Here is a 53228-nt window from a genome sequence, read left to right on the forward strand (position 1 = left end):
CCGCTCCGCGTGGTGGCGGCCGCGCTCGACGGCGGCGCCGGCATTGCCCCGCGCGCGCCGCTCGCCGACAGTGTCGATGCGCTGGGGCCGGCCGAGCGGCTGGCGCTGCGCCGGGCGGGCGTTACCATCGGCGCGCTCGACCTGTTCGTGCCCGCCCTGATGAAGCCGGCGGCGGCGCGCTGGCGGGCCGCGCTGATCGCTGCTGCTCGTGACGCGCCAATTGCGCCTGCGCCCCCGGTCAGCGCGGGCATTGCCCCGCGTGGCCAGCCGGTCGGCTCCCCCTGGCGCGATATCGGCCGCCAGTCGGTGCGCGTCGATCTGGTCGAGAAAGTCGCGCGCGCCGCACACGATGCCCGGCGCGGCGCGGCCCCGTGCGCACCCGACCCCGCGCTTGCCATCTCGATCGGGATGACGCCGGCCACGCTTGCCCGGCTGATGGCGCAGCTGAGCTTCGTGCCGGTGAAGGGCGAGGGCGCACCGCGCTGGCGCTGGCGGGGGCGCCCGGCGCGGGTGAAGCCGGCCGCCGCCCCCGCGCCGCGCGGCGCGCTCGCCATGGGCCTTGCCGAGCTGGTCACCCGCCGTGGATGAGGCGATGCGCCTCGACCGCTTCCTGTGGTTCGCGCGGCTTGCCCGCACCCGGGCGCTGGCCCAGGGCATGGCGCAGTCGGGCCAGCTGCGGCTCGACGGGCGGCGGGTGGAGCGCGCGCATCTGCCGGTGCGGATCGGCTCGGTCATCGCGATGGCGCGTGGCGGCCGGGTGGAAGTGGTGCAGGTGGCCGCGCTTCCGGTGCGGCGCGGCCCGCCGGCCGAGGCGCGCGCCTGCTACACCATGCTGACCGGGATTGACGGGCAGGCAGGGCCGCAATAGCTACACCCGATATGCTTACTTGGGGGAGCCGTTCATGACCTACGTCGTTACCGATGCCTGCATCCGCTGCAAGTATATGGATTGCGTCGAAGTCTGCCCGGTCGACTGTTTCTATGAGGGCGAGAACATGCTCGTCATCAACCCCAGCGAATGCATCGATTGCGGCGTGTGCGAGCCCGAATGCCCGGCCGAGGCGATTCTGCCCGATACCGAGGGCGGTCTCGAAAAATGGCTGGAACTGAACGCCACCCATTCGGCGCAGTGGCCCAATGTGACGCGCAAGCGCGAAGCCCCCGCCGATGCCGATGAGCATAAGGGTGAGGAAGGCAAGTTCGACAAGTATTTCTCGGCCAACCCGGGCCAGGGCGACTGATTGCATGACGTGGCGCGCTGCCCCGTTTTGGGGCGGCGCAACGGGGCCACACCCTGCGTATAAATACGCAATGCGATGCGGCGTGTTGCCGACATAAGGGTGGAAATTTTATTACGAGCGTGTTAAACGGACTCGTCGGAAGCGCGAACCCACACCGCCTTCCGCGTGGAGACTCACAGGTACAACCCCCGAATCGCCCGACCATCCTGTAAACCGGATCGTTGGCGCGCATGTTCATCGGGGAGCCCAGATCACGGAAAGGCTTAACGGAATGGCTGCCAAGGCGCTGTCCTTCGACGTCGGTGACTATGTTGTATATCCCAAGCACGGTGTCGGCCGTGTCGTAGAGCTTCAGCGCCAGGAAATCGCGGGCATGCAGTTGGAACTGTATGTGCTGCGCTTCGAAAAAGAGCGGATGACGCTGCGCGTGCCCACCAACAAGGCCGAAAGCGTCGGCATGCGCAAGCTGTCGTCGGACAAGACGCTGAAGGAAGCGCTCGAAACGCTGACCGGCAAGCCCAAGATCAAGCGCACCATGTGGTCGCGCCGCGCCCAGGAATATGAAGCGAAGATCAACTCGGGCGACCTGGTGTCGATCGCCGAAGTCGTGCGCGACCTGTTCCGTGCTGACGACCAGCCCGAGCAGAGCTATTCGGAGCGACAGATTTTCGAAGCGGCGGCGAGCCGGCTGGCCCGCGAACTGGCCGCGATGGAACAGACCGACGAGCCCAGCGCGCAGCAGAAGATCCTCGCGATCCTGCGCAAGGCGGCGGCCATCCATAACAAGGACAAGGAAGCCGTTCCCGCCTGACGCGCGGGCCGGCCCGGCATCCATGAAAAGGGGCGGCACCGACCGCCCCTTTTTTTCGGCTGTCCGATGGTGTAGTATCACCATAAATCACCATGGGAGAGCCGATGATGCGCCTGATCTTGCTTGCCGGGGCCGCCGCCCTGGTTGCCTTTTCCGCCAGCCCTTTTGCCGCAGTCGCCGGCCAGGCTGCCGCCAGCCGCAGCTATCCCGTAAGTGGCTTCACCGCTGTCGAGCTTGCCTCTTCGGACGATGTCGAGGTGCGGGTGGGGCCGGCCTTTTCGGTGCAGGCCGATGGGCCGGCCGAAATCCTTGACCGGCTGGTGATCGAGCGGCGCGGCGATGCGCTGTACATCGCGCGCAAGCCCGGCAAGAGCTGGAGCTGGTCGGGCAAGGGCGCGCGCGTCCACGTCACGATGCCGCGCATCGCGGCCGCGAAGCTCAGCGGATCGGGCGACATGAAGGTCGATCGCGTCGCGGGACCGCGTTTTGCCGCCGCGCTCTCGGGCTCGGGCGACCTGACCATCGCCGGGATGGCGGTGGACAAGGCCGACTTCGCGCTGGTCGGCTCGGGCGATGTGCGCGCCAGCGGCACCGCCGGGGAGATGAGTGCCGCGCTGAAAGGGTCGGGCGATCTCCGCCTCGGCGATCTGGTCGCGCGCAGGGCGCAGGTCGCGCTCAGCGGCTCGGGCGACATTGTCGCGCGGGTGGACGGGCCGGCACAGGTGGCTCTCGCCGGATCGGGCGACGTCGATCTGGGGCCGGGCGCGCAGTGCCAGACCATCAAGGCCGGCTCCGGCTCGGTTCGCTGCGGCAAATAGCTTGCGTTCGCCGCGCCGCCGGGCGACGGTTGCGCCATGCGGTGGCTGCTCCTGATCCTTGCCTGTGCGCCCTGGCCCGCGCTCGCCGCCGAACGGCGCTATTCGGTCAGCAGTTTCGAGCGCATCCGGGTGGAGGGGCCCTTCGAGGTGAAGGTGACGGCGGGCCAGGCCCCGTCCGGCCGGGCGGTCGCCGATCAGCAGACGCTCGACCTGATCCAGCTTGACGTTCAGGGCGGCACGCTGGTCGTGCGCCTGTCGGGCGCGGGCTGGGGGGAAACGCCCAAGATGCGCCGGATCGCGCCGGTCATCACGCTGACGACGCATGATCTGCGCTCGGCCGTGGTGCGCGCGGGCGGCAAGCTGACGGTCAGCGGCGCGGCCGGCCAGCGGGTCGATCTGGCGGTGAACGGGGCCGGCATGTTGACGGCGGACCGGATCAGCGCCGACCAGCTGCTCGCCACCGTCATCGGCGCCGGCTCGATGACGCTGGCCGGCAAGGCGCAGCGCGCGCAATTGCTGAGCAACGGCACCGGCCTGATCGATGCCGCCGCGCTCGCCGTCAACGATCTGGTCGTCCGGCAGGAGGGGAGCGGCGAAACCCGCGCCCAGGCCCGCTATGCCGCGCAGGTGACCACCAACGGCCTCGGCTCGGTCGATGTCGCCGGCAACCCGGCCTGCACGGTAAAGGCGATGGCCGGCGGCCCGGTGCGCTGCGGCGGCCCGGCGGCGCTAGATCAGCCCAAGCGCTGACAGATCGCCGGCAAGCGCGGCCGGCAGCGCCGCACCATCGGCGGCAAGGGCGGTGTCCAGATCGGGCGGCGCATCGGCCGCCTCCAGATAGCGCCAGCCCTGATGCGCGCGCCGTGGCTGCGGCACCACGCGCACCGTCGGGCTGCCGAGCAGGATCGACACCCGGCCCCCGTCCGCCTCGCCAAAGCCGGTGATCGGGGAGCGCGCGATCAGCTGATGCTTCAAAATCCAGAACAGCGAGCCCAGCCCTGAAATTTCCTCATGTCTTTTAGGAAGATAGCGGGTGGTGAGCGCCAGCTGGCCGGTCGCGGAACGGCGTTCCAACGCATCCACGAGACTGTCTAGTGACTCCGCGCCGAACGCGACCTTGGTCAGGTGCAGCATGGCGGCGCCCTCAGCCGACCAGCCCGCTTGCCGCCGCCAGCCCCAGAAAGATGAAAAAGCCCATCGAATCGGTCGTCATCGTCACGAAAATCGACGAGGCGACCGCCGGGTCTGCGCCGGTGCGCTCCAGCACGATCGGCACCGCGACGCCCGCCAGCCCGGCAACCACGATATTGGCCAGCATCGCCGCCGCGATCACCCCGCCCAGATGCGGGTTCTGGAACACCAGCCCCACTCCCAGCCCGATGATCAGCGCAATCGTGGCGCCGTTCAGCACCGCCACGCGCAACTCGCGCAGGATGCTGCGCACCGTGTTCGACCGGGTCAGCTGGTTGGTGGCCAGCGCGCGCACCGTCACCGCCATCGTCTGCGTGCCGGCATTGCCGCCCACCCCGGCGACGATCGGCATCAATGTCGCCAGCGCCACGAACTTGGCGATCGTCCCCTCGAACAGCGCGATGATCGACGAGGCCAGCATCGCGGTGAACAGGTTCGAGATCAGCCAGCGCACGCGGGCGCGGTAACTGTCCAGCACCGGCTCGTTGATGTCGCCATCGCCCGCGCCCGACAGGCGCAGAATGTCCTCGCCGGCTTCCTGGCTGATGATGTGGACGATGTCGTCGACCGTGATCATCCCCACCAGCCGCCCGCCCGCATCGACCACGGCAGCCGAGATCAGCGCATATTTCTGGAAGCGGAGAGCCACTTCCTCCTGGTCCATGTCGACCGGGATCAGCGTCTGCTCGCGGCGCATCACGTCGCCGACCGAGACGATGCGCGGCGTGCGCATGATCCAGCTCAGGTGGCACGCGCCGATCGGCTTGTGCTGCGGATCGACGACGAACACTTCCCAGAAATCGGTGGTCAGCGTGTCGTTGCCGCGCAGATAATCGAGCACGTCGCCCACCGTCCAATGCTCGGGCACCGCGATCAGCTCGCGCTGCATCAGGCGGCCGGCCGATTCCTCCGGATAAGACAGCGCCTCCTCGATGGCGGCGCGGTCATCGGGGTCGAGCGCGCGCAGCACCTCGCGCTGCTCGTCGGCGTCCAGGTCCTCGATGATGGCGACGGCGTCGTCGGTGTCGAGCTCGGCGGCGATGTCGGCCACCTGGGCAGGGTCGAGATCGTCGATCAGCCCTTCGCGGACATAATCGTTCATCTCGGCGAACACGTCGCCGTCAAGCTGGTCGCCCAGCGCCGTTGCCAGCGCGGCGCGGCTGTCCGCCGGGGTCAGCTCGAACAGGTCGGCGAGGTCGGCGGGGTGGAGCGGCTCGGTCAGCGCGCGCGCGGCACCCGCATCGCCGCGATCGACGGCGGCGAGCACGGCGCTCACAAATTCGGGCGTCAGCCGGTCGTCCTCGTCCAGCTGGCGCGGGGGTTCGGGCGTGTTCACGTCGCTCCCGCTCATTGCCAACCTCCCGTCCACCGGCCGCCTCTGCCCTTACCCGTGCCGCGCTCCCTTGCCAATCATTTGCGCTTGCGCCGGTGCATCGCTAGGGCGGCGCGCAGCACATCACTTCCAAGGACCTGCGCCGATGACCGATTTCACCACGCTCACCTTCACGCTGGAAACCGGCGACGTCACCATCCGCCTGCGCCCCGATCTGGCGCCGGGCCATGTCGAGCGGATTGCGACGCTGGCCAATGACGGTTTCTATGACGGCGTCGTGTTCCACCGCGTGATCGACGGCTTCATGGCGCAGGGCGGCGACCCGACCGGGCGCGGCACCGGCGGCTCGAAGCTGCCGGACCTGAAGGCCGAGTTCAGCCGCGAGCCGCATGTGCGCGGCGTCTGCTCGATGGCGCGCACCAGCGATCCGAACAGCGCCAACAGCCAGTTCTTCATCTGCTTCGACGATGCCCGCTTCCTCGACGGGCAATATACCGTGTGGGGCGAAGTGACCGAGGGCATGGAGCATGTCGACGCGCTGCCCAAGGGCGAGCCGCCGCGCAGCCCAGGCAAGATCGTGAAGGCGCGCGCCGAATAAGCGCGCGGTCAGCGTTCGGGCGCGCGGTCCAGCCAGCGCCCGAACGCGACGAAGCCGGTGATCAGCACCGGCACCAGCACCACCGACAGCACCACCTTGGTCAGCATCTGGCCGCCCATCAGCGCCAGGATCGGCCGGTCGCCGTAAAAGGCGATGGTGATGAACAGGACCGTGTCGATCACCTGCGAGGCGATGCTGGCGATCATCCCGCGCAGCCACAGCGCGCGCGCTGCGCCCGATGCGCCGCGCAGCCGGTCGAACACCAGCACGTTCAGCGTCTGCGACAGGCCATAGGAAATAAAGCCCGCGATCATCAGCCGCGCGGTGCTGCCGACAACGATCGGGAAGGCGGCGATCGCCGGCGGATACATGGCCGGGTCGTGCGGCAGGCGGATGACCAACTGAATGAGCAGGGTGGAGGCGAGCAGCGGCACGAAGCCCAGCCGCACCAGCAGCGTGCCCATCGCCTGGCCGTGCAGCTCCGCCACCGCGCTCGACATCACCACCAGCAGCAGAAAGGCGAACACGCCCGCTTCCACCGCCAGCGGGCCGAGCGCGACCTGCTTCACCCCCAGCACCCCGGCAATGCACACCATGCCGCCATAGAAAATGGCATAGAAGAACAGCGACCGGGCAAGGAGGGGCGGGGCGGCGGCTGCCGTCGGCTGGGAATGGTCCATCGCGATACTGCTAGCGCGAAACCGCGCCGGCGCAAATGGCCGCCCCACTGGCACGATGGCGCGCGGCGTGTATGGTGCCCGCCGGTTGGCTGAACAGGGGCAGGGCATGGACCGTTATGTGACCGGTTTTCTGGGGATCGCCCTGATTCTGGGCATCGCGGTGCTGCTGTCGGCAGACCGGCGCGCGATCCGGCTGCGCGTGGTGGGCGCGGCATTCGCGCTGCAGGCGGCGATTGCCGTGCTGGTGCTCTATGTGCCCGCCGGCAAGGCCGCGATCGAGGGGCTGGCGAACGGCGTCTCGGCACTGCTCGGCTATGCGGGCGAAGGCACCAAGGTGATTTTCGGGCCGCTCGCGACCGACCCCAAGTTCGGCGTGGCCTTTGCCATTTCGGCGCTGCCGGTGATCATCTTCTTCGCCGCGCTCGTCTCGGTGCTCTATCATGTCGGCATCATGCAGCTCATCGTGCGCTGGCTGGGCGGCGCGATCGAGCGCGTGGTGGGCGTGTCGAAGGTGGAAAGCCTGTGCGCGGCCGCCAACATCTTCGTCGGGCAGAGCGAGGCGCCGCTCGTCATCCGCCCCTATCTCGCCGATCTCAGCCCGTCGCAGATGTTCGCGGTGATGTCGGTCGGCATGGCGGGCGTCGCGGGCACCATCTTGGCGGCCTATGCCGCGCTGCTCGGGCCGACGGCGCTGCCCTATCTGCTCGCCGCGTCGTTCATGTCGGCGCCGGGCGGGCTGCTGATGGCCAAGATCATCATGCCGGACGCGCGCGCGGTGCTGGCCGGCGAGGATGAGGCGATCCGCGCCGTCGACATGGCGCAGGAGGAGCGCGCCGACAACATCATCATGGCCGCTGCCATGGGCGCGCAGACCGGCGTGAAGATCGCGGTGGCTGTGGCGGCGATGGTGCTGGCGTTCGTGTCGCTGGTGGCGCTGGCCAATGGCCTGCTGGGCGCGGCCGGCACCGCGCTCGGCGTGCCAGGGCTCAGCTTTCAGGGCGTGCTGGGCACGGTCCTGGCGCCCGTTGCCTATCTGATCGGCATTCCCTGGGGCGAGGCGGCGACGGCGGGCGGGCTGCTGGGCACCAAGGTGGTGCTGAACGAATTCGTTGCCTTTGCCGATCTGGGCCGGGCGAGCGGCCTGTCGCCGCGCTCGACCGCGATCGTCACCTTTGCGCTGTGCGGCTTTGCCAATTTCAGCTCGATCGCAATCCAGATGGCCTCTGCCGGCAGCCTGGCGCCCAACCAGCGCGCGGTGATCGCGCGGCTGGGCATTCGTGCGCTGATCTCGGGCAGCCTGGCCAATCTGATGTCGGCGGCGCTGGCCGGGCTGCTGCTGCCATGAGCGGCGGCGCCGGGCCGGAGCACCGGCTGGAACGGCTGATCTTCTTTTCCGATGCGGTATTCGCCATCGCGATCACGCTGTTGGTGATCGAACTGCATGTGCCGCACGTCGAGCCGGGGGCGGGCGATGCCGCCTTCATCAACGCGCTGTTGCGGATGATCCCCAATTTTCTGGGCTTCATCGTCAGCTTCTTCGTCATCGGGGCGTTCTGGGCGGGGCATCACCGCGCCTTTTCCTGCGCGGCGCACTGGTCGGACGGGTTGCTCGGCCCCAATATCGTGATGCTGTTCACGATCGCGGCAATGCCCTTCTTCACGGCCTATGCCAGCGCCTATAATGATGTGCGCGTGCCGACGGTGGCCTATTGCGGCTGGCTGTTGCTGACCGCGCTGTGCAATCTGCGGCTGCAGCGGCTGGCGACCGCGCCGCCGGTGGTGGATGCGACCATGCCCGCCGCGCGCCTCACGGCAGTGCGGCAGCGCGGCCTGTCGACAGTGCTGGGCGCGGCGACCGGGCTGATCGTGGCGCTGTTCGCCAACCATCCGCTGCTCGGCCAGGTTGCGCTGCTCACCATCCCGATGTGGCGGCTGGTTCTGGGCCGGATCGGCTCTTAGAAAAAAAGCGCTTGAAGCTGACCCAGCGTCAACCGCTACACCGGCTTCATGAAGACAATCGACATTGCCGAGGTGGCGCGGACCACCGGCCTTTCCGCCCGGGCACTGCGCTTTTACGAGGCGCGCGGGCTGGTCTGCCCGTTGCGCACTGCGTCCGGCCGGCGGGTTTATGGCGCGGGCGAGCTGGAGCGGCTGCACCAGCTGATCGCGCTGAAGCGGGCGGGCCTCAGCCTTGCCCAGATCAAGGCGCTGTTCGACCGGCGGCCGATCGATCTTGCTGCGCTGCTGCAGCTGCAGCTCGACGCGGTCGAGGCTGAAGCGACGGCAATTGCCGAACGCCGCGCAATCCTGGTTTCTACCCTGTCCCGCATCGATCGCGGCGAGCCGATCGACGCTGCGACCCTGTGCTCGCTGATCCGATCGGGAGACCGAATCATGACCGAAGAAGCAGCAAAGTGGAAAGACATTACCGACCGTTACATGAGCGAGGAGGCCAAGGCCGATTTCGCCCGCAAGCTCCCCGAAATGGGCGATTCGTTCAGCCAGGCCGATTATGGCGCGCGGTGGAAGGATCTGGGCACGCGGATCAAGGCGGCGATGCCGATGGACCCGGCCAGCGACGCCGCGCTTGGTTTCGTGCGCGAATGGGCGGCACTGCTCGAACCCTTTGCCCGGGTGGCGACCCCGGCGATGTGGCAGGGGTCGCAGCGCATGTACGCCAACATGGCCGACTGGGAGGGCGAGGCCGACCCCGGCTTTGACGCCAGCGTGATGGCGTTCATCCAGCAGGCGGCCACCGCGGCCAAGGCGGCGGGGCATGATCTGGGGCCGCTGGGCGCCGCGCCGAAAGGCTGACGGCGCCCGCCCGTGCCGGCGGCTCAGCGCGTCGGCACGGGCTCCGCGCCCGAATAGTCATAGAAGCCGCGCTTGGTCTTGCGGCCCAGCCAGCCCGCCTCGACATATTTGACGAGCAGCGGCGCCGGGCGGAATTTGGGGTCGCCCGTCCCCTCGAACAGCACGCGGATGATTTCGAGGCAGGTGTCGAGGCCGATGAAATCGGCGAGCGTCAGCGGCCCCATCGGGTGGTTGAGGCCAAGGCGGCAGGCGGTATCGATATCGCGCATATTGGCCACCCCTTCGCCGAGTGCAAAGCAGGCCTCGTTCAGCATCGGCATCAGCACGCGGTTGACGATGAAGCCCGGCGCGTCATTGGCGTGGACGATTTCCTTGCCCAGCGACCGGCCGAAAGCTTCCACCGCCGCAACCGTTTCGTCGGCCGTGGCGAGGCCCCGGATCACTTCGATCAGCCCCATCACCGGCACCGGATTGAAGAAATGCACGCCGATGAAGCGCGCCGGGTCGGGGGCCGCCTGCGCGAGCCGGGTGATCGGAATCGACGAGGTGTTGGTGGCCAGCAGCGCGCCCGGCGACAGCACCGCGCCGACCTCTGCAAAGATCGCGCGCTTGATCGCTTCGCGCTCGGTCGCCGCCTCGATCACCAGGTCGCATGGCGCCATCGCGGCGAGCGTCGCGACCGGCTCGATCAGCGCCAGTGCCGCCTCGCTTGCGGCCGCTGCCAGCTTGCCCTTTTCCACCAGCCGCGCCAGCCCGCGCGCGATGCCGGCCTTGCCCGCCTCCGCCCGCGCCAGATCAACGTCCGACATCAGCACGCGATAGCCGGCCTGCGCCGCCACCTGCGCGATGCCGGCGCCCATCTGCCCCGCGCCGATTACGCCAATCGTCTTCATGCTCTTTCTCCCCTGATTGGGTCGTGATGGAGTAATTCCAGCAAATCCCGTATATTAAGCGCATGCCGAGTCTCGCCCTGCTTGCTGCTGTCGCGCTATCGGCGCCTCAGCCCGGAGATATCAAGAGTTTTGGCGACTGGAGCGTGGGGTGCGACAATGGCTGGGCGTGCCAGCTGGTGTCGCTGGTGCCCGAGGATGAGGCCGATACCGTGCTGTTCGCGCGGGCGGTTGTCTCGGTATCGCCGGGGCCGGAACCCGATGTCGCGATCGACCTGACGCTGGAGCCGCTGCCCGATGGCGCGTTGACGCTGGTGGTCGACGGCAAGGCACTGGCCGAGGTGGCACGGCGCCAGGGCACGCTCAGCGTCGCCGGCACGGCCGCCCGCGCAGTGCTGGCGGCCGCCGTCAATGGCCGGATGCTTGAGCTGTGGCGGAGCGGCAAGCCGGTGGCGGCGGTGTCGCTGCGCGGCTCGGCGGCGGCGCTGCGCTATGTCGATGAGCAGCAGCGCCGCGCGGGCACGGCCGGCGCCTTTGTCGCGCGCGGGGCGGCACCGGCCAGCGCGATTCCCACCGCCCCTGCGCTGCCCGACGTGCCGCGTGCCGCGCTGGCCGAGCGCGCGATCGAGGACCCGAGCGGCGCGATTGCCAATGGCCTGCGCCGCTTTGCCGGCTGCGATGACATCGACAGCGGCGCCGACAACGCGCTCCACGCCGTTGCGCTCGACGGGCGCGCGCTGCTGGTGCTCGTGCCGTGCGGCAGCGGCGCCTACAATGCCAGCTTCGTGCCGCTGATCACCGCCGGCGGCACCACGGCGCTGGCCACCTTCGACCTGAAGCCCGATGACGACGGGCAGGGCCGGCCGCTGCTGATGAACGCCGATTGGGACGCGAAGACCGGCACGCTGAGCAGCTATTACAAGGGCCGGGGGCTGGGCGATTGCGGGGCCGCGCGCAATTATGTGTGGGACGGCACGCGCTTCCGCCTGGTCGAGGCGCGCGGCATGAATGAATGTCGCGGCGCGGCCGACTGGATCACCATCTGGCGCGCGACGCCCAAGCCGCGTTAGCTGTGGTTTGAAGCCTTGGCGGCGCCGGCCCGCTCCCCCACCCGGCCTCCCACGAGTGTATCCTGATGGGAGGCCGTCGGGGTCCCCACAAAGTAGTACTTTGTGGGGTGCCCCGGGTGGGGGAGCGGGCCGGCGCGGCTTCAGTGAAACAAAAACCGCTCAGGGAGCACTGCGCGCCGGTTGCGCCTCTGCCAGCAGCACCGCGAACCGGTCGTCCGGGTCGGTCCATTCGTCGAGCGGGGTCCATCCCCCCGCCGTCAGCAGCAGCCGGGCCGAGCGCGCATCATATTTGTGGCTGTTCTCGGTGTGAATCGTCTCGCCCGCCGCCATGGCGAAGGGCTGGCCCGCGACCGTGAAGGCGATGTCGCGCATCGCCTCCAGATGCATTTCGATCCGTGCGAGCGGCTCGTTCCAGCGCGCGACATGGCGCAGCGCGTCGAGCGGCACGGTGCCGCCCAGCTCGCGGTTGATGCGAGCGATCAGGTTCAGGTTGAACGCCGCCGTGGTGCCGTCGGCATCGTCATAGGCGGCAAGCAGCTGGTCGACGGGCTTCACCCGGTCCATCCCGATCACCAGCATCGCGCCCGTGCCCAGCGACGCGCGCATCATCCGCAGCAGATCGATCGCATAGCCTGGCGTCATGTTGCCGATCGTCGAGCCCGGAAAAAAGCCCAGCTTGGGCAGGCCGGCAATCGATGCGGGAAGCGCGACCCCGGTCATGAAATCAGCCGCCACCGGCAGCACCGGAAGGCCCGGAAAATCAGCGGCGAGGGCGGCGGCCGACACGCTCAGAAACTCCGCCGAAATGTCGATCGGCACATAGGCGGCCGGCGCCACCGCGCGCAGCAACAGCGGCGTCTTCACCGCCGCCCCTGCACCAAACTCCACCACCGCGCGTCCCTCGCCGACGCGCGCGGCGATGCGTGTGCCGGCGTCGCGCAGAATGCCGGTTTCGGTGCGCGTCAGATAATATTCGGGCAGGCGGGTGATCGCCTCGAACAGCTCCGATCCCCGCCGGTCATAAAACCAGCGCGCGGGGATGGCGCGCGGGCGCGCGGCAAGCCCCGCCAGCACGTCGGCGCGGAACGCCCGGTCGGTGACGGCGGCAGGACAGTCCTGCTCCTCGGGCTTCAGCATGGCGTCCCCCTTGTCAGCGGCCGTCGCGGGCCAGGCGTAGTCCGGTGAACTGCCAGCGCTGCCACGGATAGAAGAAATTGCGGTAGCTGGCGCGCAGATGGCCGCGCGGCGTGGCGCAGGAACCGCCGCGCAGCACGAACTGCCCGTTCATGAACTTGCCATTATACTCGCCAACCGCGCCTTCGGTTACGCGAAAGCCGGGATAGGGCCGAAAGGCAGAGCCGGTCCATTCCCAGACATCGCCGAAAAAGCCGTCCCCGGCCTGCGGGCTGACCGGGCCGGCGCGGTCGAGCTGGGTGCCGCTGAGCGGATCGGCGCCGGCGGCGGCCACTTCCCATTCCGCCTCGGTCGGCAGCCGCGCCCCCGCCCAGCTGGCATAGGCGTCCGCCTCATAGAAGCTGACATGGGTAACTGGCGCTGCCGGATGGAGCACGCGCCGGCCGGCGAGCGTGAAGCCGGTCCACGCGCCTTCATCGCGCCGCCAGTAGAGCGGCGCCTCGATCGCTTCGGCCTGCACCCAGGCCCAGCCGTCGGACAGCCAGTGCTGCGCGTCGCGATAGCCGCCATCGGCGATGAAATCGGCCCAGTCGCCATTGCTCACCGGCCGGCTGGCGATGGCGAAGGGATCGAGCCAGTGCCGGTGGCGCGGCCCTTCGGCGTCAAAGGCAAAGCCGTCGCCCTCATGCCCCGTCTCAACCAGCCCGCCCTCATGCGCGATCCAGCCGAGCGCTGCGGGCGGGGCGTGGTGCGCGGGGGCGGCGGGCCACAGCGCGGGCTCCAGCGGGTTCTGCGCGAACAGGTGCAGGATATCGGTCAGCAGCAGTTCCTGATGCTGTTCCTCATGGTGGCAGCCAAGCTCCACCAGCGGCAGCACCGATGCCGGCAGCCGGGGCAGCGCGTCGGCGACTGCCGCCGTCACTGCGGCGCGATAGGCCAGCACCTCAGCGAGCGACGGCCGGGTGATCAACCCGCGCCGCGCGCGCGCATGGCGCGGTCCTTCGGCCTCATAATAGCTGTTGAACAGAAACGGATAGCGCGCGTCGTGCAGGGTATAACCGGGCACATGGTCGCGCAGGATGAAGGTTTCGAAAAACCAGCTGGTGTGCGCCAGATGCCATTTGGCGGGCGAGGCATCGGGCATCGACTGGACGCTGGCATCGGCGTCGGACAGCGGCGCGGCCAGCGCCTCGGTCAGCGCGCGGACATGGGCGAGCCGGGCGCCCAGCCGCTCAACCTCGAAACGCGGCGCAAGCATGGGCGATTCCCCTTTGGGCAGGCGGTGGCGTTGATCGGTGACCGCCCCTTAACGCGAGGCGCCAGGTACCCATAGCACGTCGCCGGCCGCGCGATTGGCATCGCGGGCGGCAACGAATAGATAATCGGATAAACGGTTTAAATAGGCAAGCGCTGCCGGGTTGATGGGCATGGCGCGCGCGGCGTGCACCGCCGCCCGCTCCGCTCGGCGACAGATGGTGCGCGCCAGATGCAGCGCCGCCGCCGCCGCGCTGCCGCCCGGCAGGATGAAGCTGGTCAGCGCCGGCAGCGTGTCGTTCATCGCGTCAAGCGCGGTTTCCAGCCAGCTGACCTGGGCCGGCACGATGCGCAGCGCCATGTCGCCGGGGGCGAAGTCATCGCCAGGCGTGGCCAGATCGGCGCCCAGGTCGAACAGGTCGTTCTGAATGCGGCGGAGTTCGCCGGCGCGGTCGCTATCCGCGCCCAGCGCGATGATGGCGAACCCGATCGCGGCGTTCAGCTCGTCGACATCGCCCATCGCGGCCAGCCGGGCATCGTCCTTCGCCACGCGGCTGCCATCGACCAGCCCCGTGTCGCCCGCGTCGCCGGTGCGCGTGTAGATGCGGTTCAGCCGAACCAAAAAGCTCAGGCGCCCCGGCCGAAGAACAGCAGCAGCACCGTCGCCAGCAAAATGGCGATTGCCTGGAAGAAGATGCGTCCCTGCATCATGCGGTTCGATTTCATGCCCGCAACGCTTGGGCCGGTGCCTTCCAGATCGGCCTTGGTGGTGGCAAGGAACACGACGATGCCGCGCACGAGCATCACCAGCGTTGCGATCGTCGCCGCGATCAGCAGCAGCCAGAGGAAAATAATCATAGCGGTAATGTAGGCGCTTTGGTCGCGGCTGCCAATGGCCCGAAGCCCCGCAATGTTGCGGCCAGCGCCTGCCCGTCCTCGCCGCGCCGCCGCCGCTCGCCCAGCCGGGCGGCGCCGTCGCGCTTGGCGAGCCGCCGCCCCGCGCCATCGGTGATGAGCGCATGATGGTGGTAGCGCGGTACCGGCAGCCCAAGCAGCGCCTGCAGCAGCCGGTGGATGTCGGTCGCGCCGAACAGGTCGACGCCGCGGATGACATCGCTCACGCCCATTGCCGCATCATCGACCGTTGCCGCCAGATGATAGCTGGCGGGCGCATCCTTGCGCGCCAGCACAACATCGCCGTGCTGCGCCGGGGCGGCGGCCACGGATCCTGCAAAGCCGTCCTGCCAGCTGAGCGGGCCGGTGCGCGCGGTGGCGGCGGCCATGTCGAGCCGCCAGGCATGCGGCTCGCCCAGCCGCGCGGCGCGTTCGGCGGCGGACAGGTGGCGACAGGTGCCGGGATAGAGCGCGCCTGCCCCGGCATGCGGCGCGCTAAGGCTCGCTGCCACCTCGCGCGCAATCTCGGCCCGCGTGCAGAAACAGGGATAGACCAGGTCCATCGCCCTAAGCCGGTCGAGAGCTGCCTGATAATCAGCCAGCCGCGCCGACTGGAAGAACAGCGCGTCCCAGCTCAGCCCCAGCCAGGCGAGATCGGCGAGAATGTCGTCGACATGCTCCGCCCGGCTGCGCGTGCCGTCGATATCCTCGATCCTCAGGATGAAACGGCCGCCGGCCGCGCGCGCGGCATCATGCGCCAGGATCGCCGACCAGCCATGGCCCAGATGCAGCCCGCCGGTCGGGCTGGGGGCAAAACGTGTGATCATCGCCACACTTCGCCGCCCGCAAGGACTCGGCCCGTCGCGGCGCAACCCGGCCATTGACCACGAGTCGCGGCTAATGTCATCATGGCGTCATCCTCTTCGGCGAAAGCGACCGGGGAGAAGGGAGCGGCCATGTATCATCCCGATCTGATCCGGCATCCGGACAGTTGCCCGGCGCTGGTGCTGAATGCAGATTATACGCCACTAAGTTACTACCCCTTGAGCGTGTGGCCGTGGCAGACGGCAATCAAGGCGGTGTTTCTCGACCGGGTCGACATTGTCGCTTATTACGAGCGCGAAGTGCGAAGTCCCAGTCACCGATTGAAACTGCCCTCGGTGATTGCCCTGAAACAATTTGTCAGACCCTCTCAATTCCCTGCCTTCACCCGCTTCAACCTGTTCCTGCGCGACCGTTTTGAGTGCCAATATTGCGGCTCCGGGCGCGACCTCACCTTCGATCACGTCATTCCCCGCGCCCAACAGGGGCGCACCACCTGGGAAAATGTCGTCACCGCCTGCGCGCCGTGCAACCTGAAAAAGGGCGGGCGCACGCCCAAACAGGCCAATATGCCGCTGTGCTATCCGCCGATCCGCCCGACCAGCTGGCAGCTGCAGGAACATGGCCGGCGCTTCCCGCCCAATTACCTGCACGAAACCTGGCATGACTGGCTTTACTGGGACGTCGAGCTGGAAGCCTGATCGCGGAACCGCGCGGCGAGTTCCGGCCGCACGCGCATCAGCCGGCCGCTCGCCCGGTCGAGCAGCGCCCAGGTGGTGACACCTTCCACCTTCACCCGGCCATCGGCGCCGACGAAGCGGAAGCTGCGGTCGAACCGCGCACCATAGGGGTCGCCCGGCACCCAGGTTTCGCCCGTCACCACGGCGCCGGGGCCGATATTGCCGCGATAATCGATGGCGTGGCGCGTCACCACCCAGACCATCGCCGCCTGCTCCTCAGCGGTCGCCAGCGCCTGCCAGTGGGCGACCGCCAGTTCCTGGATCCAGCGCACCCAGACCGCGTTGTTGACATGGCCCAGCTCGTCAATATCGGCAGGGTCTGCGGTGAACTGGCGCGTGAAAGCCACGGTCAGCCCTCCACCCCCAATTGCCACAGCACAAAGGCATGTTCCTCGGCCCCTTCGCGCAGGCTGTCGAACCGGCCGGACTTGCCGCCATGCCCGGCGCCCATATTGGTCTTCAGCAGCAGGAGATTGTCGTCGGTCTTGGTCGCGCGCAGCCGCGCGGCCCATTTCGCCGGCTCCCAATAGGTGACGCGCGGATCGTTGAGCCCGCCCGAAATGAACAGCGGCGGATAGGCCTGGGCGCGCACATTGTCATAGGGGCTGTAGCTGCGGATGAGCGCAAAGGCGGCCGGGTCTTCGACCGGGTTGCCCCATTCGGGCCATTCGCCCGGCGTCAGCGGCAGCGACGCATCCATCATCGTGTTCAGCACATCGACAAAGGGCACATCGGCAATCACCGCGCCCCACAGTTCGGGGTCGCTGTTGACCACCGCGCCCATCAGCTCGCCGCCCGCCGAGCGCCCGGCAATCGCGATGCGCCCCGCGCTGGTCCAGTTGTCCGCGATCAGCGCGCGGGCGACATCGACAAAGTCGTTGAAGGTGTTGGTGCGCTTGTCGAGCTTGCCGTCCAGATACCATTGCTGGCCCAGATCGTCGCCGCCGCGGATATGCGCGATGGCATAGGCAAAACCCCGGTCGAGCAGGGACAGCCGCCCGGTCGAAAAGCCAGGCGGGATCGCATAGCCATAAGCGCCGTACGCATAGAGGAACAGCGGGCGCGAGCCGTCGCGCGGGAAATCGCGGGGGTAAACGATGGAGACGGGCACCATCGTCCCGTCGCGCGCGGCGATCTTCAGCCGCTCGGTCGCATAGCGCGACGCGTCATAGCCGCTGGGGATCTGCTGGACCTTGCGCACCTCCAGCCGGTCTTCGCCGACATGATAGTCATAGACGGTGCCGGGCGTGACCATCGATTCATAGCCCAGCCGCAGCACGTCGACCGCATATTCGGGATTGTCGCCTAGGCCGGCGGCATAGCTTGCCTCGGGGAAGGTGATGCGCTTGGGCGCGCCGCCCTCGTACCGGTGGAGCGCGATCTGGTCGAGCCCGTCCTCGCGCCCTTCGACGACATAGAAATCGCGGAACAGGCTGACCCCGGTCATGTAGAAATGGTCCGACGGGGGAATCAGCTCGTCCCACTGGTCGGGCGTGTCGAGCCGGGCGGTGCACAGGCGGAAATTGGGGTGGGTGTCGTTGGTGTGGATGAACAGCTGCCCGTCGCGCACATCGACATCATATTCCCGGCCCGGCAGCCGCGCGGCGACGAGCTTGAGCGGCGCCAGCGGGTCGGCGGCGGGGAGCAGATAGACCTCGCTCGTCACATGATCGCCGGTTGCGATCACCAGCCATTGCCGGTCGCTGGTTTCAGCCAGGCCGACACGGAACCCCTCATCGGCTTCCTTGAACAGTTCGACATCGTCAGCCGGATCGGTGCCCAGCCGGTGCAGCCGGGCATTGTCGGTGCGCCACTGGTCGTTGGCGAGGCCGTAGAGAAAGCCGCTGTCATCGGCCGTCCACACGATTTCGGACAAGGTGCCGGCAATCACTTCGGGCAGATGCGCGCCCGTCTCCAGATTCTTCACGCGCAGTTCGAACCGTTCCGAGCCATTGTCGTCGATCGCATAGGCGAGCAGCCGGCCATCGTTGCTGACCGCCAGCGCGCCCAGCCGGAAATACTCCTTGCCCTCCGCCAGTGCCGGCTCCTCAAGGATCAGCTGGTCGGCACCGCCGCTGACCGGGCGGCGCCACCATTGGCGATATTGCCCGCCGGTTTCGAACGCGGTCCAATATTCCCAGTCGCCATCCTTTTGCGGGACCGAGGCATCGTCTTCCTTGATGCGGCCGCGCATCTCTTCATACAGCCGCTCGACCAGCGGCTGATGCGGCGCCATCACCGTTTCGAAATAGGCGTTTTCGGCGTTGAGATAGTCCAGCACCTCGGCATCGGTGACGCTGGGATAGCCGGGGTCGCGCAGCCAGGCATAGGGATCGTCGATGGTCTGGCCATGGGCGGTCAACTGATGCGGGCGGCGGGCGGCAACGGGCGGGGCGGGATGATGAGCCATGCCGGCGGGTTTAGCGGGCTGCGGCCGCGCCCGTCGAGAGGGAAGCGGCGCTTATGCCTTGGGCGCGCGCGCGGCGGATCCGTTCAGCTTTTCCATCCGATCGGCATAATGGTTCATCACCGCTTCGGGATCATTGCCGATCTGGTCGAGCTGGTCGAGCCAGTCGCGGTGCGACCGGCGCAGCGATGCGGGATTGCTGACCGCCTTCAGCGCGGAAACATAGGCCAGCCGAAGATTATAGTCGGCAGTCGCCAGTTCCCAATGGTTGCAAACCATCCGCCGGCTGGTGCTGGCGCTGGCATCGCATGGAAAATTCTGCACGCGCGAGGCGGCGGCCGGATCGGGCGGGCTCAGCGTGAACGCGGCATGCCGTGCCGCGTCGCCGCTGCCCAGATTGACGCCGGTCACCGATTCAACCCGTTGGGCGATCGCCGAGACGACCGCGCGCTGCCGCTCCATGCCGGAGTCGGACTGCGAGGAGAAATAGGCAAAACCGCCAAACACCGCGGCCGAGCCGCCTACCATCAGCAGAACCAGGCGCACCGCCAGCTTGCGCGGCATGCCGACATAGCGGCGCTGCATCGGGCATGCGCTGACCTGGCAACGCGACAGCGTGACCTTGTCGACGGTGCGATCACAGAATTTGCAACGCTTCTTACCCATGGCCCCACCATGGCACGACAAGGTTAAAGCAATGTTAGCCGCGTTTGGCGGCCGCGCCGGTTGCCTCGCCGGCGGGTTCTGCGGCAAAGAGGCGTGGCAGGAAAGAGAGGATCACCATGTCGACCCATGCAGACCGGCTGTCGGCGCTGCGCGCTGAACTGCGCACCCGTGCGCTGGACGGCTTTGTCATCCCGCTGACCGACGAGCATATGAGCGAATATGTCGGCGATTATGCCCAGCGGCTGGCCTGGCTGACCGGGTTTCAGGGCTCGGCCGGCACCGCGGTGGTGCTGTCGGATGCCGCCGCGATCTTCGTCGACGGGCGCTACACCATCCAGGTGCGCGAGCAGGTGAGTGCCGAGCATTGGGCCTATGTCGGCGTGCCGCAGTCGAGCGTCGCGCGCTGGCTGTCGCAGCATGCAGCACCCGGTGCGCGGATCGGCTATGACCCCTGGCTCCACACCAGCGGCTGGGTGGCGGAGGCGCAGGCGGCGCTGGCCGCGCATGGCGGCACGCTGGTGCCGGTGCCGAACAATCCCGTCGATACGGTGTGGCAGGATCGGCCCGCCCCCTCGCCCGCGCTGATGGCGGTGCAGGACGAAGCGGTCGCCGGCCAGGGTTCGGCGGCCAAGCGCGCGCAGATTGCCGAGTGGCTTGCCCGGCATCAGGCCGATGCGGTGGTGCTGACCGCGCTCGATTCGATTGCGTGGCTGCTCAATGTTCGCGGCGGCGATGTGGCGCACACGCCGGTGGCGCTGGCCTATGCGATTGTCGATGCAGACGGCACCGCCGACCTGTTCGTCGCGCCCGAAAAGCTGACCGATGCCGTGCGCCAGCATCTGGGCAACGCCATCCGCCTGCACCCGCGCGAGGCGTTTGCGCCGGCGCTGGCGCGCTATGCCGGCAAGCGGGTGGCGGCCGACCCCGAACGCGCGGTGGCGGCGATCCTGTCCGCGCTGGAAGCGGGCGGCGCCACCATCATTGCCGAGCGCGATCCCGTGGTGCTGGCCAAGGCGCTGAAGAATCAGGTCGAGATTGCCGGGCACCGCGCGGCCTCCGCCCGCGATGGCGCAGCGCTCGCCCGCTTCCTGCGCTGGGTGGAGGCGGAGGCGCCCAAGGGCGGGCTGACCGAGCTCGACTGCGTCGCCAAGCTGCTCGAGTTCCGCCAGGCGACCGGCGTGCTGCGCGATACCTCGTTCGACACCATCTCGGCCACCGGCGCGCATGGCGCGATCCCGCATTACCGGGTCGATGCCGCCTCCAACGCGCCGCTGCTGCCGGGCCAGCTCTATCTGGTCGATTCGGGCGGCCAGTATCTGGACGGCACCACCGACGTGACGCGCGTGGTGCCGGTGACCGAGCCGACCGCCGAGCATCGCGACCGCTTCACCCGCGTGCTGAAGGGGCATATCGCGCTGGCGACCGCGCTGTTCCCGCCCGGCACCACCGGCGGCCAGCTCGACGCCTTTGCCCGCCGCCCCCTGTGGGAGGTGGGGCTGGATTATGCGCATGGCACCGGCCACGGCGTCGGCGCGTATCTCTCGGTGCATGAAGGGCCGCAGCGGATCGCCATGCCCAGCTATCCCGGCGGCGGCCCGGCCGAGCCGCTGCGCGCAGGCATGATCATCTCGAACGAGCCCGGCTATTACCAGGCGGGCGATTTCGGCATCCGCATCGAGAACCTCGTGCTGGTGGAAGAGCGCCAGACCGAGGGCGGCGCGATGCTGGGGTTCGAGACGCTGACCTTCGCCCCGATCGAGCGCCGGCTGATCGACACCGCGCTGCTGAGCGATGCCGAGCGCGGCTGGGTCAACGCCTATCACGCGCGCGTGCTCGACATTCTGGGGCCGCAAATGGATGCCGACGAGCGCGGCTGGCTCTATGCCAAATGCGCGCCGCTGTGACCGGTTGAGAACAGGAGCCGAGCGATGCCGTCAATGTTCACCCACCCCGCGCATCTGGGCCTGGGGGCGACCGCCCGGCCGCAGCCGGCCTTTACCGGCATGGACTGGTATGCCGATTATGTCGCGCGCACGGCGGGCGATGGCGCGGAAGGGCGGCTGGTCAGCCTCTATCGCTTCACCGAAAGCTGGGACTCGTGGGAAATGCACCCCGAGGGCGACGAGCTGGTGCTGTGCGTGGCGGGCAGCCTGACGCTGCATCAGGAAATGGCCGACGGCACCCGCGCCACGGTGCCGTTGGGCATGGGTGACTATGCCGTGAACCCGCCCGGCGCGTGGCACACTGCCGATGTGGCGGCGGAGGCGACCGCGCTGTTCATCACCGCCGGCAGGGGCACCCAGCACCGGCCACGCTGATGGATTGACGCGCCGCTTTGTTCCTGTATTGTTCCGTCATCGAGTCGGACGGAGGGACAAGCGCGATGATCGGTTATGTGACCCTGGGGACCAACGACCTGGCGCGCGCCGCGCGCTTCTATGACGCCATCGCCGCCGAAATGGGGGTGGGGCGCATGATGGAGTTCGAGAATTTCATTGCCTGGGGCAAGCCCGGCGGCGCGGCGGGCATTGGCCTCACCAAGCCGTTTGACGGCAATCCGGCAAGCGTCGGCAATGGCGTGATGGTGGCGCTCGAAGCGCGCGACCGCGCCCAGGTCGACCGGCTGCACGAGATTGCGCTGGCCCATGGCGGCACCTGCGAGGGTCCCGCCGGACCGCGCGGCGACAGCGGCTTTTACGCGGCCTATTTCCGCGACCCCGACGGCAACAAGCTCAACGCCTTCATCATGGGGTGATCGGGGGCGCGGGCGTCTCATCGGCGTCCGCGCCTGGCTCGGCCTCGGCCGACCCGTCGAGCGCGCGCGCGCGCGCCTTGCGCCGCTTCAGATTGTCGCGCAGCGCCTGCGCCAGCCGCGCGGCGCGCGCCTCGTCCCGGGGGGTTGCCATGGGTGTGTCTATCGCCGGCGCGGCCCGCCTTGACAAGCGCGCGCCCGCCGCTCATAGGCGCGGCCTCAATCCGCAAGCCCGGATTTGCTGCCGTAGCTCAGTGGTAGAGCGCATCCTTGGTAAGGCTGAGGTCGCGAGTTCAATCCTCGCCGGCAGCACCATTTTTTCCGGGCATCACCCTCACTTCTGCGTCGCGATCCAGGCGTCGACCTGCGCTTCGAGCACGTCGAGCGGCACCGCGCCCTGGCCCAGCACCACGTCGTGGAAGGCGCGCAGGTCGAATTTGGTGCCCAGCGCGGCTTCCGCCCGGGCGCGCAGCGCACGGATTTTCAGCTCGCCCATCTTGTAGCCCAGCGCCTGGCCCGGCCAGCTGATATAGCGGTTGACCTCGGCATCGATATTGGCGTCGGTCAGCGCGGTATTGTCCTTCATGAAGGCAACCGCCCGGGCCTTGCTCCACCCCTTGGCGTGGAGCCCGGTATCGACCACCAGCCGGCACGCGCGCCACATTTCATAGGACAGGCGCCCCATCGTCTTTTCGGGCGTGTCGTACAGCCCCATCTCGATGCCCAGCCGCTCGGTATAGAGCGCCCAGCCCTCCACATAGGCGGTGAAGCCGGCGGCATATTTGCGGAAACTGGGCAGCTCCAGCTCCTGCTGCAGCGCGATCTGCAGATGGTGGCCGGGCACCGCCTCATGCGCGGTCAGCGCCGGCAGCTCCCAAAGCGGGCGCTGCGGCAGTTTGGAGGTGTTCACGAAATAGGTGCCGGCAATCCCGGCGGGCGGCGCGCCGGGGCCGTAATAGGCCGTTGTCGTGCCTTCCGCCGTTTCCGCCGGAATCGCGCGAATGCCATAGGGCAGACGCGGCAGGCGGCTGAAATAGCGCGGCAACAGGCCGTCATGCCGCTTTGCCTCCAGCGCGGCGGCGGCGAGCAGTTCCTCGGGCGTTTTCGCGAAATATCTGGGGTCGCTCTTCAGCGCGGCAATGAAGGCGGCGCGGCTTGCAAAGCCGGCCTGGGTGGCGGCGGCGTCCATCTCGGCGCGGATGCGGGCGACTTCCCGCAGCCCGATCTGGTGAATTTCCTCGGGCGACAAATTGGTCGTCGTCATCTGGCGCACGCGGAAAGCATACCAGGCGGCGCCATCGGGCAGCGCCGACGCACCCACGCTCTGCCGGCATTTGGGCAGATACTCCTTCACGAAATACTCGTGGAAGGCGCGGTATTCGGGGTTCAGCACATCGGTGACGAGGGTGCGCGCGCGGGCCTGCATCGCCGCCCAGTCGGCCGCGCTGATATCGCCGGGGCGCTCGCCCTTGAACGGCGCGTAGAAGCGCGAGTCTTCGGGCGACGCGGTAATCACTCCGGTGATCGACTTTTCGATCCCGCCGATTGCGACGCAGGGCTGGGCATAGCCGGCGGCCACGCCCGCGCGGGTGATCCGCATCGCCTCGCGATTGAGCGCGGGATATTGGGCGAGCCGCGCCAGATAGCTGTCGAAATCGGCGCGGGTGCGCAGCGGCACATTCTCGGCCAGGCTCGCAAAGCCCTGATGCCAGCTATAATAGCTGGTGAACAGCACCTGCCGCGCGCCAAAGCCGTTCGCTTCCACCTGCTCCGAAAGCAGCCGCGCAAGGATCGCCTTGTTCACCCGCTCCGCCGTCGACAGCCCGGAATCGGGCACCGCGTTCAACCGCTTGAGAAAGCCTTGCGCGGCCGCTGCCTGCCGGTCGGCCTCGGCCAGGCTCACATCGCTGATCTTGTCGTCATAGCGCCGCTCGCCCAGCGCCGTTGCCTGTTCGGGATTGGTCGCCAGCCACCACGCCCAGTGATCGTCGATCACCCGCGCCAGATCGTCGGAGGGCGCCGCCAGCGCCGGCGCGGCAGTGGCCAGCAGCATCGCCGCGAGCAGCTTCTTCATCGTCCCTCTCCCCGATTGTCCCGCCAGCAAGGCTAGCCCAATCGCCGGGGGTGACAAGGGGCTAGGGCGCGAGCCAGTGGCCGGTGCCGGCCGCCAGATCGAAGCGCGCGCGGCGATGGCCGGCGGCGCACAGCCACAGCCATTCGAGCGTCTCGATCGTCACCTCGACCACGGCGAAATTATCAGCGCCGCCCTCGCCCCGGGCATCGGGCGCGGGCGGCGGCGCGGGAACGATGCTGCCCGGTGCCGCCCCGCGATAACAGGCGCGCGACATCGCCGCGCTCGCCGCCCAGCCGGCAGCCGCCACCGCATCCCCGATATGGAGCCTCGCCCGGCCCGCCAGCCGCAGCTGCACGGCACCGGCCGGATCATAGCCGTGCAGCATCACCCGGGGGTCGCCGGCCAGCTCGCGCGCCTTCTCGCTGCGCCGGTCGGTATGGACGCGCACCGTGCCCGGCCCCCGCGCCGTCGCGCGCAGCACGACGGTGCGCACATTGGGGCGGCCATCGGCGGCGATGGTGGCGAGATTGAGCGTCCGCCACGGGCTGTGCCGGTCCCCCGCCCCTTGCGCCAGCAGCGCCCAGGCCTGATCGAGCACGTCGGCGAGGCCAGAGTCCTCCGAGACCGCCGGCCCGCCCAAGTTAGAGCCCCGCGAACAGCGCGCGGCTCTCCGCGCTTGCCCAGTCGCGCCCGCCGGCCACGCGCCACAGCTCGCGCCCCTTGGCATCGTAAAGCACCGTCGTCGGCAGATTGGCGCCCAGCGCAAAGCTCAGCCCCGATTCGGTATCGAGATAGGGCGGCAGATGGCGATAGCCGCCACGCGCCACAAATGGCCCGACCTTGGCCATGCCGTCCTGATCCTGGCTGACCGCGATCACCGCGATATTGGCCTGCGCGCCGGCCAGCACATCGAGCGAGGGCAGCTCCTTCACGCACGGCGCGCACCACGTCGCCCACAGGTTCACCAGCACCGGCTTGCCGGCAAAGCGGGCGATGGTCACCGCCTTGCCCGATGCGTCCTTGAAGGCGGTGGCGGGTGCGGCCTCGCCGGCATGGCTGCGGTCGATGGCGCCCTCCACCGGGGCGGCGCGCGGCGCGGCGGGCACCTCGTCAGGCATTGGCGCGCTCGCCGGCGCGGGGGCGCTGGGCGCTTGTAGGTTGTCGGCGGATTGCCTATCGCACCCGGCGACCAGCGCGGCGCCGAGCAGGAGACAGATGATCGAGCGGGACGATCTTGAGGCCAAGGGGCAGGCGTCCAAAGGGCAGGGCTCCAACAGCATGTGGGGCGGCCGCTTTGCCGAAGGGCCGGCGGCGGTGATGCGCGAGATAAACGCCTCCATCCCGTTCGACAAGCGGCTGTGGCAGCAGGACATCGCCGCCTCGCGCGCACACGCTGCCATGCTGGGCGCGCAAGCCATCATCAGCGCGGCCGATGCCGAGGCGATTCTGGCGGGGCTGGACGCGGTTGCCGCCGATTATGCCGCGCACGGCGTGCCCGAGGATCTGGCGCTGGAAGACATCCATATGCTGACCGAGGCGCGGCTGGCCGAAAAGATCGGCGCGGCGGCCGGGCGGCTGCACACGGCCCGTTCGCGCAATGACCAGGTGGCGACCGATTTCCGCCTGTGGGTGCGCGATGCGATCGACGCGGTCGATGCCGGGCTGGCCGGGCTGCAGGCGGCGCTGCTGGCGCGCGCGGAGGAACATGCCGACAGCGTGATGCCGGGCTTCACGCATCTGCAGAGCGCGCAGCCGGTGACGCTGGGCCATCATCTGATGGCCTATCACGAAATGATCGCGCGCGACCGCAGCCGCTTTGCCGATGCGCGCGCGCGGGGCAATTTCTGCCCGCTGGGCTCCGCCGCGCTCGCCGGCACGCCCTATCCCATCGACCGCGAGGCGACGGCCCGCGCGCTTGGCTTCACCGCGCCCACGCGCAACTCGCTCGATGCGGTGTCGGACCGTGATTTCGCGCTCGATTATCTGATGACCGCCACCCAGTGCGCGCTGCATCTGTCGCGGCTGGCGGAGGAATTCGTCAACTGGGCGTCGCAGCCCTTCGGCTTTGTCGCGCTCAGTGACCAATGGTCGACCGGCAGCTCGATCATGCCGCAAAAGCGCAACCCCGACGCCGCCGAGCTGGTGCGCGGCCATGCCGGGCGCATCACTGGCTGCATGGTGGCGCTGACCATGACGATGAAGGGCCTGCCGCTCGCTTATTCAAAGGACATGCAGGACGACAAGCCGCCGGTGTTCGAGGCGCATGATCTGCTCGCACTCTCGATCGCGGCGATGACCGGCATGGTGGAGAGCGCCACTTTCCGCACCGCGCGGATGCGTGCGCTCGCCGAAGCCGGCTTTGCCACCGCCACCGACCTGGCCGACTGGCTGGTGCGCGAGGCCGGCTTGCCGTTCCGCCAGGCGCACCATGTCACCGGCCGGGTGGTGAAGCGCGCCGAGGAACTGGGCGTCTCGCTCGACCAGCTGCCGCTCGACGAACTGCAGGCGATTGACTCCGCCCTTGATGCGCGCGTCTATGCGGTGCTGGGCGTCGATGCGTCGGTGGCGGCGCGGGCAAGCTATGGCGGCACCGCGCCGGCCCGGGTTCGCGCGGCGATCGCGGCGGCCCGCACGGGCGCTGAAGGAGGCAAGTAATGCGGTCGGTCGGTCGGTCTGCGTTGGTCGGGTGCGGCATGCTCGCGCTGGCGGCGTGCGGGCAGAATAACGGGCTGAAGCCCCAGGCCGGCCAGTCGCTGCCGCGTGCGCCCTATGGCGCCACCCAGTCGCCCACCGCGGCCGAGCTGATGCGCCCCTCGCCCCAGGCGCGACCGCAGCGCAGCGACGAGCTGCTGCGCAAATCCGAAGAGCGGCGCGGCGACGAATTCGACCTGCCGCCCAGCTGAGCCATGGACCATTTCCACCTGAAGGACGGCGCGCTGTGGTGCGAGGACGTGCCGCTGGAGCGCATCGCGGCCGAGGTGGGCACGCCGGTCTATGTCTATTCCACCGCCACGCTGGAGCGGCACGCGCAGGTGTTCCGCGCCGGGCTGGCCCCGGTCGGCCGGGTGCATTTTGCGTTCGCGGTAAAGGCCAATCCCAACCTCGCGGTGCTGCGCGTGCTGGCCAAGGCGGGCTATGGCGCAGACATCGTATCGGGCGGTGAACTGGCGCGCGCGCTGGCGGCCGGCATGGCGCCCGCCGACATCGTCTTTTCCGGCGTCGGCAAGACGGTGGCCGAGCTGGAAGCGGCACTTTCCGCCGGGATCGGCCAGTTCAACATCGAGCTGGAGGAGGAAGGGCGCGTGCTCGCCGCGCTGGCCGCCGCGCGGGGCCAGGTGGCGCAGGCGGTGCTGCGGGTGAACCCCGATGTCGATGCGCGCACCCATGCCAAGATTTCCACCGGCAAGGCGGAAAACAAGTTCGGCGTCGGCGTCGATCAGGCGCCGGCCATTTTCCAGCGGCTCGCCGGGCTGCCCGGGCTCAACCTGCGCGGGGTGGCGATCCATATCGGCAGCCAGCTGCAGACGCTCGATCCGCTGGAGGCTGCCTATGTGCGGATCGGCGCGCTGGTCGGCGAATTGCGCGCGGCCGGTCACACGATCACCCATGTCGATCTGGGCGGCGGGCTGGGCGTGCCCTATCGCGCCGGCGACATCTTCCCCAGCCCCGCCGAGCTTGGCGCGATGATGGCGCGGGTGACGCGCGACTGGGACGTGACGATCATGGTCGAGCCCGGCCGGGTGATTGCGGGCAATGCCGGCGTGCTGCTGACCCGCGTCATCTGGGTGAAGCCGGGGGTGCTCTACCCCCATGTCATTGTTGATGCGGCGATGAATGATCTCGCCCGCCCCGCCCTCTATGACGCCTGGCATGATTTCGCCGCCGTCCGCCCCAGCGGTGTCCACGAGACTGTCAACATCGTCGGGCCGGTGTGCGAAAGCGGCGATACCTTCGCCACCGGCCGCCTGACCGACCAGGTGGCTGGCGGCGATCTGGCGGTGTTCCGCACCGCCGGCGCCTATGGCGCGACCATGGCCTCCACCTATAACAGCCGGGGGCTGGTGCCGGAGGTGCTGGTGTCGGGCGCGCGCTATGCCGTCGTCGCAGATCGGATCGCGCCTTCCACCATCCTGGCCGCCGAACGGGTGCCCGAATGGCTTTAGCCGAAACCGGGCTGCCGCTGTTCGTGCGGCTGGCGGGCCGGCCGGTGATCCTGCTGGGCACAGGGGCCGCGGCCGATGCCAAGCGCCGGCTGCTCGACCGGGCGGGTGCCGTGGTGGCGGGGGAGTCAGCGCCGGCCGCGCTCGCCATCGTCGCGATCGAGGATGAGGAAGAAGCGCTCGCGGCGGTCGCGCGGCTGAAGGCGCGCGGCATCCTGGTCAATGCGGTCGACCGGCCGGCTTTGTGCGATTTCACGCTGCCCGCCTTTATCGACCGGGCGCCGGTGGTGGTCGCGATCGGCACGGGCGGTGCCTCGGCCGGGCTGGCGGCGGCGCTGCGACAGCGGCTGGAGGCCTTGCTGCCCGCCGGGCTCGGCACGCTGGCGACCGCGCTTGGCGAGGCGCGCGGGGCGCTGCGTCGCGTCTTCCCCCAGGGCGACACCAGGCGGCGCGCGTTGGGGCTGGCGCTGGGCGCGGGCGGCGCGCTCGATCCGCTGGTCGATCATCCGCCGGGCGCGGTTGACCAGTGGCTTGCCGACCCCGCCCTGCCGCGCGCACGGCTGGAGCAGCTGTTCGTGCCCGCCGACCCCGACCTGCTCACCTTGCGCGATGCGCGGCTGCTGGGGGCGGCCGACCGGCTCTATCTCGCCGAGGCGATTCCGCCGATGATCCTCGCCCGTGCCCGCGCCGATGCCGACCGGATCGACGGGGTTGCCCCGCCAAGCGTGCCCGCCGGCCTGTCGCTGGAGCTGTACCGGGCATGAGCGGCTTTGCCTATGCAGTCGACGGCGCCAGCATCCAGCCGGTTGACCTTCACGATGCGGTCAACCGCACGGCCGAACTGGTGTGGATCCACCTGACCACCACCAACGAGGAGGCCGAAAGCTATCTGTGCGGCGCGGCGGGGCTGCCCGATTATATCGTCGAGCCGCTGCTGGCGGCGGAAACGCGCCCGCGCTGCGACCAGATCGGCGACGGCGCCTATCTCAACCTGCGCGGCCGGTCGAGCGACGACATGCCGATGTCCGACCCGCTCGCCTCGGTTCGCGTCTGGGCGGTGGCGGCGCGGGTGATTTCGGTGACGCGCCGGCCGATGACGGCGGTTGCGGTGGTCGAGGCACGGGTGCGCGAGGGGCACATTCACGACCCCGGCGACCTGATCGCCGAACTGGCGAGCGCCATCACCGAAGAGCTGGACCCCGAGGTCGCCGAGCTGGGCGATACGCTCGACGATTGCGAGGAACAGCTCGATCCGGGCCGCGTGTTCGAGCTGCGCCGGCAGGTTACGGCGGTCAGGGTGCAGGCGATCGCCTATCGCCGGTTTCTGAGCCCGCAACGCACCGCGATCGAGAAGCTGGGCAGCTTGCCGGTCGCGTGGTTGCACGTTGATGACCGGATGCATCTGGCCGCCGCCGCCGATCGCGCCGCGCGCATGGCCGAGGAGCTCGAATCGATCCGCGAACGCGCCGCGCTGACGCATGAAGCGCTTACCGACCTGCGCGCCGAACAGATCGACGCGCGCGCGCTGATCATCTCGATCGTGGCGATGATCTTCCTGCCGCTGACCTTCCTGACCGGGCTGCTCGGCATGAATGTGAAGGGCATTCCCTATGCGGATCAGCCCTGGGCGTTTGACGGCGTGGTGGCGGTGTGCGCGGCGATTGCCGTCGCCATCACCGGCTATTTCATCCAGCGGCACTGGTTCCGCTGACGCCCTCGATCCGGTCGTTCAGCTTTTGCAGCGAGGCGATCAGGCGCAGCCGGTCGGCGCGCGTCTCCGCCAGTTCGGCGCGGGCCTCGCCCAGTTCAACCGCCCGCGCGGCAATGCGGGCGTCGAGCGCGGCGTTGGAGCGTTTGAGTTCGGCAATCCGCCGCCCGCGCGCGATGACGCGTTCGATGCGCGCGGCCATCACCTCGAAATCGACCGGCTTGGCGACATGGTCGTCGGCGCCGGCGGCGAGCGCCTCGACCACCGCATCGCGGTCGCTGCGGCCGGTGATCATGATGACCGGCAGGTCGGCGGTGTCGCGGCTGCCGCGGATTTCGGCGAGCATGTTGAGGCCCGACATGCCCGGCATCACCATGTCGATCAGCACCAGATCGAACGGGCGCGCGGCGATCAGATCCAGCGCTTCCGGGCCATTGTCGCACAGCGCGACCAGAAAGCCGAGCTCGGTCAGCCTTTTTCCCAGCACGCCAAGCGCGGTGCGGCTGTCGTCCACCGCCAGGATGGTGCGCATCTGGCGGCGCGCTGTGCCCGGTTGTTCGCTGTCGTTGAACATGCCCTGCCCTCGTTTCAGCCGATGCTTATAGAATCGCAGGCGTTCCGATCCGGTTAACCGCTCGACAACCACGGCGGCGCGGGCGTGGCCGCTTCCTGCGATACCCCGGTCAGGCTGATTTCAGCTGCCGCCAGGCGCCGGCGATTTCGCGCAGATTATTGGCAACTTCCAGAAACGGTTCGGGATCGCGGCCAAGGCTGGCGTCCAGAATTTCCTTGCGCGCGGCGCGATAGAGGCCCGCGAGCGTGCGCGCGACATCGCCGCCGCGATCGAAATCAAGCCCGGCTTCGAGCGCGAACAGAATCGCCACCGCGCGCGCGATCTTCTCGCTCTTGATCGCGTGGTTGCCGGCGCGCACCGCTGATGCGACCGCGCCCAGCGCGCGGATCAGTTCGTCATACATCAGTTCGACCAGGCCATGCGCGTCGGCGGTCGCGGTGCGGCCGGCCAGGTCGATCTGGCGGTACATCGCCTCGGGATCGCGCCCGATGCGGCTGGCATAAGCGGTCATCGGTTGCTGCCGTTCCAGGCGTCAACCTGTTGCTGCATGAAATTCTGGGCGGAGCGATAGGCGGCGACGCGTGCATCGGTGCCGCTGAACTGGCGCGTCAGTCGCTGGCGCATCACTTCGGCCTGGTCGGTGGCGCGCTGCTGGTCGCGGCCGACCTGCTGGCGCTGGTTGGTGTAGCGCAGTTCGCTCGCACCCAGCCCGCCGACCGTGGAATTGGCGCGCGTGGCGAGCGCATCGAACGCGGCCGCCAGCCCGCCATTGGTGGAGGTAACGCCATCGGCGAACATGGCCTCCACCGCCTGCGGGCTGTCACGCAGCGCCCGGTCGAGCTGATCGGTGCGCACGGTGAGCGTGCCGTCGCGATTGGTGGCAACGCCGATTTCGGCCAGCGTGCGCGGCACGCCCGTCTCACCGGCATTGGCCAAAGTGATCTGGGTCAGCCGCCCGAGGCCCTGCTGCAGGTCGCGCGCGGCAAAGTCAGACCGCAGCGGCCCGGTTTGCGGGTCGGTCTGGGTGCGCACCTGACGGATCACTTCATTATAGGTGTCGACGAAATTCTGCACCGCTTGGCGCAGCGCATCGCTGGGCGTCTGGTTGCCGAGCGACACCACCGTGCCGGGCTGCGCCGAGACGAGATCGAGCCGCACGCCCTCGACCAGATCGGTGATGCTGTTCGAGGGGCGGGTAAAGCGCAGGCCGTCGACCACCAGCTCGGCATCCTGCGCGGATGTGCCGATGCTGGTGCCGGCCGCGCCGACGCCCACGTTCAGTGCGGCAAGGCCTGGCGCGCCGGCATCTTCGGTGGCGGTCAGCGTGAAGGCCTGGGCTTCGCCGGTCTGCCCCTTCAGCATCAGCCGCGCGCCGCCGGCATCGTTCACCACGCTGGCGGTCACCCCGGCGCGGGCGCGGTTGATCGCGCGGGCAACGCCCTCCAGGCTGTTGCTGCTGCTATCGATGGTGATGTTGACAGGGGTGCCGCTGCCCGGCGTGAAGCCGGTCATCGCGCCATTGGCGACGGTGGCGGTGCCAAGTGTCAGTGTCAGCGTGCCGGTGCCGATGGCGGCGGTGCGATCGGCGATTACGGCGCTCGCCGAAGACTGGGCCTGGGCGATGCGGCGCACCTCGACCTGGGCGGCAAAGCCGGCCAGCTTGGCGCCGGGCTGCGCGGTGGCGCGCACCACGCCCGCATTCGCGCTGGTCGCCTGCGTGGCCAGCGAGCCGCTCTTGGTCAGCGTCTTCAGCGAGGTGGCAAAGTCGCGGATCGTGCTGCGCAGCGCGCCAGCGGCGGAAAGCTGCGTGGTCAGCTGTTCCGATTTCTCGGTCAGCCGCTGGGTCTTGGCCTGGAACTGGGCATCGACCAGCGAGCCGACGAGCGCCGAATAATCGATGCCCGATCCTGCCCCCAGCGTCTTTGCGATCGAGTCCATGCGCGCGTCCTTCCCTTGTTTCCAGTAACGGCCGGTTGCGGGCGATCCTTAGGGTTTGGGGGCGATTTTGCGGCCTTCCTCGTCGAAGCGCGCGGTTGCCGGCACGTCGATATCGGGCTGCTCGGCCTCGGCGTTCAGGCCAAAGACAAAGGCGAGCACGGTGGCGATTGCCTGATACAGATCGTCGCGGATCTCCTGCCCCTCGCACGTGGTGTAATAGAGCGCGCGGGCCAGCATCGGATATTCGAGCATCGGCACGCGCGATTCGGCGGCCAGCTCGCGGATGGCAAGCGCGCTTGCCCCGCGCCCCTTGGCCACCACCACCGGCACCTGGTCCTTGCCGCGCTCATAACGCAGCGCGACGGAGAAGTGTGTCGGGTTGGTGAGCACGACATGCGCGCCGGCAACCGCCTTGCGCATGCTGCGCCGGGCAATTGCCTGCTGCCGCTGGCGGATGGCGGCCTTCTTTTCGGGGCTGCCCTCGGTCTCCTTGTGCTCGTCCTTCACTTCCTGCTTGGTCATGCGCAGCTTCTGGAGCAGCTGCACCATCTGCACAGGCACGTCGATCATCGCGATCGCCACCAGCCCGGCGGCCATGGCGAACAGCGTGCCGGTCAGCATGCCGCCAAGCGCGGCGATGCTCTGGCGCACATCGCTGGTGACGAGCCCGACCGATTGCTGGGCGATCGACAGCAGCGTGTAATAGCCGATCGCGCCCAGCAGCACGACCTTCAGCAGCGATTTCAGCAGCTCGATCCAGCCCTGCGGGCCGAAGATGCGCTTCAGCCCTTCGGCCGGGTTGATGCGCTGTGCCTTGGGCGCCATCAGCTTGGCATTGAAGCTCAAGGCGCCCAGCCCGGCCTGGCTGAAGATCGCCGCGACAATGGTGATGGCGAACAGCGCGATCATCCCCGGCGCCAGCTGCCAGCCGGCACTGGCCAACGGGCGCAGCGGCTGGAAATCGGCGACATCGGCCGCGCCGAAGGTCAGGCTCTGCGTCATCAGCGCGCGGCACCCGGCCATCAGCTGCGGCCCGAACAGCGCCAGCCAGCCACAGCCCGCCAGCACGGTGAGCGCGGTGGCGAATTCGCGCGAGCGCAGCAGCTGGCCTTCAATATAGGCGTCGCGTTTGCGCTTTTGTGTTGGCGCTTCTGTCTTGTCGCCGAACTGCTCCGCCATCAGCCGAGCACCAGGCTATTGATCGCGCCCAGCCCTTCGCGGACGATGACGACCATGAAATCCCCCATTGCCGGGAAGGCAACCGCCAGCGCCGCCACGCCCACCGCCAGGCTGATCGGCAGGCCGACCGCGAACAGGTTGAGCGACGGCGCCGAACGCGACAGCATGCCGACGATCAGGTTGAGGCAGAGCAGGATGAACCCCACCGGCAGCGCGAGCAAGAAGCCGGCGGCAAAGGCATAGCCGCCGAACAGCGCGATATCCTTCAGCTGCAACGGGTTGAGCCAGGCGCGGCCCGGCGGCAGCACCTCGTAACTGCGCGCCAGCATCTCGACCAGCATCAGATGCCCGTTCACCGACAGGAACAACAGTGTCATCAGCACCAGCAGAAACTGGCCCAGCGCCGTGGACGAGCGGCCATTTTGCGGATCGATGGCGGAGGCAAAGCCGATCCCCATCGAATTGCCGATCAGCTCGCCCGCGACCAGCGGCGCGGCAAAGGCGATCTGCAGGATGAAGCCCATCGCCAGCCCGACCAGCGCCTCTGCCGCGATGGCAAGGAAGGTGGTGAGCGCGAAAATCTGCTGCGGCACCGCGATCTGACGGCTGTTCATGATGAGAATGCCGATCGCGGCGGCCAGCGTCACCCGCACCGGCAACGGCACCGACACCGCGCCGAATACGGGGGCGGCGACAAAGGCCGCGCTCACCCGCACCATCACGAACAGCAGCACCCAGAGCTGCGGCTCGATCGAGAGGCCGAAGCCCAGCATGGTCAGTGCACCAGGTCCGGAATCCGCTCGAAAATGCCGATGGTGAAGTCGGAAAGCAGCCCCAGGATCATGCTGCCGAAGATCACCAGCGACACGCCGACCACCGCCAGCTTGGGCACGAAGCTCAAGGTCTGCTCGTTGATCGAGGTGGCCGCCTGCACCATGCCCAGGATCAGGCCCGCAAGCAGCGCCGGGATCAGGATGGGGGCCGCCGCCAGCGCCAGCACCCACAGGGCTTCATTGGCGATCGTCAGGAAGAATTGCGCGTCCATCGGCTATCTCATGAAGCTGGAGGCAAGGCTGCCCATCGTCAGTGCCCAGCCATCGACCAGCACGAACAACAGTAGCTTGAAGGGAAGCGAAATGATGGTGGGCGACACCATCATCATGCCAAGCGACATCAGCACCGTCGCCACGATCAGGTCGATCACCAGGAACGGCAGGAAGATGAGAAAGCCGATCTGGAACGCGGTTTTCAGCTCGCTGGTCACGAACGCCGGCAGCAGCACCGAATAGGGCACGTCGGCGGTGGACTTGTAGGGGCCGGTCTTGGCGATGTCCGAAAACAGCTTCAGGTCCTGCTTGCGCGTCTGCTTCATCATGAAGACGTGGAGCGGCTGGCCGGCGCGCTGGATCATCTGGGTCGCGCCGATCTGGCTGGCGGCATAGGGCTGGATGGCGGTGCGGTTCATCGTGTCGAGCGTCGGCGCCATCACGAAGAAGGACAGGAACAGCGACAGCCCGATCAGCACCTGGTTGGGCGGCGTCTGCTGCAGCCCCAGCGCCTGGCGCAGCAGCGACAGCACGATGATGATGCGGGTAAAGCTCGTCATCATCAGCACGATGCCGGGCAGAACCGACAACAGCCCCATGATGATGAGAATCTGGAGCGAGAGCGACAGGGGCGCGTTGCCACCGCCCAGATCGCCTAGCGCCCGGTCGACTGCGTCGCCCATGCCCGGCGGGGCGGGGGTGGCCGGCGGCGCGACCTGAGCAAAGGCAGGCGCGGCCACGATCAGCAGCAGCACCAGGCCCAGCGCCATGAAGATCAGCCGCGCGGCAATGCCCGAGCGCGCGCGCGGCGGCGCGGTGCGGAACAGGCTGGGGCCGGTGGCGGGGCCAAGCCGGCGGACCGACGGCGTCATTGCCCGCTCCGCTCGACCAGCGACACGCCCGAGCGCGAGACCGAGACGAGCAGCTTTGCCCCGTCAAACTCGATGACCGCCAGCTTCAGCCCCGGCGAGAGCATCATCGTCTCGCGGACCTGGATCATGCGTTCGCCCTGCTGACCGGGCAGGCGGCTTTCCAGCCGGCGCCACAGATAGAGCGAGCCGATCATCAGCCCGCACACCAGAGGCAGCAGGATGACCAGCTTCAGGATATATTCCCACATCATGGTCTAGCGGCTCGTGCGCTTGTCGGGGGCGACCAGCTCGGTCATCCGCACGCCGAAGCGATCGCCCACCGTCACCACTTCGCCGCGCCCGACGAGCGTGCCGTTGACGAACACGTCGAGCAGATCGTTGGCGGCGCGGTCCAGCTCGATCACGCTGGCCTCGCCCAGCGCCAGCAGCTCGCGCAGCGACAGGTTGGTCGACCCGATTTCGACCGTCAGCTTGACGTCGACATCCTGCAGCAGGCGGAAATTGGCCGCCACCGCACCGTCGACCGGGAATTGGCCGGTCATGTCGTTCATTGCAGGTCCCCTTCGTCCTTGCGCTCAAATCGCGTGATCTTCACGGCCGCGCGGCCATTGGCGGCGCCGGCGGTGGCCATGCCCAGCCGGTCGTTGCCGACCATCAGCGGCACTTCCGCGCCAAAGCTGATCGGAATGATGTCGCCCTCTTTCAGCGCCATCAGCTTGGTGACCGGGATCACCGGCTCGGCCAGCACCGCGCGCACGCGAAAACCCACACCCATTGCCGCGCGCGTCAGGCCGTTGCGCCACGCCGGATCGGCGCCAGCGCCGCGCGCATGCACCTTGCCCGTCAGTTGGGGCGCATGCGGCTTGAGCGCGAGCACGGGATAGAGAATGTCGATGAAGTGCGGCTTGCCCGCGCCGCTGGCGATGCCGAAGCGGGTGACGACCACCGGATCCTCGGCATCGAAGCCGCTGATCAGCGCGGCATTGCCCTCTGCCCGGCCGGGGGTGAAGGTCATCCGCGTCAGCGGTTCCCAGGCGCGCTGCAACGGCTTGACCAGCGTGTCGGCCAGCCGCGCAATCATTGCTTCGGCCGCCGGCGAGAATTCATTGGGCAGGGCGCCGTGCACCTCGCCCGCGCCACCGAAGAAATTGTCGAGCAGTTCGAGCACGAACTTGCCGTCGATCACCATCAGCGCCTGGCCAGGCGTGGGCGCCATTTTGAGCGGCTGCCACGCGGTGAGCGTGTCGGGCCGTTCGCCGCGATAGCTTGAGAAGCGTTCCACCGCGAGCGGCTCTGCCCAGACGCGCACTTCGCGGCGCAGTTGCGGCTCGAACACGCCGCGCATCGCGCGCGCGAACAGCGCCGACAGATGTTGAAGGGTGTGAAGATCCCCGAACGGGTTCACCGCCTGGCTGCCGAGCAGCGCGGCATGCGCCGCGTCGCCACGCGGTCGCCCGCGCGGCTCTGCCTCAGCTGCCAGTGGTGATCCCCCGTTAACCATGCCGGGTCACTGAACAACAAAATTGGTAAAGTAGACGTTACTAATCCCGCCGAAGCCCTCTTTTTGCTTCAGCACGGCGTTGATCGCTTTCACCAGATTGGCCTGGAGCAGGCGCTTGCCGTCCGCCGTGAACATCTGTTCCTCGGTGGCATCGCCCAGCGCCAGCAAAATGGCGGAGCGCACCGCGATCTCATGCGTCTTCAACCCATCGATGACGCGCGAATCGTAAGGCGTCGATACCGCCAGGCCGACCTGGATGAAGTGGACGCTGTCCTTCAGGTTCGACGTGAATTCCTTGTCCATCTGGTAATAGCTGGAGGCATATTTGTCGCCGCCCGCGCCCAGTGGTGCCCCGGCATGGCCGCCGCCACCGCCGCCGCCATGGCCGCCCTCGTCGCCGCCGGCGCGCTTTTCCTCGCTCTTGGGCACCAGCTTGGGCGCGTCATAGCTTTCGCCATGCTCGCCCTTGCTGCCGAGCATGCCGGTATTCATCGCATAGATGCCGCCGGCCACGCCGCCGCCCACCAGCACCAGAACCACGATGACCAGCACCAGGATCTTCACCAGCCCGTTGCCGCCCTTCTTCGCGTTCTTTTCTTCCTTGTCTTCAGCTTTCGCCATTGTTGGTCTCTCCGCGCTTGATCAGATACAAATCAGGCAATCCGCCCGCCGGATTCCGCCTGTTCCCTTACGTCAGTCTCACTTGCGAGATGGTTAGCGCGCGCGGCCGGCGGGGCGGCCTGGCGCGGCTGGCTGTGGCCGTGCTGCTGCGCCTGGGGCTGGGCCGAGCTGCCGGCGTCGATGCTGGTCTGCCCCAGTCGCAGGCCGCGCTCGGCGGCCAGATCGGCAAGGCGCGGCTGCGCGTCGATCAGCAGCTGGCGCGTCTGGGCCTGGTCGGCGGCGAGGCGGACATGGAGCGTCTCGCCCTCCTGCCGCAGCTGGACGTCGATCCGCCCCAGCCCTTCGGGGCGCAGCCGGATGCGCGTGTCCTGTGCATCGGCCATGTCGCGCACGGCCTCGATCCGGTCGATCAGCCGCTGCGGCCAGTCCTCGCGGCGCAGGTCGAGCGGGGTGCGCTCGGCGACATGCGGCGCGCGGGTCTCGGCCACGGGCGCGAGCGGCGCGGGGGCGGGGGCCTCTTCCTCACGCAGCACGCGGGCGCGCGGGCTGGCGGCGGCCATCGCGGCGGCAAAGGCGCGCGCGGCCGGCTGGGCCACGCCGATGACGGGAGCGGCCAGCACTGCTGCGGGCGCGAGCGGCTCGATTCGCGGCGCCGGCGGCGCGACGACGGGCGCGGGGATGGGGGTGGCGGTGGGCGTGCTGGCCTGCGTGTTGACGGGAGCAGCGGCGGCGGGCTGCGCAACCGGGGCGCTGGCCGCCGGGATCGCGGGCGCGGCGCTGCTGGCGGCTGGTGCCGGGGCAGCGGGCGGTGCTGCCGGGCTGGTGTTCAACGGGGCCTCGACCGCCGGTGCTGCGGGTGCCGGCGTGGTGGCGGCGATGGCCGGTGCGGTCGGCGCAACGACGGCGGGAGCAGCGGGCGCAGGCGTCTCGGCCGGGCGGCTGGCGATGCCGTTGACCGGGCGCGCTGCGGCAGCCGGCGTGGATGACGGTGTGGCCGGCGTCGATCGCGGCGCGGGTTCGGCACGCAAGGCGCCCTGGGCCTTGGTGGTGGCCGGCATGATTTCCACGCGCGCCGCGTCGGCCCGGGCGGCGAGCGGTGCGGGTAGCGGGCGCGTCTGCGGCGCGGTGAGCTGGGCTGAGCGCACGGGCGCTGCCTCGACCGCGCGGGCGATGCGCGGCGCGGTGTCGGCCCGGGGCAGCGTCGCGGCGCTGGGTGCGGCGGGCGTCCGCACCGGCGTCGAATCAGGGGTCAGCGTCTGCGGCGTGGGCGCGGCTGGCTGTGCGGCGGGCGGGGTGCGGTCGGCCGCGCGCGACTCGGGCGACGTGGCGGCGGGCGGCGCCTCGGCCAAGGCGACGGCGGGCGCAAGGGGTGTGCTCGCCGGAATGTCGGCGCGGGGGGCGGCGGGTTCGGCATCGTCGGCCGGCTCCGGCGCGGTGGGGGCGGCAACGCTGATCAGCCCGGGCGCCGCATCCTGAGCGATGACTGGGCGGACGGCGACCGGCGGCGCGCCGGCAGGGGCGTGCGCGCTCGGCGGCGTCACCGGCACAGCGGCCGGAGCGATCGGCGCGGCGCGTATCTCGGCGGGCGCGGTGGACTGGGGCTGTGGCGCCACCGGCACGTCGAGCGGCGCGGCGGGTGGCGTCAGCGTGTCTTCGGCTGGGAGCGGCACCGGGCTGGGGCTGGTGACCGCGACAAGGATCGGCGTCTCAGGGAGCGACGGCGTGTCCACTGGCGGCTTTGCGCGGGGGCGGGCGGGCTGCTGCGGCTGCTCGGGCGTGCTCTGCCGGGCGCGGGCGGGCGCGTCGGCAGGCAGCGGCTTGGCACGGGCGGCGCGCAGTGGTGCGGCGGCGGCGGGCGACGGAGTCGGTTCGCGCGGCGGCTCGGCTGGCGCTTCGCGCGCGGCAGCCTCGGCAATGATCGCGGCGACCGGCGCCTGCAGCGGGGCGACCGGCGCGGGCTGGGCCGGTGGCGTATCGGCCGGCGCGCGACCATCGGCGGCGCGCGGGGCGGGTGCGGGATCGGCGGGAGCAGCTTGGGTGTCCGCGCCCTGGGCGGTGGGCGCCGGGGTGACCGCCGGGAGTGCCGGGGTGATGGCGGGCGCGGGCGTTACGCTCGCCGGTGCGGGTGCAGCCGGACGGGCGGGCGGCGTCGCGGGCTGCGCGATCTCGCCGGGCTGTGCGTCATCGGGTCGTGCGACAGTCGGCCGGCCCTCCGCCAGGGCCGGCAGCGGCGCGGGCGGCGGGGCAGGCGGCTGCGTGGGTGTGGCCCGGCGCGCGCGCGGTTCTACGGCCGGGGCAAGGCCGGGCGCGGCATCGGCGCTCCCCTCGGGCGCATCGGCGCCGTCGGCCACCGCCGGTACCCGGACCACGGCCGGCGCTTCTGCAACCTGCGCCGGGCGCGGCCGGATGGCAGGCGCGACATCCGCAACAGGCGTCACCTCGGCGGGTGCGGTCTCGACGGAATTGTCAGCCGTCGCTTCGGCTGGCGCGCTGTCTGTGAGTGCGGGCGCAGCGCCGGGCAAGGGGCGCGCAGCGTCGGGTCGTGCGGCTGCGGCCGCGACCGGCCGGGGCAAATTGGGCAGCGGTGGTGCGGGCTGGCCCGGCGCAGGCTCGCGCAGTTCAGACGGGCGCAGCGCGGGCTGCGTCAGGCCGGGCTGGGGCAGGCTGGGCAGGGCAGTGCTGGCGGCAAGGTTCTGCCGCCGCCCGGCAAAACCGCGCAGGGCCTGCCGGCCATCGACCGCCGCCGCGATGGGCAGCGGGACGGGCTGCGGTGTGGAGTCGGGTGCGAACTGGTTCACGGGCTGGGGCGCGGGCGCCACCGGCACGGCGATCGCGCCTGGCGTGGCAACGGCGAGGGCCGGCGCCGGGTTGGCAGCCGGTGCGGCGACGAGCGGGGCAGGCGCGACCTCTGCTGCCGGGCTGGCGATAGCGGGATTCAACCCGGGCACCGCCGCTGCGGTTGCCGGCGCCGCCACCGAACCAGCCGCTTCGGCCGGCATCGCGCCCAAGAGCGCGGCAAAACTGTCCGCAGCGCCGGGATTGGCGGCCGCAATCGCGCCCACGTTCAGGGGTGTAACACCGGTGGCAAGCGCGATTGAAACAGTCTGCATCTCATCCATCCCACGCGGGCGCGATGGCCCCGCAAGGGGGATCAGCAAGGATCGTGCCGAACCTTGCGGATGGGCGGCGCATTTTGCAGCGCGCGCATTTCCTTCAGCGCCGCCTCGGTCGCACGCTTGGCGATCAGCTTCTCGATCGCGCTCTGGTCGCGCCGGGCTTCGCGGGTGGCGTCGGCGGCGCGCTCGGCCTGGGCGACGGCCTGGGCAACGCGCGCTTCGGCGGCGCTGGCGGACTGGTGCAGCCGTTCGCGGTAGTGCGCCGCCGCCTTCAGGCTGAACGCGGCCGCTGCGGCATCGGTAACGGGGGCGATGTTGGCGGCAAGCGCGGCGATCCGGTCGCGCAGCGCGGTTTCGCTGGCCAGCTTTTCCTGCGCGCGTGCTTCCTCGGCGCGCACCATGCCCAGTTGCACGTCGCGCACGCGCAGAATGCGGTCGAGCGCGGCGCCCTTCCTAGCCATCGCCGAACACGCCGATCAGCTCGTTCACTGCCTCGTCATGCGCCACCGTCTCGTCGGGCGCCTGGCGGACATAGTCCAGAATGGCGGGGTGATAGGCGATGGCCGCGTCGATGGCGGGGTCGGCGCCGGCGCGATAGGCGCCCATCAGCACCAGATCGCGATTTTCCTCATAAGTGGCCAGATGCCCGCGCAGCTTGCGCGCCGCCATCGCATGTTCGCGGCCGACAATATCGGTCATCACCCGGCTGACCGAGGGACCGATGTCGATGGCGGGGTAAACGCCGCGCTCGGCCAGCGCCCGGCTGAGCACGATATGCCCGTCCAGGATCGAACGGGCACTGTCCACCACTGGATCGTTGCCGTCATCGCCATCGGCCAGCACGGTATAGATGGCAGTGATCGACCCGCCCGAAGTGACACAGGTGCCGGCCCGCTCGATGAGGTTGGGCAGCATGGCAATGGCCGAGGGCGGATAGCCGCGCGCACTGGCCGGTTCGCCCAGCGCCAGCCCGATCTCGCGGCCGGCATGCGCGACGCGGGTGAGCGAATCCATGATCAGCAGCACATTCTTGCCCTCGGCGCGGAACGCCTCGGCAATGGCGGTCGCGCGCAGGGCGCCGCGGATGCGCAGCACCGGCGAATGATTGGCGGGCACCGCCACCACCACCGACCGCGCGCGCGCCTCGCCCGCCACCTTGGTTTCCAGAAAGTCGGCCACTTCGCGGCTGCGCTCGCCGATCAGGCCGATCACGATCACATCGGCGCGCGCGGCGCGCACGATCATGCCCAGCAGCACCGATTTGCCCACGCCCGACCCGGCCATGATGCCGATGCGCTGGCCCTGGCCGATGGTGAGCAGCCCGTTGATCGCGCGCACACCGACGTCGAGCGGCTGGAGCACGCGGCCCCGGTCCAGCGGCGATTGCAGCTTGCCGGCCAGCGGCCAGTGGCCGGCGCCGCGAATGGCGCCCAGCCCGTCAATCGGCTTGCCCGCGCCATCGACCACGCGGCCGAGCAGCGCGTCTCCCACTTCGGCCTCGCCCGGCGCGCCAATCGGCCGCACCGGCGCCTGGGGCAGGAGCGGCGCCGGGCCGCCCAGATTCATCAACAGCGTCTTGCCGCCGCGAAAGCCGATCACCTCGGCCTCCACCCGGCCGCGCCCGTCCTTGCCGCCATTGCCCACCGCACACACGGTACCGACCGGCAACGACAGGCCGGTTGCCTCCATCAGCAGCCCGTCGAACGAGGCGAGCCGCCCCGAAATGCTGGGCCGGGGCGCGACATCGGCCTGGCCGAGCGCGTCCAGATAATCGGCGGTGAAGCGGTTCAGCATGACGGCAGCGGCACCCGCTCGATCGCGGCGCTCAGCTGGTCGAACCACAATTCGGGGCCTTCCTCGACAATGGTGGCGGCCGATTCGAGCACGAAATGCCCGCGCGCGACGCTGTTGTCGGCAATCGGGAACAAAGTGGGCGGCAGATGCTCCTTCAGCAGCGCGGCATCGTCCGGGTGGACGCGCAGCACGGCGGCTTCGGCGGTGTCGGCAATCATGTCGGCGGCCGCCTTGATGCGCCCGGCCATCCGCTCCGGCGCCACGCCCACTTCGCCCACCAGCTGCCGCGCGAGCAGGATGACGGCATCGCGCAGCTGCTGCGCCAGCCGCTCGCGGTCGATCCGTTCCGGGCTGCTCAGCGCGGCGGCAATGCCGGCGACCAAGCCAGCCTGCTGCTCGGCATGCGCGTCCATATGCTGCGCCGCCAGGGCCTCGGCATGGGCGAGTCCTTCGGCAAAACCGGCCGCACGGGCGCGCGCAATCGGGTCTTCAAAGCCGCTATCGGCGTCGCGCGGGTCCCAGGTGTCGGCGGCCTTGTCGTCGGGCTCCGCCGGCTTGAAATGCTTTGGCTTGGCGCCTTCGGGCTTGAAGCTTTTCGGGCCGATCGGGCGCGCGGTGAAAGTTTCGCTCGTTTCCAATGGCTTGGTCGGCGCACTGCCGGCGGCGGCCAGATCGATCGGGGTAAAGCCGGCACTGCTCGCGGCCAGCCGCGCGGCGGCCCCGGCATCGGCCCGGGTCGGCAGGCCGGCGGCGAAACCGTCGTCCAACCTGTCTGCGTGATGCTCTTCGAAAGGCTCAGACATAGTCGTCGTCGCCGCCGCCCATCATGATCGTGCCGTCCTTGGCCAGCGTGCGGGCGATCTGGATCATCGCCTTCTGCGCCTCCAGCACTTCCGACAGGCGCATCGGGCCGCGCGCTTCCAGCTCGTCGCGGATGCCGTCGGCGGCGCGCGCCGACATGCAGGCCAGGAAGCGGTTGCGGGTCGGCTCGTCCACACCCTTGAGCGCGCGCACCAGAATGTCGCCATCGACATTGCGGATGAGCGTGCCCAGATTCTTGTCGTCGAGGTCGAGCAGATTTTCGAACACGAACATCGCTTCCTCGATCGCGCGGGCAACCTCGCGGTCGATCTTGGCCAGCTTGGGCATCACCCGGGCCTCGGTCGCCTTGCGCGCCGACTGCATGATCTTGGCCGCCTCGCGCGTGCCGCCCAGCATCACGCCGGTGCCGCTCGACCCGGCGCTGATCCGCCGCGACAGCATCGCGCGCAGCGTGTCCATCGCCTCGGGCGTGATCGGCCCCAGCTTGGCGATGCGGTGGAGCACGTCGGGCTGAACCGCGTCGGGCAGCATCTCGAGCAGCTTGGCGCCGGTAGCGGGGTCGAGATTGGCGATGATGACGGCGGCGATCTGCGGATGCTCTTTCTCGATCATCGCGGCAATGTCACCCGTGTCGAGCCAGGCGAGCAGGTCGAGCGCGCCGGCATCCTGCGCCGGGGTGATGCGGGCAAGCACGCTTTCCGCCTTTTCCGGCCCCAGCGCCCGGTTCATCATCGTTTCGATGCGCGGGCGCGGGTCAAAGCCGATCGCGGTGCGGTCGCGCGCCTTTTCGACGAAATCGTCGAGCACGGCCTCGACCTCGGTCTCGCTCACATCGGCAACGGCGAACATCGCCTTGCCCAGCTCGCGCACCTCGTCGGGCTCCAGCTTGCGCAGGATCTCGGCCGCCTCGTCATCGCCGACCAGCATCATCAGCACGGCCGCGCGTTCGACGCCGCTATACTGGCGGACCGCTTCTGCCACCTGGGTTTCGATATCAGCCATCAGTTTGCATCCGCCCGGATCATGTCGCGCACGGCCAGCGCCGCCCGCGTGGGGTTGTCGCGCGTGAAGCCGCGCACCATGCCGACGCGCTCGTCATAGCTGCGCGCATCCTGCAGCATTTCGATCGACACCGGCACGCGCTGGCCGCGCTCGTCGACCGGTTCGGCGGGGGCCGTCGGGTCGGCTGGGGCCGGAATGAATCCCTCGGAAGTCATGCCCGGGGCAGCCGCCGCCCCGCCGGAAGCACGCCCTGCCGGGACGCCTGCCTTAGGCGCTTCGTCGCGCTTCTTCATCAGGCCCTTGGCAATCGGGCGCACCCCGAACAGCAGCACCATCAGCGCGATGAGGATGGCGGTGCCGTTGCGCGCGGCAACCGCAACCCAGCCTTCCTCATACCAGGGGGTGGCCTTGTCGAGCGCGCTGGGGCCGGCGAACTTGCGGGCGATCACGGTCACCTGGTCGTTGCGGGTCTGGTCGAAGCCGACGGCGGTGCGCACCAGCTGATTGATCTGCTGGATCTCGACCGGGCTGCGCGGGCGGCCTTTTTCCGGGTCGCGCAGCAGCACCGCGACCGACAGGCGCTTGATCCGCCCCGGCACCGCGCGGGTGACCGAGATTTCCTTGTTGAGATCATAAGCGCGGGTGAAGGTTTCAGCGGTCTTGGGCGCGGCGGCGGCGGCGACAGCGGTATCGGCGGGCGGCGGGTTGGTGCCGGGCGCCGGGTTGGCAGGCGTCGTGCCCGGGGCGGCGGGCGGCGTCTTCGGCGCCGGTGTCACGGTCGCCGCCGGGGTGGGCGTGTTCGACAATGCGCCGGGAATGCCGCCGGGCTGAGCATTGGCGCCGTCCTTTTCGGACGACCAGTTGCCCTGCTCGGCACGCAGCGCGCCTTGCTTGTCATAGCTTTCGCGCGTCGCCTGGGTTTCGTCCAGGTCGACATCGGCCTGCACCTCGGCCGAGAAATTGCCAGCACCGACCAGCGGCGTCAGCAGCTGGGCGAGTTGCTGGCGATATTTCTCCTCGATCCGGCGCTGGAAGTCGATCCGGGCCTGCGCAGCGGCAGAGCCGCCGTCTTCGCCGGGCGCATGGCTCAGCAGCGCGCCCATCTGGTCGACGATGGTGACGGCGTCGGGCTTCATTCCCGGCACCGACGAGGCGACAAGGTTGATGATCGACGACACCTGCGCCTCGGCCAGGCTGCGCCCGGGCTGAAGCTTTACGATCACCGAAGCGGTGGGCGCTGCGCTGTCGCGCACGAACACGCTGGCCTCGGGCATCGCCAGATGGACGCGCGCTTCGGCGACGGCGTCTATTTCCTGGATCGAGCGGGCCAGTTCGGTCTCGCGCGCCTGGCGCAGCCTTTCGCCTTCCACCGCGCGGCTCACGCCCATCGGCAGCTGGTCGAGAATGGCATAGCCGCCGGGTGCCGCCTTGGGCAGGCCCTGGCTGGCGAGCAGCATCCGCGCGCGGGAGAAGTCATCCTCGCCGACCGTCACTGCGCCGGTGCCCTGATCAACCTGGGCGGAGATGTTGGCCTGCTCAAGTGCTGCGACCACGGCGGCCTTGTCGGCATCGGGCAGCTGCTGGAACAGCGTCTTCTGCGGCGGGGTGGACAGCATCATCCACGCACCGGCAGCGGCAGCGACCAGCGCCAGCATGAACAGCAGCGGCAGGCTGCGCCGGACCGCCGGCTGGGCGATCAGGCCGCGCAGCTGCGCCAGCGGGTTGGCGAAACGCTCTGCCACGGGGGCGAGCGAGGGCGAAGCGGGGGCGAGTTCTGTGCTCATCTATCTCACACCGGCATGCTCATGATGTCCTTGTAGGCGGACAGCAATTTGTTGCGGACCTGCAGCGTTGCCTCGAACGCCACCGACGATTCCTGGCGCGCCAGCATCACCTTGGCGATGTCGACGGTTTCGCCGCGTTCATAAGCGCTGCTCGCCTCGCTGGCGCGCGTCTGGGTCTGATTGACCGAGTGCAGCGCGTCCTGCATCGTCGCGGCAAAGCTTTTGGCGGGGGCTGCCGTGGGGGCAGCGCCGGGCACGCCGGTTACCTGCTGGTTGGCACGCTGCAGCGCCTGGTTGCGCTCCAGAATCTGTGCACGCAGCGCCAGCACCCGGTCGATGCCGCCGCCGCCGATACCATTCACGCTCATGCCGACACCGCCTTGCTAGCGTTGAAACGGGTGATGTCCTCGCCCTGCTCGCGCGCCTTGGCGAGGCGGTAGCGCAGGGTCCGTTCGGAAATGCCCAGCCGTCGCGCGGTCTCGACGCGGCTGCCGCCACAGGCGGCCAGCGTCTCGCGGATCGCCTGGAACTCGCTCATCTGAACGATGTTGCTCAGCGTTTCGGGCGCGGGCGCCTGAACGCGCGGCGCGGGTGCTGCCGCGCGGTCGAACAGGATGTGGTCGGCGGTGATGGTGTCGCCGCCGGCGAACAGCAGCGCGCGCTGGATGACATTTTCCAGCTCGCGCACATTGCCGGGCCAGTCATGCGCCAGCAGCGCCGCAACCGCGCTTGCATCGGGCCACGGCACCACCGAACGGTTGCCGGCATGGCGCAGAATCAGCGTTGCGGTGAGCGCAGGGATATCCTCGCGCCGCTCGGCCAGCGGCTTGGTGGCCAGCGGAAACACCGAGAGGCGATAATAAAGGTCGGCACGGAACCGGCCAGCGGCAACCTCGCCCTGCAGATCGCGGTTGGCGCAGGCGATCACCCGCACGTCGATCGGCACCGGGGTGGAGGCGCCCAGCGGGATCACCTCGCGCTCCTGCAGAGCGCGCAGCAGCTTGGCCTGAAGGTTGAGCGGCATTTCGGCGATTTCGTCGAGCAGCAGCGTGCCGCCATCGGCCGCGCGGAAAAACCCCTCGCCGCCCGAGGAGGCGCCGGTGAACGCGCCCTTCTGGTGCCCGAACAGCAATGCCTCGAGCATGGTTTCGGGGAGTGCGGCGCAGTTGATGGCAACGAACGCGCCATCGCGCCGCGCCGATGCCTGGTGAATGGTGCGGGCAAGCACTTCCTTGCCGGTGCCGGTCGGCCCGTTGATGGGCACGGTGATGTCGGCCTGGGCAACGCGTTCGGCCAGTGCATAGAGCGCGAGGCTCTCGGGATCGGCGGCGGTCGGCGCTTCGGCCCCGGCGAGCAGCGCGCGGACAAAGGCATCACCGATTGCCGCTTCTTCGGCCGGATAGGCAATGCGCGACGGGGCGCCATCACGGCCGGGCTGGATGAAGCGGCCTTCGGTGCCGGCAATCACGGTGCGGGCCGGGGCCGGTGGCACTTCGCCGTCGGCGATCAGATACATCGCGCCGGGCATCGGCTTGCCATCCTCGAACGAGCCGATCGCAAAGCCCTGCGCGCGCAGCGACGAGACGAGCGCATATTTCTGGCGGATTACGGCCGCAGACGGAAAGATCGAACGCATCATGCCCCCCATTGGTCTGCTCGTGATGCGGCGTTCGTGGTAAACCGATGGTTAATTCCGGCCGCGAAACGGCAAGTTTTTTCCGCTGTTGCCGCCGTGCCGCACCTATTGGCGTTCCGTGTGCCTGCAAATCACTGCCGGCAGGGGGTTGCACGTGGGCGTGAACGAAATCGCTTAATCCGCTCCGCAAAGGGTCGTTCTCCCTGCTGACGGCGCAGTCTTCCGGTGGGGGGGCGGCGGAACAAACGTCACTAACAGGAGATCGGACAATGACTGTTATCGGGACCAACATCAGCTCGCTGCGCGCGTCGAACGCTTCGACCAAGGCGACCCAGATGCTGCAGAGCAGCATGGAGCGCCTGTCGACCGGCAAGCGCATCAACTCGGCCAAGGACGACGCGGCCGGCCTCGCCATCGCTTCGTCGATGACCTCGCAGATCCGTGGCATGAACCAGGGCATCCGCAACGCCAATGACGGCATTTCGCTGGCGCAGACCGCGGAAGGCGCGCTGGAAGAAGTCAACAACATGCTGCAGCGCATGCGCGAACTGACCGTGCAGGCTGCCAACGGCACCTATCAGACCACCGACGTCGCCAACATCACCGCTGAAAAGGATGCGCTTGCCGCGCAGATCAACTCGGTGATCGCAAACACCGACTTCAACGGCAAGAACCTGTTCTCGACCGCGACCAACACGATCACGGTCCAGGCGGGCTCGTCCGCCAGCGACACCATCGACATCAACCTGCCCGAACTCGACGTTGCGGGCGGTGACCTCGCTGGTGTGGTGACGTTCGGTGCAACCCCGGCGGCCGTGGCCGGCGCGACGCTGGCTGACTATGACACGGCGATCGCCGCCGTCAGCACCGCGCGTGCAGACCTGGGTGCTTCGCAGAACCGTCTGCAGTCGGCGGTCAACAACCTGACCAACAATGCGACCAACCTGGCCGACGCGCGCAGCCGCATCGAAGACGTCGACTTCTCGACCGAAACGACGGCGCTCGCCAAGGCGCAGATCCTGAGCCAGGCGTCGACCGCGATGCTGAGTCAGGCCAACCAGTCGCAGCAGGGCGTGCTCCAGCTGCTGCGCTAATATCGGCTACGCCCCCGCCCTCCCCCCTTCCTGGGGCGGGGGCGACCAGCCCTTCGCCAGAGGGGCAACGAACCCCGGTCGCCATGCGCGGCCGGGGTTTTCGTTTTCGGGCAATAAAACATCGTAGAAATCGCAGGATCATCGCCGCAATTGATCTGCAATTTTATTTAAACATTTCGGTTTACGGTCGTTTACCAAGACAGGGGAACTATGCATCGGGGTTTTTCCGGTGCCTCAGGAAGGGGACATGACCATGTCTGTTATCGGAGCGAATATGAGCGCGCTGCGCGCGTCGAACGCGTCGGTGGATGCGGCGGAAATGCTGAAGACCAGCATGGAACGCCTGTCGACCGGCAAGCGCATCAATTCCGCCAAGGACGATGCGGCAGGGCTCGCGATCACCCAGTCGATGACCGCGCAGATCCGCGGCATGGCGCAGGGCATCCGCAACACCAATGACGGCATCTCGCTGATGCAGACCGCCGAAGGTGCGCTGGGCGAGATTGGCAACATGCTGCAGCGCATGCGCGAACTGCAGGTGCAGGCCGCCAATGGCACCTATCAGAACACCGACATCGCCAATATCACGGCCGAGCAGGACGCGCTCGCCAGCCAGATCAACGCGATTGTCGCCAACAGCCAGTTCAACGGCGTGAACCTGTTTGCCACCGCCGCCAACGATATTGACCTCCAGGCCGGTGCCACGGCGACCGATGTGATCACGGTATCGCTGCCCCAGCTCGATGCGGCGGGTAGTGGGTTGACCACGGTGATGACCTTCGGCGCCACGCCGGCCGCCCTCGCTGGCGCGGCGCTGGCGGATTATGACACGGCGATCGGCGCGATCAGCACGGCACGCGCCGCGCTGGGTGCGACCCAGAACCGGCTCCAGTCGACCGCCAACAACCTGACCAACAACCTCACCAACCTGTCCGACGCGCGCAGCCGGATCGAGGATGTCGATTTCTCGACCGAGACGACGGCGCTCGCCAAGGCGCAGATCCTGAGCCAGGCATCGACCGCGATGGTGGCGCAGGCCAACCAGTCGCAGCAGGGCGTGATGCAGCTGCTGCGCTAGGGCTGGTTTCAGCTTTAGCTGAAACGGTGACGGTGCCGGCCCGCTCCCCCACCCGGGGGCACCCCACAAAGTAGTACTTTGTGGGGACCCCGACGGCCTCCCATAGAATACTGCCGTTGGGAGGCCGGGTAGGGGAGCGGGCCGGGGCCGTTTCAGCGAAGCTGAAAAAGACTCTTCCCGACTCGAAAACCCCCGGCCAGGCAAGGCGCCCGGCCGGGGTTTTCTTATGCAATCCGGCGAAGGGTCTGGATCAGATGCGGCGGGCCAGCGCGCGCTTCAGCCGGTCATGCGCTGCCTTTTTGATCTGGCAGACGCGCGCCGAGCCCACGCCCAGCACCTGGCCGATTTCCTCCAGGTTCAGTTCCTCGACATAGTAAAGCTGGATCACCTGCGCCTCGCGCTCGGGCAGCGCGGCGATCGCGGCGACCAGCGCCTCGCGCAGATCGGCTTCGGCCAGCTGGTCGAAGGCATTGGCCTCGTCGCTGGCGAACAGCGCCGATTCGTCGGAATAGACATCGTCGAGCGGCGCCATGATCACCGGCTCGGCGGCGGCATAATCGGTGCGCAGCTTGTCGGTGCTCACGCCCAGCCGGGCAGCGATGCTGGCCTCGTCGGGCCGGGCGCCGGTCTCGTTGGTCAGCGCGGCCACCGTTTCCTGATAGGCCTTGCGCCGCCGCATCGCGCCGCGCGTCAGCGTCGCCTGGCGGCGCAGCTCGTCGATCATCGCCCCGCGCACGCGGGTGACGAGATATTGCTCGAAGGTCACCTGACCGCGATCCTCGAAGGTCTGCGCGGCCTCGACCAGCGCGACCAGGCCGATCTGGATCAGATCCTCCACCTCCACCGCGCTCGACATGCTGCCATGCACATGCCAGGCGAGCCGGCGCACCAGCGGCGCGTGGCGCCGGGCCAGCGCGGCCAGATCGGGCGCCGCGCCGCGGCGATAGGTCAGCGGCTGGGCGCCGGCGAACTGATGGGCGATCGCGTTCATTGCAATGCTCCGGGTGCGCCGATCACGGCAACCACTTCGACGGCCTTGTCTTCAGGCACTTCAAAGAAGCTCATCACGGGCGTGTCTGGCATCACGGTCTTCACCAATTTGCGGATGGCTAGGCGGATGGTGGGCTGCACCACCAGCGCGAAGGGTTTGCTCTCGGCGATCAGCGGCTGGGCCGCACGCTGCAGCGCATCGAGGATGCGGCGGCCGAGCTCGGGCTCGATCACGTGGCGCCGCGCCGGGTCGGAGCGGACCGCCTGGCCGAGCAGCGCCTCGAGCTGGCCTTCCAGCGTCATCACGCGCAGCGGCTCGCGCACGCCGCACAGTTTCTGGATGATCAGCGGGCCAAGCTCGGGCCGGATCAGCTCGCTCAGCTCCTCGGGGTCGAGCGTTTTCTGTGCGGCGACGGCGATGGCGGCGGCAATGCGGCGGAATTCCTTCAGCGCAATGCCCTCTGCCAGAAGCGCGCGCAGCACCTGGGTCAGCGTGGTGAGCGGCACCGGATTGGGCGACAGCGACGCGACCAGATTGGCGGCGCGTTCCTTCAGCCCGTCGAGCAGGCTCTGCACATCGTCCGGCCCCAGCAGGTCGGCAGCGTTCGCGCCGAGAATGTGGTTGAGGTGCGTGGCGATCACGGTGCCGGCATCGACCACGAGATAGCCCATGCCGGTTGCCGCATCGGCATCGGCGGGCGAAATCCAGGTCGCGTCGAGGCCGAACGTTGGGTCCTTGGCCGGCTTGCCGCGCAGCTCGCCATAGGCCTGGCCGGTGTCGAGCGCGAGCATCTCGTCGGGGCTCGCCTGATCCTCGCCCAGCACGACGCCGCCGACGATGATGCGATAGGCAAAGGGCGCGAGGTTGATATCGTCGCGCACGCGCACCTGCGGCACCACGAAGCCGAGCTCCTTCGACAGCTGGCGGCGCACGCCGGTGATGCGGCCCATCAGCGGCGCACCGCGCCGTTCGTCGACCAGCGGCACCAGGCCATAGCCGATGTCGAGATTGACCTGGATGGTGTCGGCCACTTCGTCCCAGCCGATCTTCGCCGGGTCGGCGGGCGGTGCGGCGGGGGCTTCGGCCACCGGCTGCGGGCGCCGCGCGGTCTGATAGGTGCGCCAGGCAACGAAGCCGGCAACGGCGGCGGCGGGCAGGATGATGAGGTGCGGCATGCCCGGCATCACCCCCAGCAGCGCGAGGATCGCGGCGACCGGCGTCCAGGTGCGCGGCGAGGCGAACTGGCTGCCGATCTGGCCGGCCAGATCCTGCGACGAGGTGACCCGGGTGACGATGGCGGCGGCCGCGATCGACAGCATCAGCGACGGAATCTGCGCGACCAGCGCATCGCCGATCGCCAGCAGCACATAGGTCTGCGCCGCGTCGGCGAGCGTCAGCCCGTGGCTCATCGGCCCCAGGATCATCCCGCCGATGACGTTGGCGGCCAGAATCAACAGGCCGGCAATCGCATCGCCCTTCACGAATTTGGACGAACCGTCCATCGAGCCGTAGAAATCGGCCTCGGTCGCCACTTCGACGCGGCGCGCCTTGGCTTCTTCGGGGGTGATGAGGCCGGCGTTCAGATCGGCATCGATCGCCATCTGCTTGCCGGGCAGGGCATCGAGAGTGAAACGCGCAGACACTTCGGACACGCGGCCCGCGCCCTTCGTCACCACGATCATGTTGATGATGACGAGAATGGCGAACACGAACAGGCCGACGACATAGTCGCCGCCGATCAGGAAGGTGCCGAACGCCTCGATCACATGGCCGGCGGCGCTTTCGCCCTCATGCCCGTGCACCAGCACGACGCGCGTCGACGCGACGTTGAGCGACAAACGGAACAGGGTCGCGAACAGCAGCACGCTGGGAAAGGCAGAGAAATCGAGCGGCTTGCGCGCGTTGAGCGCGACCATCAGCACCGCCAGGCTGATGGTGATGTTCATGATGAAGAACAGGTCGAGCAGCGCCGCCGGGATCGGCACCACCATCAGCACCACCAGCAGCAGGATGGCGACCGGCAGCGCGGCGCCGCGCGCGATCACTGCGTAATTGCCACGCGGCAGGGCGAAACCCGCCATCAGCGGCCACCCAGGCTGGCAAGCGTCAGATAGGCAAGCCGG

General features: G+C 68.9%; 59 protein-coding genes, 1 tRNA gene and 1 pseudogene (1 of these 61 running past the window's edge). 23 read left to right on the top strand and 38 right to left on the bottom strand.

Annotated features, from left to right (window positions below; all coding sequences use genetic code 11):
* From K2Y03_RS00310 to K2Y03_RS00335, 6 genes and pseudogenes are all read left to right on the top strand, one after another.
* Positions 1 to 588 (top strand): annotated as a pseudogene (locus tag K2Y03_RS00310) (helicase); the annotation flags it as partial.
* Positions 589 to 592: 4 nt separating this feature from the next.
* Positions 593 to 868 (top strand): S4 domain-containing protein, encoded by a 276-nt coding sequence (locus K2Y03_RS00315; protein ID WP_294087325.1) that lies wholly within the window; start codon positions 593 to 595, stop codon positions 866 to 868.
* A 34-nt stretch (positions 869 to 902) separates the two neighbouring features.
* Complete coding sequence (fdxA, locus tag K2Y03_RS00320) at positions 903 to 1241, top strand: ferredoxin FdxA (RefSeq protein WP_294087326.1); 339 nt, start codon at positions 903 to 905, stop codon at positions 1239 to 1241.
* 271 nt (positions 1242 to 1512) lie between these two features.
* On the top strand, positions 1513 to 2052 hold the full coding sequence (locus tag K2Y03_RS00325) for a CarD family transcriptional regulator (protein ID WP_294087327.1): 540 nt from the start codon (positions 1513 to 1515) through the stop codon (positions 2050 to 2052).
* Between the two features lie 107 nt (positions 2053 to 2159).
* Positions 2160 to 2870 carry a head GIN domain-containing protein gene (locus K2Y03_RS00330; protein WP_294087328.1) on the top strand — a complete coding sequence of 237 codons (711 nt, stop codon included), beginning with the start codon at positions 2160 to 2162 and terminating at the stop codon, positions 2868 to 2870.
* 36 nt (positions 2871 to 2906) lie between these two features.
* On the top strand, positions 2907 to 3620 hold the full coding sequence (locus K2Y03_RS00335; protein ID WP_294087329.1) for a head GIN domain-containing protein: 714 nt from the start codon (positions 2907 to 2909) through the stop codon (positions 3618 to 3620).
* Here K2Y03_RS00335 and K2Y03_RS00340 read toward each other — a convergent pair.
* Both K2Y03_RS00340 and mgtE read right to left on the bottom strand, forming a co-directional pair.
* Positions 3600 to 4004 carry a DUF1489 family protein gene (locus tag K2Y03_RS00340; protein ID WP_294087330.1) on the bottom strand — a complete coding sequence of 135 codons (405 nt, stop codon included), beginning with the start codon at positions 4002 to 4004 and terminating at the stop codon, positions 3600 to 3602. The two genes, K2Y03_RS00335 and K2Y03_RS00340, sit on opposite strands and share 21 nt — an antisense overlap.
* A 10-nt stretch (positions 4005 to 4014) precedes the next feature.
* Positions 4015 to 5412, bottom strand: a complete 1398-nt coding sequence (gene mgtE / locus K2Y03_RS00345) for a magnesium transporter (protein ID WP_294087331.1) — start codon at positions 5410 to 5412, stop codon at positions 4015 to 4017.
* 127 nt (positions 5413 to 5539) lie between these two features.
* On the opposite strand from mgtE, the gene K2Y03_RS00350 reads away from it, so the two are divergent.
* On the top strand, positions 5540 to 5992 hold the full coding sequence (locus K2Y03_RS00350; RefSeq protein WP_294087332.1) for a peptidylprolyl isomerase: 453 nt from the start codon (positions 5540 to 5542) through the stop codon (positions 5990 to 5992).
* An 8-nt stretch (positions 5993 to 6000) separates the two neighbouring features.
* Here K2Y03_RS00350 and K2Y03_RS00355 read toward each other — a convergent pair whose 3' ends face one another.
* Positions 6001 to 6672, bottom strand: a complete 672-nt coding sequence (locus K2Y03_RS00355) for a queuosine precursor transporter (RefSeq protein ID WP_294087333.1) — start codon at positions 6670 to 6672, stop codon at positions 6001 to 6003.
* 106 nt (positions 6673 to 6778) lie between these two features.
* On the opposite strand from K2Y03_RS00355, the gene K2Y03_RS00360 reads away from it, so the two are divergent.
* The 3 genes from K2Y03_RS00360 to K2Y03_RS00370 are packed head-to-tail and all read left to right on the top strand — an operon-like array spanning position 6779 to position 9486.
* Complete coding sequence (locus K2Y03_RS00360) at positions 6779 to 8017, top strand: nucleoside transporter C-terminal domain-containing protein (RefSeq protein ID WP_294087334.1); 1239 nt, start codon at positions 6779 to 6781, stop codon at positions 8015 to 8017.
* Positions 8014 to 8631: a TMEM175 family protein gene (locus tag K2Y03_RS00365; RefSeq protein ID WP_294087335.1), complete on the top strand. Its 618-nt coding sequence runs from the start codon at positions 8014 to 8016 to the stop codon at positions 8629 to 8631. The genes K2Y03_RS00360 and K2Y03_RS00365 overlap by 4 nt, the downstream gene beginning before the upstream one ends.
* Positions 8632 to 8679: 48 nt before the next feature.
* The gene (locus tag K2Y03_RS00370) at positions 8680 to 9486 is read left to right on the top strand and encodes a MerR family transcriptional regulator (RefSeq protein WP_294087336.1); all 807 of its coding nucleotides are present in this window, start codon (positions 8680 to 8682) and stop codon (positions 9484 to 9486) included.
* 23 nt (positions 9487 to 9509) lie between these two features.
* On the opposite strand, the gene K2Y03_RS00375 is transcribed toward K2Y03_RS00370, so the two are convergent.
* Positions 9510 to 10379 carry a 3-hydroxyacyl-CoA dehydrogenase NAD-binding domain-containing protein gene (locus K2Y03_RS00375; RefSeq protein WP_294087338.1) on the bottom strand — a complete coding sequence of 290 codons (870 nt, stop codon included), beginning with the start codon at positions 10377 to 10379 and terminating at the stop codon, positions 9510 to 9512.
* 62 nt (positions 10380 to 10441) lie between these two features.
* Between K2Y03_RS00375 and K2Y03_RS00380 the strand changes: the two genes are divergently transcribed.
* Positions 10442 to 11446 (top strand): DUF1176 domain-containing protein, encoded by a 1005-nt coding sequence (locus K2Y03_RS00380; protein WP_294087340.1) that lies wholly within the window; start codon positions 10442 to 10444, stop codon positions 11444 to 11446.
* A 159-nt stretch (positions 11447 to 11605) separates the two neighbouring features.
* Here the strand turns inward: K2Y03_RS00380 and egtD are convergent, their stop codons facing one another.
* From egtD to gluQRS, 5 genes are read right to left on the bottom strand one after another with little or no spacing between them, the layout of a single operon-like run.
* Entirely contained in the window at positions 11606 to 12583 is a 978-nt protein-coding gene (egtD, locus tag K2Y03_RS00385) for an L-histidine N(alpha)-methyltransferase (protein WP_294087342.1), read from the bottom strand.
* Between the two features lie 13 nt (positions 12584 to 12596).
* Complete coding sequence (gene egtB, locus K2Y03_RS00390) at positions 12597 to 13838, bottom strand: ergothioneine biosynthesis protein EgtB (protein ID WP_294087344.1); 1242 nt, start codon at positions 13836 to 13838, stop codon at positions 12597 to 12599.
* Between the two features lie 48 nt (positions 13839 to 13886).
* Positions 13887 to 14456 carry a cob(I)yrinic acid a,c-diamide adenosyltransferase gene (locus tag K2Y03_RS00395; RefSeq protein WP_294087345.1) on the bottom strand — a complete coding sequence of 190 codons (570 nt, stop codon included), beginning with the start codon at positions 14454 to 14456 and terminating at the stop codon, positions 13887 to 13889.
* A gap of 5 nt (positions 14457 to 14461) precedes the next feature.
* Positions 14462 to 14692: an HIG1 domain-containing protein gene (locus K2Y03_RS00400; RefSeq protein WP_294087347.1), complete on the bottom strand. Its 231-nt coding sequence runs from the start codon at positions 14690 to 14692 to the stop codon at positions 14462 to 14464.
* Positions 14689 to 15555, bottom strand: coding sequence for a tRNA glutamyl-Q(34) synthetase GluQRS (gene gluQRS / locus K2Y03_RS00405; protein WP_294087349.1), 867 nt, complete (start codon positions 15553 to 15555; stop codon positions 14689 to 14691). The genes K2Y03_RS00400 and gluQRS overlap by 4 nt, the downstream gene beginning before the upstream one ends.
* Before the next feature lie 129 nt (positions 15556 to 15684).
* Between gluQRS and K2Y03_RS00410 the strand changes: the two genes are divergently transcribed.
* Positions 15685 to 16251, top strand: coding sequence for an HNH endonuclease (locus K2Y03_RS00410; RefSeq protein WP_294087351.1), 567 nt, complete (start codon positions 15685 to 15687; stop codon positions 16249 to 16251).
* Here K2Y03_RS00410 and K2Y03_RS00415 read toward each other — a convergent pair.
* The 3 genes from K2Y03_RS00415 to K2Y03_RS00425 are packed head-to-tail and all read right to left on the bottom strand — an operon-like array spanning position 16224 to position 19363.
* Positions 16224 to 16637, bottom strand: a complete 414-nt coding sequence (locus K2Y03_RS00415) for a thioesterase family protein (protein WP_294087353.1) — start codon at positions 16635 to 16637, stop codon at positions 16224 to 16226. The two genes, K2Y03_RS00410 and K2Y03_RS00415, sit on opposite strands and share 28 nt — an antisense overlap.
* A gap of 2 nt (positions 16638 to 16639) precedes the next feature.
* Complete coding sequence (locus K2Y03_RS00420) at positions 16640 to 18700, bottom strand: S9 family peptidase (protein WP_294087355.1); 2061 nt, start codon at positions 18698 to 18700, stop codon at positions 16640 to 16642.
* A 51-nt stretch (positions 18701 to 18751) separates the two neighbouring features.
* On the bottom strand, positions 18752 to 19363 hold the full coding sequence (locus tag K2Y03_RS00425) for a hypothetical protein (RefSeq protein WP_294087357.1): 612 nt from the start codon (positions 19361 to 19363) through the stop codon (positions 18752 to 18754).
* Positions 19364 to 19479: 116 nt separating this feature from the next.
* Between K2Y03_RS00425 and K2Y03_RS00430 the strand changes: the two genes are divergently transcribed.
* The 3 genes from K2Y03_RS00430 to K2Y03_RS00440 all read left to right on the top strand — a co-directional run bounded on the left by K2Y03_RS00430 (position 19480) and on the right by K2Y03_RS00440 (position 22118).
* Complete coding sequence (locus K2Y03_RS00430; RefSeq protein ID WP_294087360.1) at positions 19480 to 21267, top strand: aminopeptidase P family protein; 1788 nt, start codon at positions 19480 to 19482, stop codon at positions 21265 to 21267.
* Positions 21268 to 21291: 24 nt separating this feature from the next.
* On the top strand, positions 21292 to 21681 hold the full coding sequence (locus tag K2Y03_RS00435; protein WP_294087362.1) for a cupin: 390 nt from the start codon (positions 21292 to 21294) through the stop codon (positions 21679 to 21681).
* A 65-nt stretch (positions 21682 to 21746) separates the two neighbouring features.
* Positions 21747 to 22118, top strand: coding sequence for a VOC family protein (locus K2Y03_RS00440; protein ID WP_294087364.1), 372 nt, complete (start codon positions 21747 to 21749; stop codon positions 22116 to 22118).
* Here K2Y03_RS00440 and K2Y03_RS00445 read toward each other — a convergent pair.
* Positions 22108 to 22269 (bottom strand): hypothetical protein, encoded by a 162-nt coding sequence (locus K2Y03_RS00445; RefSeq protein WP_294087366.1) that lies wholly within the window; start codon positions 22267 to 22269, stop codon positions 22108 to 22110. The two genes, K2Y03_RS00440 and K2Y03_RS00445, sit on opposite strands and share 11 nt — an antisense overlap.
* 86 nt (positions 22270 to 22355) lie before the next feature.
* Between K2Y03_RS00445 and K2Y03_RS00450 the strand changes: the two genes are divergently transcribed.
* Positions 22356 to 22430, top strand: a tRNA-Thr gene (locus K2Y03_RS00450).
* 19 nt (positions 22431 to 22449) lie between these two features.
* On the opposite strand, the gene K2Y03_RS00455 is transcribed toward K2Y03_RS00450, so the two are convergent.
* The 3 genes from K2Y03_RS00455 to K2Y03_RS00465 all read right to left on the bottom strand — a co-directional run bounded on the left by K2Y03_RS00455 (position 22450) and on the right by K2Y03_RS00465 (position 25307).
* The gene (locus tag K2Y03_RS00455; protein ID WP_294087367.1) at positions 22450 to 24189 is read right to left on the bottom strand and encodes a DUF885 family protein; all 1740 of its coding nucleotides are present in this window, start codon (positions 24187 to 24189) and stop codon (positions 22450 to 22452) included.
* Between the two features lie 61 nt (positions 24190 to 24250).
* Positions 24251 to 24787: a pyridoxamine 5'-phosphate oxidase family protein gene (locus tag K2Y03_RS00460; protein ID WP_294087369.1), complete on the bottom strand. Its 537-nt coding sequence runs from the start codon at positions 24785 to 24787 to the stop codon at positions 24251 to 24253.
* 43 nt (positions 24788 to 24830) lie between these two features.
* Positions 24831 to 25307 (bottom strand): TlpA family protein disulfide reductase, encoded by a 477-nt coding sequence (locus K2Y03_RS00465; protein WP_367114737.1) that lies wholly within the window; start codon positions 25305 to 25307, stop codon positions 24831 to 24833.
* A 160-nt stretch (positions 25308 to 25467) separates the two neighbouring features.
* Between K2Y03_RS00465 and argH the strand changes: the two genes are divergently transcribed.
* Genes argH through K2Y03_RS00490 form a run of 5 tightly spaced genes read left to right on the top strand, consistent with a single transcriptional unit; the run spans position 25468 to position 30060 of the window.
* Positions 25468 to 26844 (top strand): argininosuccinate lyase, encoded by a 1377-nt coding sequence (gene argH, locus K2Y03_RS00470; protein ID WP_294087371.1) that lies wholly within the window; start codon positions 25468 to 25470, stop codon positions 26842 to 26844.
* A complete protein-coding gene (locus tag K2Y03_RS00475; RefSeq protein ID WP_294087372.1) occupies positions 26844 to 27092 on the top strand; it encodes a hypothetical protein in 249 nt (82 codons plus the stop codon). Before argH ends, K2Y03_RS00475 begins: the two co-directional genes overlap by 1 nt.
* A 3-nt stretch (positions 27093 to 27095) precedes the next feature.
* Positions 27096 to 28352 carry a diaminopimelate decarboxylase gene (gene lysA, locus K2Y03_RS00480; protein ID WP_294087373.1) on the top strand — a complete coding sequence of 419 codons (1257 nt, stop codon included), beginning with the start codon at positions 27096 to 27098 and terminating at the stop codon, positions 28350 to 28352.
* On the top strand, positions 28343 to 29113 hold the full coding sequence (locus tag K2Y03_RS00485; RefSeq protein ID WP_294087374.1) for an NAD(P)-dependent oxidoreductase: 771 nt from the start codon (positions 28343 to 28345) through the stop codon (positions 29111 to 29113). The genes lysA and K2Y03_RS00485 overlap by 10 nt, the downstream gene beginning before the upstream one ends.
* Entirely contained in the window at positions 29110 to 30060 is a 951-nt protein-coding gene (locus K2Y03_RS00490) for a CorA family divalent cation transporter (protein WP_294087375.1), read from the top strand. The genes K2Y03_RS00485 and K2Y03_RS00490 overlap by 4 nt, the downstream gene beginning before the upstream one ends.
* On the opposite strand, the gene K2Y03_RS00495 is transcribed toward K2Y03_RS00490, so the two are convergent.
* From K2Y03_RS00495 to K2Y03_RS00585, 19 genes are all read right to left on the bottom strand, one after another.
* Entirely contained in the window at positions 30035 to 30631 is a 597-nt protein-coding gene (locus K2Y03_RS00495; RefSeq protein ID WP_294087376.1) for a response regulator, read from the bottom strand. The two genes, K2Y03_RS00490 and K2Y03_RS00495, sit on opposite strands and share 26 nt — an antisense overlap.
* A gap of 109 nt (positions 30632 to 30740) precedes the next feature.
* A complete protein-coding gene (fliS, locus tag K2Y03_RS00500) occupies positions 30741 to 31142 on the bottom strand; it encodes a flagellar export chaperone FliS (RefSeq protein ID WP_294087380.1) in 402 nt (133 codons plus the stop codon).
* Positions 31139 to 32569 carry a flagellar filament capping protein FliD gene (fliD, locus tag K2Y03_RS00505; RefSeq protein ID WP_294087383.1) on the bottom strand — a complete coding sequence of 477 codons (1431 nt, stop codon included), beginning with the start codon at positions 32567 to 32569 and terminating at the stop codon, positions 31139 to 31141. The genes fliS and fliD overlap by 4 nt, the downstream gene beginning before the upstream one ends.
* Positions 32570 to 32617: 48 nt before the next feature.
* Positions 32618 to 33748, bottom strand: coding sequence for a flagellar biosynthesis protein FlhB (locus K2Y03_RS00510; protein ID WP_294087384.1), 1131 nt, complete (start codon positions 33746 to 33748; stop codon positions 32618 to 32620).
* Complete coding sequence (fliR, locus tag K2Y03_RS00515) at positions 33748 to 34521, bottom strand: flagellar biosynthetic protein FliR (RefSeq protein WP_294087385.1); 774 nt, start codon at positions 34519 to 34521, stop codon at positions 33748 to 33750. Before fliR ends, K2Y03_RS00510 begins: the two co-directional genes overlap by 1 nt.
* Positions 34522 to 34523: 2 nt before the next feature.
* On the bottom strand, positions 34524 to 34793 hold the full coding sequence (locus tag K2Y03_RS00520; RefSeq protein WP_294087386.1) for a flagellar biosynthetic protein FliQ: 270 nt from the start codon (positions 34791 to 34793) through the stop codon (positions 34524 to 34526).
* Positions 34794 to 34796: 3 nt separating this feature from the next.
* Complete coding sequence (gene fliP / locus K2Y03_RS00525) at positions 34797 to 35666, bottom strand: flagellar type III secretion system pore protein FliP (protein WP_294087387.1); 870 nt, start codon at positions 35664 to 35666, stop codon at positions 34797 to 34799.
* A complete protein-coding gene (locus K2Y03_RS00530; RefSeq protein WP_294087389.1) occupies positions 35663 to 35917 on the bottom strand; it encodes a flagellar biosynthetic protein FliO in 255 nt (84 codons plus the stop codon). The genes fliP and K2Y03_RS00530 overlap by 4 nt, the downstream gene beginning before the upstream one ends.
* A gap of 3 nt (positions 35918 to 35920) precedes the next feature.
* Positions 35921 to 36217, bottom strand: a complete 297-nt coding sequence (fliN, locus tag K2Y03_RS00535) for a flagellar motor switch protein FliN (protein ID WP_294087391.1) — start codon at positions 36215 to 36217, stop codon at positions 35921 to 35923.
* Positions 36214 to 37167 (bottom strand): flagellar motor switch protein FliM, encoded by a 954-nt coding sequence (locus K2Y03_RS00540; protein ID WP_294087394.1) that lies wholly within the window; start codon positions 37165 to 37167, stop codon positions 36214 to 36216. The genes fliN and K2Y03_RS00540 overlap by 4 nt, the downstream gene beginning before the upstream one ends.
* Before the next feature lie 6 nt (positions 37168 to 37173).
* Positions 37174 to 37788 (bottom strand): flagellar basal body-associated protein FliL, encoded by a 615-nt coding sequence (fliL, locus tag K2Y03_RS00545; protein WP_294087397.1) that lies wholly within the window; start codon positions 37786 to 37788, stop codon positions 37174 to 37176.
* Between the two features lie 32 nt (positions 37789 to 37820).
* Positions 37821 to 40898: a flagellar hook-length control protein FliK gene (locus K2Y03_RS00550; protein WP_294087399.1), complete on the bottom strand. Its 3078-nt coding sequence runs from the start codon at positions 40896 to 40898 to the stop codon at positions 37821 to 37823.
* Positions 40899 to 40939: 41 nt separating this feature from the next.
* A complete protein-coding gene (locus K2Y03_RS00555; protein WP_294087400.1) occupies positions 40940 to 41365 on the bottom strand; it encodes a hypothetical protein in 426 nt (141 codons plus the stop codon).
* Positions 41358 to 42698, bottom strand: coding sequence for a FliI/YscN family ATPase (locus K2Y03_RS00560; RefSeq protein ID WP_294087401.1), 1341 nt, complete (start codon positions 42696 to 42698; stop codon positions 41358 to 41360). The genes K2Y03_RS00555 and K2Y03_RS00560 overlap by 8 nt, the downstream gene beginning before the upstream one ends.
* Entirely contained in the window at positions 42692 to 43465 is a 774-nt protein-coding gene (locus tag K2Y03_RS00565; RefSeq protein WP_294087402.1) for a FliH/SctL family protein, read from the bottom strand. Before K2Y03_RS00565 ends, K2Y03_RS00560 begins: the two co-directional genes overlap by 7 nt.
* Before the next feature lie 28 nt (positions 43466 to 43493).
* Complete coding sequence (fliG, locus tag K2Y03_RS00570) at positions 43494 to 44522, bottom strand: flagellar motor switch protein FliG (RefSeq protein WP_294087403.1); 1029 nt, start codon at positions 44520 to 44522, stop codon at positions 43494 to 43496.
* Positions 44522 to 46306 (bottom strand): flagellar basal-body MS-ring/collar protein FliF, encoded by a 1785-nt coding sequence (gene fliF / locus K2Y03_RS00575; RefSeq protein ID WP_294087405.1) that lies wholly within the window; start codon positions 46304 to 46306, stop codon positions 44522 to 44524. The genes fliG and fliF overlap by 1 nt, the downstream gene beginning before the upstream one ends.
* A 5-nt stretch (positions 46307 to 46311) precedes the next feature.
* On the bottom strand, positions 46312 to 46674 hold the full coding sequence (gene fliE / locus K2Y03_RS00580; RefSeq protein ID WP_294087406.1) for a flagellar hook-basal body complex protein FliE: 363 nt from the start codon (positions 46672 to 46674) through the stop codon (positions 46312 to 46314).
* The gene (locus K2Y03_RS00585) at positions 46671 to 47942 is read right to left on the bottom strand and encodes a sigma-54-dependent Fis family transcriptional regulator (protein ID WP_294087408.1); all 1272 of its coding nucleotides are present in this window, start codon (positions 47940 to 47942) and stop codon (positions 46671 to 46673) included. The genes fliE and K2Y03_RS00585 overlap by 4 nt, the downstream gene beginning before the upstream one ends.
* Before the next feature lie 269 nt (positions 47943 to 48211).
* On the opposite strand from K2Y03_RS00585, the gene K2Y03_RS00590 reads away from it, so the two are divergent.
* Together K2Y03_RS00590 and K2Y03_RS00595 are read left to right on the top strand one after the other, a co-directional pair.
* Positions 48212 to 49036, top strand: coding sequence for a flagellin (locus K2Y03_RS00590; protein WP_294087409.1), 825 nt, complete (start codon positions 48212 to 48214; stop codon positions 49034 to 49036).
* 253 nt (positions 49037 to 49289) lie between these two features.
* Positions 49290 to 50114: a flagellin gene (locus K2Y03_RS00595; RefSeq protein WP_294087518.1), complete on the top strand. Its 825-nt coding sequence runs from the start codon at positions 49290 to 49292 to the stop codon at positions 50112 to 50114.
* A 250-nt stretch (positions 50115 to 50364) separates the two neighbouring features.
* Here the strand turns inward: K2Y03_RS00595 and K2Y03_RS00600 are convergent, their stop codons facing one another.
* The 3 genes in view from K2Y03_RS00600 to K2Y03_RS00610 are tightly spaced (each overlapping or abutting the next) and all read right to left on the bottom strand, a layout consistent with a single transcriptional unit that may run on beyond the window.
* Positions 50365 to 51105 carry a sigma-70 family RNA polymerase sigma factor gene (locus tag K2Y03_RS00600; protein WP_294087410.1) on the bottom strand — a complete coding sequence of 247 codons (741 nt, stop codon included), beginning with the start codon at positions 51103 to 51105 and terminating at the stop codon, positions 50365 to 50367.
* Positions 51102 to 53186 (bottom strand): flagellar biosynthesis protein FlhA, encoded by a 2085-nt coding sequence (flhA, locus tag K2Y03_RS00605; protein ID WP_294087411.1) that lies wholly within the window; start codon positions 53184 to 53186, stop codon positions 51102 to 51104. The genes K2Y03_RS00600 and flhA overlap by 4 nt, the downstream gene beginning before the upstream one ends.
* Positions 53186 to 53228: the final stretch of a transglycosylase SLT domain-containing protein gene (locus K2Y03_RS00610; RefSeq protein WP_294087412.1), read on the bottom strand. Its footprint extends 809 nt past the window's final position; the window shows 43 of its 852 coding nt (coding positions 810–852); the start codon falls outside the window, past its right edge; the stop codon is at positions 53186 to 53188. Before K2Y03_RS00610 ends, flhA begins: the two co-directional genes overlap by 1 nt.

This window comes from Sphingomonas sp. (assembly GCF_019746015.1).
Lineage (GTDB): Bacteria > Pseudomonadota > Alphaproteobacteria > Sphingomonadales > Sphingomonadaceae > Sphingomonas.

Coding starts and splice junctions, on each gene's coding strand:
- K2Y03_RS00315 (WP_294087325.1), top strand. CDS start 593: ATGCGCCTCGACCGCTTCCTGTGGTTCGCGCGGCTTGCCCGCACCCGG.
- fdxA (WP_294087326.1), top strand. CDS start 903: ATGACCTACGTCGTTACCGATGCCTGCATCCGCTGCAAGTATATGGAT.
- K2Y03_RS00325 (WP_294087327.1), top strand. CDS start 1,513: ATGGCTGCCAAGGCGCTGTCCTTCGACGTCGGTGACTATGTTGTATAT.
- K2Y03_RS00330 (WP_294087328.1), top strand. CDS start 2,160: ATGCGCCTGATCTTGCTTGCCGGGGCCGCCGCCCTGGTTGCCTTTTCC.
- K2Y03_RS00335 (WP_294087329.1), top strand. CDS start 2,907: ATGCGGTGGCTGCTCCTGATCCTTGCCTGTGCGCCCTGGCCCGCGCTC.
- K2Y03_RS00340 (WP_294087330.1), bottom strand. CDS start 4,004: ATGCTGCACCTGACCAAGGTCGCGTTCGGCGCGGAGTCACTAGACAGT.
- mgtE (WP_294087331.1), bottom strand. CDS start 5,412: ATGAGCGGGAGCGACGTGAACACGCCCGAACCCCCGCGCCAGCTGGAC.
- K2Y03_RS00350 (WP_294087332.1), top strand. CDS start 5,540: ATGACCGATTTCACCACGCTCACCTTCACGCTGGAAACCGGCGACGTC.
- K2Y03_RS00355 (WP_294087333.1), bottom strand. CDS start 6,672: ATGGACCATTCCCAGCCGACGGCAGCCGCCGCCCCGCCCCTCCTTGCC.
- K2Y03_RS00360 (WP_294087334.1), top strand. CDS start 6,779: ATGGACCGTTATGTGACCGGTTTTCTGGGGATCGCCCTGATTCTGGGC.
- K2Y03_RS00365 (WP_294087335.1), top strand. CDS start 8,014: ATGAGCGGCGGCGCCGGGCCGGAGCACCGGCTGGAACGGCTGATCTTC.
- K2Y03_RS00370 (WP_294087336.1), top strand. CDS start 8,680: ATGAAGACAATCGACATTGCCGAGGTGGCGCGGACCACCGGCCTTTCC.
- K2Y03_RS00375 (WP_294087338.1), bottom strand. CDS start 10,379: ATGAAGACGATTGGCGTAATCGGCGCGGGGCAGATGGGCGCCGGCATC.
- K2Y03_RS00380 (WP_294087340.1), top strand. CDS start 10,442: ATGCCGAGTCTCGCCCTGCTTGCTGCTGTCGCGCTATCGGCGCCTCAG.
- egtD (WP_294087342.1), bottom strand. CDS start 12,583: ATGCTGAAGCCCGAGGAGCAGGACTGTCCTGCCGCCGTCACCGACCGG.
- egtB (WP_294087344.1), bottom strand. CDS start 13,838: ATGCTTGCGCCGCGTTTCGAGGTTGAGCGGCTGGGCGCCCGGCTCGCC.
- K2Y03_RS00400 (WP_294087347.1), bottom strand. CDS start 14,692: ATGATTATTTTCCTCTGGCTGCTGCTGATCGCGGCGACGATCGCAACG.
- gluQRS (WP_294087349.1), bottom strand. CDS start 15,555: ATGATCACACGTTTTGCCCCCAGCCCGACCGGCGGGCTGCATCTGGGC.
- K2Y03_RS00410 (WP_294087351.1), top strand. CDS start 15,685: ATGTATCATCCCGATCTGATCCGGCATCCGGACAGTTGCCCGGCGCTG.
- K2Y03_RS00420 (WP_294087355.1), bottom strand. CDS start 18,700: ATGGCTCATCATCCCGCCCCGCCCGTTGCCGCCCGCCGCCCGCATCAG.
- K2Y03_RS00425 (WP_294087357.1), bottom strand. CDS start 19,363: ATGGGTAAGAAGCGTTGCAAATTCTGTGATCGCACCGTCGACAAGGTC.
- K2Y03_RS00430 (WP_294087360.1), top strand. CDS start 19,480: ATGTCGACCCATGCAGACCGGCTGTCGGCGCTGCGCGCTGAACTGCGC.
- K2Y03_RS00435 (WP_294087362.1), top strand. CDS start 21,292: ATGCCGTCAATGTTCACCCACCCCGCGCATCTGGGCCTGGGGGCGACC.
- K2Y03_RS00440 (WP_294087364.1), top strand. CDS start 21,747: ATGATCGGTTATGTGACCCTGGGGACCAACGACCTGGCGCGCGCCGCG.
- K2Y03_RS00445 (WP_294087366.1), bottom strand. CDS start 22,269: ATGGCAACCCCCCGGGACGAGGCGCGCGCCGCGCGGCTGGCGCAGGCG.
- K2Y03_RS00455 (WP_294087367.1), bottom strand. CDS start 24,189: ATGAAGAAGCTGCTCGCGGCGATGCTGCTGGCCACTGCCGCGCCGGCG.
- K2Y03_RS00465 (WP_367114737.1), bottom strand. CDS start 25,307: ATGCCTGACGAGGTGCCCGCCGCGCCGCGCGCCGCCCCGGTGGAGGGC.
- argH (WP_294087371.1), top strand. CDS start 25,468: ATGTGGGGCGGCCGCTTTGCCGAAGGGCCGGCGGCGGTGATGCGCGAG.
- K2Y03_RS00475 (WP_294087372.1), top strand. CDS start 26,844: ATGCGGTCGGTCGGTCGGTCTGCGTTGGTCGGGTGCGGCATGCTCGCG.
- lysA (WP_294087373.1), top strand. CDS start 27,096: ATGGACCATTTCCACCTGAAGGACGGCGCGCTGTGGTGCGAGGACGTG.
- K2Y03_RS00485 (WP_294087374.1), top strand. CDS start 28,343: ATGGCTTTAGCCGAAACCGGGCTGCCGCTGTTCGTGCGGCTGGCGGGC.
- K2Y03_RS00490 (WP_294087375.1), top strand. CDS start 29,110: ATGAGCGGCTTTGCCTATGCAGTCGACGGCGCCAGCATCCAGCCGGTT.
- K2Y03_RS00495 (WP_294087376.1), bottom strand. CDS start 30,631: ATGTTCAACGACAGCGAACAACCGGGCACAGCGCGCCGCCAGATGCGC.
- fliS (WP_294087380.1), bottom strand. CDS start 31,142: ATGACCGCTTATGCCAGCCGCATCGGGCGCGATCCCGAGGCGATGTAC.
- fliD (WP_294087383.1), bottom strand. CDS start 32,569: ATGGACTCGATCGCAAAGACGCTGGGGGCAGGATCGGGCATCGATTAT.
- K2Y03_RS00510 (WP_294087384.1), bottom strand. CDS start 33,748: ATGGCGGAGCAGTTCGGCGACAAGACAGAAGCGCCAACACAAAAGCGC.
- fliR (WP_294087385.1), bottom strand. CDS start 34,521: ATGCTGGGCTTCGGCCTCTCGATCGAGCCGCAGCTCTGGGTGCTGCTG.
- K2Y03_RS00520 (WP_294087386.1), bottom strand. CDS start 34,793: ATGGACGCGCAATTCTTCCTGACGATCGCCAATGAAGCCCTGTGGGTG.
- fliP (WP_294087387.1), bottom strand. CDS start 35,666: ATGACGCCGTCGGTCCGCCGGCTTGGCCCCGCCACCGGCCCCAGCCTG.
- K2Y03_RS00530 (WP_294087389.1), bottom strand. CDS start 35,917: ATGATGTGGGAATATATCCTGAAGCTGGTCATCCTGCTGCCTCTGGTG.
- fliN (WP_294087391.1), bottom strand. CDS start 36,217: ATGAACGACATGACCGGCCAATTCCCGGTCGACGGTGCGGTGGCGGCC.
- K2Y03_RS00540 (WP_294087394.1), bottom strand. CDS start 37,167: ATGGTTAACGGGGGATCACCACTGGCAGCTGAGGCAGAGCCGCGCGGG.
- fliL (WP_294087397.1), bottom strand. CDS start 37,788: ATGGCGAAAGCTGAAGACAAGGAAGAAAAGAACGCGAAGAAGGGCGGC.
- K2Y03_RS00550 (WP_294087399.1), bottom strand. CDS start 40,898: ATGCAGACTGTTTCAATCGCGCTTGCCACCGGTGTTACACCCCTGAAC.
- K2Y03_RS00555 (WP_294087400.1), bottom strand. CDS start 41,365: ATGGCTAGGAAGGGCGCCGCGCTCGACCGCATTCTGCGCGTGCGCGAC.
- K2Y03_RS00560 (WP_294087401.1), bottom strand. CDS start 42,698: ATGCTGAACCGCTTCACCGCCGATTATCTGGACGCGCTCGGCCAGGCC.
- fliG (WP_294087403.1), bottom strand. CDS start 44,522: ATGGCTGATATCGAAACCCAGGTGGCAGAAGCGGTCCGCCAGTATAGC.
- fliF (WP_294087405.1), bottom strand. CDS start 46,306: ATGAGCACAGAACTCGCCCCCGCTTCGCCCTCGCTCGCCCCCGTGGCA.
- fliE (WP_294087406.1), bottom strand. CDS start 46,674: ATGAGCGTGAATGGTATCGGCGGCGGCGGCATCGACCGGGTGCTGGCG.
- K2Y03_RS00585 (WP_294087408.1), bottom strand. CDS start 47,942: ATGCGTTCGATCTTTCCGTCTGCGGCCGTAATCCGCCAGAAATATGCG.
- K2Y03_RS00590 (WP_294087409.1), top strand. CDS start 48,212: ATGACTGTTATCGGGACCAACATCAGCTCGCTGCGCGCGTCGAACGCT.
- K2Y03_RS00595 (WP_294087518.1), top strand. CDS start 49,290: ATGTCTGTTATCGGAGCGAATATGAGCGCGCTGCGCGCGTCGAACGCG.
- K2Y03_RS00600 (WP_294087410.1), bottom strand. CDS start 51,105: ATGAACGCGATCGCCCATCAGTTCGCCGGCGCCCAGCCGCTGACCTAT.
- flhA (WP_294087411.1), bottom strand. CDS start 53,186: ATGGCGGGTTTCGCCCTGCCGCGTGGCAATTACGCAGTGATCGCGCGC.